The organism is Paenibacillus spongiae (genome assembly GCF_024734895.1).
In the GTDB taxonomy this organism is placed as follows: Bacteria; Bacillota; Bacilli; order Paenibacillales; family Paenibacillaceae; genus Paenibacillus_Z; species Paenibacillus_Z spongiae.
Genome location: NZ_CP091430.1, coordinates 638,529 through 696,199, shown reverse-complemented (window position 1 = coordinate 696,199; position 57,671 = coordinate 638,529). Strand labels below are relative to the sequence as shown.

The 57,671-nt window shown below is 55.1% G+C and carries 49 protein-coding genes, 1 tRNA gene and 1 pseudogene (2 of these 51 cut by a window edge); 20 read left to right on the top strand and 31 right to left on the bottom strand.

Translation table 11 applies throughout. From position 1 onward, the window contains the following. Positions 1-565 carry the 5' portion of a UTP--glucose-1-phosphate uridylyltransferase GalU gene (gene galU, locus L1F29_RS03115; protein ID WP_309252405.1) on the bottom strand. The gene continues 341 nt to the left of window position 1, outside the view, so only the first 565 of its 906 coding nucleotides appear in the window; it begins with the start codon at positions 563-565; its stop codon lies off the left edge, out of view. A gap of 244 nt (positions 566-809) precedes the next feature. Here galU and L1F29_RS03110 point away from each other — a divergent pair, with 244 nt between their 5' ends. From L1F29_RS03110 to L1F29_RS03100, 3 genes are all read left to right on the top strand, one after another. Then, positions 810-1,211: a secondary thiamine-phosphate synthase enzyme YjbQ gene (locus L1F29_RS03110; protein ID WP_258386941.1), complete on the top strand. Its 402-nt coding sequence runs from the start codon at positions 810-812 to the stop codon at positions 1,209-1,211. 89 nt (positions 1,212-1,300) lie between these two features. After that, entirely contained in the window at positions 1,301-1,531 is a 231-nt protein-coding gene (locus L1F29_RS03105; protein ID WP_258386940.1) for a hypothetical protein, read from the top strand. A gap of 39 nt (positions 1,532-1,570) precedes the next feature. Next, the gene (locus L1F29_RS03100; protein ID WP_258386939.1) at positions 1,571-2,026 is read left to right on the top strand and encodes a Dps family protein; all 456 of its coding nucleotides are present in this window, start codon (positions 1,571-1,573) and stop codon (positions 2,024-2,026) included. Between the two features lie 760 nt (positions 2,027-2,786). On the opposite strand, the gene L1F29_RS03095 is transcribed toward L1F29_RS03100, so the two are convergent. Further along, on the bottom strand, positions 2,787-4,727 hold the full coding sequence (locus tag L1F29_RS03095) for an ABC-F family ATP-binding cassette domain-containing protein (RefSeq protein WP_258386938.1): 1,941 nt from the start codon (positions 4,725-4,727) through the stop codon (positions 2,787-2,789). Positions 4,728-4,877: 150 nt separating this feature from the next. Then, positions 4,878-5,876, bottom strand: a pseudogene (gene pyk / locus L1F29_RS03090) (pyruvate kinase); the annotation flags it as partial. Positions 5,877-6,002: 126 nt separating this feature from the next. Between pyk and L1F29_RS03085 the strand changes: the two are divergent. From L1F29_RS03085 to L1F29_RS03075, 3 genes are read left to right on the top strand one after another with little or no spacing between them, the layout of a single operon-like run. Next, positions 6,003-6,791 carry a helix-turn-helix transcriptional regulator gene (locus L1F29_RS03085; protein WP_258386937.1) on the top strand — a complete coding sequence of 263 codons (789 nt, stop codon included), beginning with the start codon at positions 6,003-6,005 and terminating at the stop codon, positions 6,789-6,791. Between the two features lie 59 nt (positions 6,792-6,850). Beyond that, positions 6,851-7,126, top strand: a complete 276-nt coding sequence (locus L1F29_RS03080; RefSeq protein ID WP_258386936.1) for a hypothetical protein — start codon at positions 6,851-6,853, stop codon at positions 7,124-7,126. 34 nt (positions 7,127-7,160) lie between these two features. After that, positions 7,161-7,646: an 8-oxo-dGTP diphosphatase gene (locus tag L1F29_RS03075; protein WP_258386935.1), complete on the top strand. Its 486-nt coding sequence runs from the start codon at positions 7,161-7,163 to the stop codon at positions 7,644-7,646. 82 nt (positions 7,647-7,728) lie between these two features. Here L1F29_RS03075 and L1F29_RS03070 read toward each other — a convergent pair whose 3' ends face one another. The 5 genes from L1F29_RS03070 to L1F29_RS03050 all read right to left on the bottom strand — a co-directional run bounded on the left by L1F29_RS03070 (position 7,729) and on the right by L1F29_RS03050 (position 11,747). Beyond that, entirely contained in the window at positions 7,729-8,382 is a 654-nt protein-coding gene (locus L1F29_RS03070) for an SOS response-associated peptidase family protein (protein WP_258386934.1), read from the bottom strand. An 89-nt stretch (positions 8,383-8,471) separates the two neighbouring features. Further along, a complete protein-coding gene (locus tag L1F29_RS03065) occupies positions 8,472-9,332 on the bottom strand; it encodes a YitT family protein (RefSeq protein ID WP_258386933.1) in 861 nt (286 codons plus the stop codon). A gap of 29 nt (positions 9,333-9,361) precedes the next feature. Next, positions 9,362-10,591 (bottom strand): cation:proton antiporter, encoded by a 1,230-nt coding sequence (locus tag L1F29_RS03060; protein ID WP_258386932.1) that lies wholly within the window; start codon positions 10,589-10,591, stop codon positions 9,362-9,364. 5 nt (positions 10,592-10,596) lie between these two features. After that, positions 10,597-11,091, bottom strand: a complete 495-nt coding sequence (locus tag L1F29_RS03055) for a cation:proton antiporter regulatory subunit (RefSeq protein WP_258386931.1) — start codon at positions 11,089-11,091, stop codon at positions 10,597-10,599. Between the two features lie 278 nt (positions 11,092-11,369). After that, on the bottom strand, positions 11,370-11,747 hold the full coding sequence (locus L1F29_RS03050) for a hypothetical protein (protein ID WP_258386930.1): 378 nt from the start codon (positions 11,745-11,747) through the stop codon (positions 11,370-11,372). A gap of 193 nt (positions 11,748-11,940) precedes the next feature. Here L1F29_RS03050 and L1F29_RS03045 point away from each other — a divergent pair, with 193 nt between their 5' ends. After that, positions 11,941-12,507, top strand: coding sequence for a GNAT family N-acetyltransferase (locus L1F29_RS03045; protein ID WP_258386929.1), 567 nt, complete (start codon positions 11,941-11,943; stop codon positions 12,505-12,507). 177 nt (positions 12,508-12,684) lie between these two features. Here the strand turns inward: L1F29_RS03045 and L1F29_RS03040 are convergent, their stop codons facing one another. The 14 genes from L1F29_RS03040 to L1F29_RS02975 form a co-directional block, all read right to left on the bottom strand. Next, complete coding sequence (locus tag L1F29_RS03040) at positions 12,685-13,530, bottom strand: phytanoyl-CoA dioxygenase family protein (RefSeq protein WP_258386928.1); 846 nt, start codon at positions 13,528-13,530, stop codon at positions 12,685-12,687. A gap of 187 nt (positions 13,531-13,717) precedes the next feature. Further along, positions 13,718-14,476 (bottom strand): phytanoyl-CoA dioxygenase family protein, encoded by a 759-nt coding sequence (locus tag L1F29_RS03035; RefSeq protein ID WP_258386927.1) that lies wholly within the window; start codon positions 14,474-14,476, stop codon positions 13,718-13,720. 486 nt (positions 14,477-14,962) lie between these two features. Further along, positions 14,963-15,706, bottom strand: coding sequence for a type I methionyl aminopeptidase (map, locus tag L1F29_RS03030; protein ID WP_258386926.1), 744 nt, complete (start codon positions 15,704-15,706; stop codon positions 14,963-14,965). 102 nt (positions 15,707-15,808) lie between these two features. Continuing rightward, on the bottom strand, positions 15,809-15,997 hold the full coding sequence (locus tag L1F29_RS03025; protein WP_258386925.1) for a hypothetical protein: 189 nt from the start codon (positions 15,995-15,997) through the stop codon (positions 15,809-15,811). Between the two features lie 230 nt (positions 15,998-16,227). Further along, positions 16,228-16,437 (bottom strand): hypothetical protein, encoded by a 210-nt coding sequence (locus L1F29_RS03020; protein ID WP_258386924.1) that lies wholly within the window; start codon positions 16,435-16,437, stop codon positions 16,228-16,230. A gap of 111 nt (positions 16,438-16,548) precedes the next feature. Further along, the gene (locus L1F29_RS03015; RefSeq protein ID WP_258386923.1) at positions 16,549-16,980 is read right to left on the bottom strand and encodes a PaaI family thioesterase; all 432 of its coding nucleotides are present in this window, start codon (positions 16,978-16,980) and stop codon (positions 16,549-16,551) included. After that, complete coding sequence (locus tag L1F29_RS03010) at positions 16,977-18,809, bottom strand: long-chain-fatty-acid--CoA ligase (protein WP_258389587.1); 1,833 nt, start codon at positions 18,807-18,809, stop codon at positions 16,977-16,979. The genes L1F29_RS03015 and L1F29_RS03010 overlap by 4 nt, the downstream gene beginning before the upstream one ends. 33 nt (positions 18,810-18,842) lie before the next feature. Beyond that, on the bottom strand, positions 18,843-20,642 hold the full coding sequence (locus L1F29_RS03005) for an acyl-CoA dehydrogenase FadE (RefSeq protein WP_258386922.1): 1,800 nt from the start codon (positions 20,640-20,642) through the stop codon (positions 18,843-18,845). A 4-nt stretch (positions 20,643-20,646) separates the two neighbouring features. Further along, positions 20,647-21,867, bottom strand: coding sequence for an acetyl-CoA C-acyltransferase (locus L1F29_RS03000; RefSeq protein ID WP_258386921.1), 1,221 nt, complete (start codon positions 21,865-21,867; stop codon positions 20,647-20,649). Between the two features lie 123 nt (positions 21,868-21,990). Continuing rightward, on the bottom strand, positions 21,991-24,354 hold the full coding sequence (locus L1F29_RS02995; RefSeq protein ID WP_258389586.1) for a 3-hydroxyacyl-CoA dehydrogenase/enoyl-CoA hydratase family protein: 2,364 nt from the start codon (positions 24,352-24,354) through the stop codon (positions 21,991-21,993). A 119-nt stretch (positions 24,355-24,473) separates the two neighbouring features. Continuing rightward, positions 24,474-26,969 (bottom strand): (Fe-S)-binding protein, encoded by a 2,496-nt coding sequence (locus L1F29_RS02990; RefSeq protein WP_258386920.1) that lies wholly within the window; start codon positions 26,967-26,969, stop codon positions 24,474-24,476. Positions 26,970-27,288: 319 nt separating this feature from the next. Next, entirely contained in the window at positions 27,289-28,194 is a 906-nt protein-coding gene (locus tag L1F29_RS02985) for a 2'-5' RNA ligase family protein (RefSeq protein WP_258386919.1), read from the bottom strand. 83 nt (positions 28,195-28,277) lie between these two features. Further along, positions 28,278-29,498 (bottom strand): copper amine oxidase N-terminal domain-containing protein, encoded by a 1,221-nt coding sequence (locus L1F29_RS02980; RefSeq protein ID WP_258386918.1) that lies wholly within the window; start codon positions 29,496-29,498, stop codon positions 28,278-28,280. Positions 29,499-29,655: 157 nt separating this feature from the next. After that, positions 29,656-30,567 carry an effector binding domain-containing protein gene (locus tag L1F29_RS02975; RefSeq protein WP_258386917.1) on the bottom strand — a complete coding sequence of 304 codons (912 nt, stop codon included), beginning with the start codon at positions 30,565-30,567 and terminating at the stop codon, positions 29,656-29,658. A gap of 680 nt (positions 30,568-31,247) precedes the next feature. Between L1F29_RS02975 and ilvA the strand changes: the two genes are divergently transcribed. From ilvA to L1F29_RS02945, 6 genes are all read left to right on the top strand, one after another. Continuing rightward, entirely contained in the window at positions 31,248-32,516 is a 1,269-nt protein-coding gene (gene ilvA / locus L1F29_RS02970; protein WP_258389585.1) for a threonine ammonia-lyase IlvA, read from the top strand. A gap of 348 nt (positions 32,517-32,864) precedes the next feature. Then, complete coding sequence (locus L1F29_RS02965) at positions 32,865-34,055, top strand: MFS transporter (RefSeq protein WP_258386916.1); 1,191 nt, start codon at positions 32,865-32,867, stop codon at positions 34,053-34,055. Positions 34,056-34,070: 15 nt separating this feature from the next. Then, a complete protein-coding gene (locus L1F29_RS02960; protein WP_258386915.1) occupies positions 34,071-34,676 on the top strand; it encodes a TVP38/TMEM64 family protein in 606 nt (201 codons plus the stop codon). Between the two features lie 25 nt (positions 34,677-34,701). Continuing rightward, positions 34,702-35,082: a zinc ribbon domain-containing protein gene (locus tag L1F29_RS02955; RefSeq protein WP_258386914.1), complete on the top strand. Its 381-nt coding sequence runs from the start codon at positions 34,702-34,704 to the stop codon at positions 35,080-35,082. 213 nt (positions 35,083-35,295) lie between these two features. Then, positions 35,296-35,439 carry a hypothetical protein gene (locus L1F29_RS02950; RefSeq protein ID WP_258386913.1) on the top strand — a complete coding sequence of 48 codons (144 nt, stop codon included), beginning with the start codon at positions 35,296-35,298 and terminating at the stop codon, positions 35,437-35,439. Positions 35,440-35,526: 87 nt separating this feature from the next. Further along, positions 35,527-35,805 (top strand): transposase, encoded by a 279-nt coding sequence (locus tag L1F29_RS02945; RefSeq protein ID WP_258386912.1) that lies wholly within the window; start codon positions 35,527-35,529, stop codon positions 35,803-35,805. 55 nt (positions 35,806-35,860) lie between these two features. Here L1F29_RS02945 and L1F29_RS02940 read toward each other — a convergent pair whose 3' ends face one another. Both L1F29_RS02940 and L1F29_RS02935 read right to left on the bottom strand, forming a co-directional pair. Further along, complete coding sequence (locus L1F29_RS02940; RefSeq protein WP_258386911.1) at positions 35,861-36,625, bottom strand: DODA-type extradiol aromatic ring-opening family dioxygenase; 765 nt, start codon at positions 36,623-36,625, stop codon at positions 35,861-35,863. Between the two features lie 172 nt (positions 36,626-36,797). Further along, complete coding sequence (locus tag L1F29_RS02935; protein WP_258386910.1) at positions 36,798-37,856, bottom strand: FUSC family protein; 1,059 nt, start codon at positions 37,854-37,856, stop codon at positions 36,798-36,800. Positions 37,857-38,143: 287 nt separating this feature from the next. On the opposite strand from L1F29_RS02935, the gene L1F29_RS02930 reads away from it, so the two are divergent. Further along, positions 38,144-39,103 (top strand): diacylglycerol/lipid kinase family protein, encoded by a 960-nt coding sequence (locus L1F29_RS02930; RefSeq protein WP_258386909.1) that lies wholly within the window; start codon positions 38,144-38,146, stop codon positions 39,101-39,103. Between the two features lie 91 nt (positions 39,104-39,194). Here the strand turns inward: L1F29_RS02930 and L1F29_RS02925 are convergent, their stop codons facing one another. Beyond that, a complete protein-coding gene (locus L1F29_RS02925; RefSeq protein WP_258386908.1) occupies positions 39,195-40,979 on the bottom strand; it encodes an ATP-binding protein in 1,785 nt (594 codons plus the stop codon). A gap of 184 nt (positions 40,980-41,163) precedes the next feature. On the opposite strand from L1F29_RS02925, the gene mscL reads away from it, so the two are divergent. Together mscL and L1F29_RS02915 are read left to right on the top strand one after the other, a co-directional pair. After that, entirely contained in the window at positions 41,164-41,649 is a 486-nt protein-coding gene (gene mscL, locus L1F29_RS02920; protein ID WP_258386907.1) for a large conductance mechanosensitive channel protein MscL, read from the top strand. 1 nt (position 41,650) lies between these two features. Beyond that, positions 41,651-42,319 (top strand): NUDIX hydrolase, encoded by a 669-nt coding sequence (locus L1F29_RS02915; RefSeq protein ID WP_258386906.1) that lies wholly within the window; start codon positions 41,651-41,653, stop codon positions 42,317-42,319. Positions 42,320-42,570: 251 nt separating this feature from the next. Here the strand turns inward: L1F29_RS02915 and L1F29_RS02910 are convergent, their stop codons facing one another. Both L1F29_RS02910 and L1F29_RS02905 read right to left on the bottom strand, forming a co-directional pair. Then, positions 42,571-43,239 (bottom strand): hypothetical protein, encoded by a 669-nt coding sequence (locus L1F29_RS02910; protein WP_258386905.1) that lies wholly within the window; start codon positions 43,237-43,239, stop codon positions 42,571-42,573. Between the two features lie 886 nt (positions 43,240-44,125). Further along, positions 44,126-44,200: transfer RNA gene (locus L1F29_RS02905), tRNA-Thr, on the bottom strand. A 449-nt stretch (positions 44,201-44,649) separates the two neighbouring features. Between L1F29_RS02905 and L1F29_RS02900 the strand changes: the two genes are divergently transcribed. Both L1F29_RS02900 and L1F29_RS02895 read left to right on the top strand, forming a co-directional pair. Then, complete coding sequence (locus tag L1F29_RS02900; protein WP_258386904.1) at positions 44,650-46,089, top strand: MBOAT family O-acyltransferase; 1,440 nt, start codon at positions 44,650-44,652, stop codon at positions 46,087-46,089. Positions 46,090-46,107: 18 nt separating this feature from the next. Beyond that, entirely contained in the window at positions 46,108-47,613 is a 1,506-nt protein-coding gene (locus L1F29_RS02895; protein WP_258386903.1) for a copper amine oxidase N-terminal domain-containing protein, read from the top strand. Positions 47,614-47,715: 102 nt separating this feature from the next. Here L1F29_RS02895 and L1F29_RS02890 read toward each other — a convergent pair whose 3' ends face one another. Then, entirely contained in the window at positions 47,716-49,263 is a 1,548-nt protein-coding gene (locus tag L1F29_RS02890; RefSeq protein ID WP_258386902.1) for an ATP-binding protein, read from the bottom strand. 576 nt (positions 49,264-49,839) lie between these two features. Between L1F29_RS02890 and L1F29_RS02885 the strand changes: the two genes are divergently transcribed. Continuing rightward, positions 49,840-50,058, top strand: a complete 219-nt coding sequence (locus L1F29_RS02885) for a hypothetical protein (protein WP_258386901.1) — start codon at positions 49,840-49,842, stop codon at positions 50,056-50,058. A gap of 67 nt (positions 50,059-50,125) precedes the next feature. Here L1F29_RS02885 and L1F29_RS02880 read toward each other — a convergent pair whose 3' ends face one another. Next, positions 50,126-50,836 carry a response regulator transcription factor gene (locus L1F29_RS02880; RefSeq protein WP_258386900.1) on the bottom strand — a complete coding sequence of 237 codons (711 nt, stop codon included), beginning with the start codon at positions 50,834-50,836 and terminating at the stop codon, positions 50,126-50,128. A 98-nt stretch (positions 50,837-50,934) separates the two neighbouring features. After that, positions 50,935-54,789, bottom strand: a complete 3,855-nt coding sequence (locus L1F29_RS02875; RefSeq protein WP_258386899.1) for a response regulator — start codon at positions 54,787-54,789, stop codon at positions 50,935-50,937. A gap of 553 nt (positions 54,790-55,342) precedes the next feature. Between L1F29_RS02875 and L1F29_RS02870 the strand changes: the two genes are divergently transcribed. After that, positions 55,343-56,230 carry a helix-turn-helix domain-containing protein gene (locus L1F29_RS02870; protein ID WP_258386898.1) on the top strand — a complete coding sequence of 296 codons (888 nt, stop codon included), beginning with the start codon at positions 55,343-55,345 and terminating at the stop codon, positions 56,228-56,230. 346 nt (positions 56,231-56,576) lie between these two features. Here L1F29_RS02870 and L1F29_RS02865 read toward each other — a convergent pair whose 3' ends face one another. Beyond that, positions 56,577-57,671 carry the 3' portion of an HD-GYP domain-containing protein gene (locus L1F29_RS02865; RefSeq protein ID WP_258386897.1) on the bottom strand. 366 nt of this gene lie beyond the right edge of the window, so the window shows 1,095 of its 1,461 coding nt (coding positions 367-1,461); the start codon falls outside the window, past its right edge — the gene reads right to left on this strand; the stop codon is at positions 56,577-56,579.

Here is a 57,671-nt window from a genome sequence, read left to right as displayed (position 1 = left end):
GGCCGCTCACGCGTCCTTGTCCTGCCCGCTCATCGAGATCGACGATGCCGTATTTATGCGTCTGGTCCCATGGCACCTCCATCACGGCGACGACCGAAGACGGTTCCGCCTCATACAGGTCGATCATCCGTCTCAGGCAAGGCGGCTCGGACAATAGAATATCGTCGCCCAGCAGAACCGCGAACGGTTCGTCCTTAATGAAGCTGCGCGCGCTGAGCACGGCGTGCCCGAGTCCGAGCGGCTCGCGTTGGCGGGTATAGCAGATATCCGCCATGTGCGATATGCTGCGGACCAGCTCCAGCATGTCTGCTTTGCCATGAGCCTCGAGCTCATATTCCAGCTCGAATGATTTGTCAAAGTGATCCTCGATTGCCCGCTTGTTCCGTCCTGTAACGATCATGATGCTTTCAATGCCGGAAGCGACCGCTTCCTCCACGATATATTGAATGGCCGGTTTATCGATCAGAGGCAGCATCTCCTTCGGCTGCGCTTTCGTCGCCGGCAGAAATCTCGTCCCGAGCCCCCCCGCTGGAATAATGGCTTTCCGTACTTTTTGTGTCACAATGAAACGTCTCCTTCCTGCGAACGATGCTGCAGTGAATGCAGGCCGTCTATCGACTGTTCAAACAGCCGAAATGGCGGTCATTCCGCACTTTCATATCTTTATTCATCATACCCCCATTTCCCTCATTCTACCATGCCCGCCAATAAAAAAGTTCATCATCCTCGCCTTTTGCCGCGCGAATTTGACATCACTTTCCTTTCATGCCACACTTGGAGCAATCTCATGCCACCAAGGAGTGAAGTCCATGCTCATCCATCGTACGCTCCGTACATCCAAACGCGATGAAATGATCGATATTACGCGCGAGATCGCCTCCATCGTCAAACAAGAACAGCTTGCCGATGGATTGGCCGTCATCTACTGCCCGCATACAACAGCCGGATTAACGATCCAAGAGAATGCCGACCCCGACGTGAAGCATGACGTCCTTATGCGGCTGGATGAGGTTTACCCCTGGGAGCATCCGAAATACCGCCACGCGGAAGGCAATACCGCCTCTCATCTCAAAGCAATGACGGCCGGAAGCTCGCAAACCGTCATCGTCTCGGGAGGCAAGCTTCTTCTGGGCAGATGGCAAGGGATCTACTTTTGTGAATTCGACGGTCCGCGAAATCGCGAGTATGCGGTGAAGCTGATGAAGGGATAAATGGCAAATATAACTTGACATCCGTCCTTATTTATAATAATTTTAATTTAGTAATAATTATTGTCCACATAGAATCGGGTCCGCGCCATTTGAGCCTGATCATTACACTAATCGAGGTTGAATCGGGCAGGCTGGGAATAATCGGCTTGAAAGTGCGCCATAATGAAAGCGGCGAGGTTGAACCGCTCGAATCGGAAGTCGTGTTCGCCTTCGGAGGCGTGCAGGGCCGGCGTTACCGGCACGTTATACCAGCTGCAGATATGCAGCCGCGCCCGCTGATAGCAATGGCTTCCCGATTCGTATACGGACAACATGTTTAAAGAAGGTATAGAAGATCATACAGAAGGAGTGGTTCAATCATGGCTACAACAGAGGCAGACAAAACAATTCAGGCGATTCTGAACAAGCAGGTATCCAACTGGAGCGTCCTCTACGTAAAGCTGCACAACTATCACTGGTACGTGAAGGGCCAGCAGTTCTTCACTTTGCACGTTAAATTCCAAGAGCTCTATGAAGAAGCGGCTCTGCACGTCGATGAGATCGCCGAGCGCCTGCTGGCGCTGGAAGGCAAACCCGAGGCGACCATGAAACGCTATTTGGAAACATCCAGCGTGAAGGAAGCCGGCGGCACGGAAACAGCCGAGCAAATGGTCGATTCCATTATCGGCGACTTCACGACCATCATCGGCGAGCTGAAGGAAGGCATGGAAACGGCACAGAAGCAGGGCGACGAGACGACTGCCGATATGCTGCTTGCCATTCATAGTTCGCTAGAGAAGCATGTCTGGATGCTCAAAGCATTCAACGGCCGCTAATATAGCGGACCGATCATAACAGGTTGTCCCTTCCGCAGTATTAGGCTGCATAAGGGACAGCCTGTTTTTCACTTATTAGGGGCGGCAGCCGAACAAGAGCGGATGATTGACAGCAGATATTTCCACTTTATACTTTTAGTAATACATCCTTATATTTAAGGTAAAGTTAATAAAAGGAAACCCATGTAAGGAGGTACTATTTGTCTATGAACTATACGAAGGAAGATCGTAAAGGAGAGCCAAAGTCCATTTCGAGCTTCTTCAGGCGATATCGGTCGATCATAATAATAGCTCTTGGCTCTGCAATAGCATTGGCTGCTTTAATATACGTGCTTATTATTTGGACGGCTCTGAGCATAGAATGAATAAGAATATCTGAAGTGTTCAATGCCATTCGAATTGAAACGAGGCAAATGGGAGATTAACCCATTCAACGAAAATTAGTATTCTTACGACAATTAACATTAAACTTGCTAAACTTTCTCTAGACATAGAAGGCAAAACGTTAAACCAGCAGCTGTATTCCAGTACGAATATCAATTCACTCCCGCAGGACAGCGAAATAAATACGCGCAGCTCATACATAGCCGTAGTTCATCGATCCATCACGCTGCCACATATACAAGAAACACTTCCCCCCCCGGCGGAGGGAAGTGTTTCTTTGATTATTGAATATTCAGTTAGCCATTTACTACGATAACGTCAAGAACTGCCCGCACACTGAGCAGCCTTACACGACGGGAGCCGGCAGCAGCGCCCGCTAGCCTCTCTTGTTCGCGGCAATGAGCTCCGCCAGCTCGTTCAGGTACGTCCAGCGTTCCATCAGATGCTCCAGCTTCGCTTCCAGCTCCTGCTGCTCGGCGAGCAGCTGCTGCAGCAGCATTGAATCGCTCACCGCCGCCTCCATGCGGAGCCCGATCTCCTGCAGTCCTTCCTCCGCCTTCTCGATATCGTCATCGATCGTTTCGAATTCCTTCTGCTCCTTGTAGGACATCTTCAGCGGACGCTGCTTCTCCTCTCTTCCGTTCGAGAAACCTCCATCCGCCGCCTGCGTGCTTGGCGCACTGACAGAAGCGCTTGCGCGGCCACCCGTATCCCCGGCCGCTGCTTCCTTATGCTCCATGTACTCGGTGAAGTTGCCGACATGCTGCGTAATGACGCCGTCGCCCTCGAAGGCGAAGATGCGCTCAGCCGTACGGTCCAGGAAATACCGGTCATGCGAAACGATGAACACAACGCCCGGGAAGTCGTCCAAGTAGTCTTCGAGTACGGTCAGCGTGGCAATATCCAGATCGTTAGTGGGCTCGTCGAGCAGCAGCACATTGGGCGCGTCCATCAGGACGCGCAGCAGCTGCACGCGGCGCTTCTCGCCCCCGGAGAGCTTCGAGATCGGCGACCACTGCTGCGCCGGCGGGAATAGAAACCGCTCCAGCATCTGGGAAGCCGATACGGTTGTTCCATCGGAGGTGGTCACCCGCTCTGCGCCTTCGCGGATGTAATCGATGACGCGCAGACTCTCATCCATCTCCTCCCTCTCCTGGGAGAATACGCCAAGCCGCACGGTCGGGCCGAGCTTGACCTCGCCCGCATCCGGCTGCAGCTGCCTTGCAATCAGCTTCAGCAGCGTCGACTTCCCCTGCCCGTTGCGGCCGACAATGCCGACGCGATCTTCCGGAACGGCAATGTAATCGAAGCCGCGGATCACGGCCTTGCCGCCGAACGACTTCGTCACCCCTTCCAGCTCGACGATCTTTCTCCCGAGCCGGGACGAAGCTACGGATACCTCCAGCTTCCCGAGGGCCTTATCCGGCGCGGATGCCTGCAGCGTCTCGAACCGTTCGATCCGCGCCTTCTGCTTCGTCGAGCGCGCTTTCGCCCCTCTGCGCATCCAAGCCAGCTCATTGCGCAGCAAATTTTTACGCTTTGCTTCGGATGCGGCCTCCCGCTCCTCCCGCTCCAGCTTCAATTCGACGAAGCGGCTGTAGTTCGCCGTGTAGAAATGGGCACGCCCCCGATCGAGCTCCAGGATCCGGTTGCTGACGCGGTCCAGAAAATACCGGTCATGCGTGATCATGAGCAGGGCGCCCTTGCGCTTCTGCAGCATCTGCTCCAGCCACGCGACCGATTCATTATCGATGTGGTTGGTCGGCTCGTCGAGCAGCAGCACATCGGACGGCTGCACTAACGCGGCCGCCATCGCAACCCGCTTGCGCTGCCCGCCGGACAGCGTTCCCAGCTTGACATCGAACTGAGCGATGCCAAGCTTGGTGAGAGCCGTCTTCGCTTCGCTCTCCAGGCTCCACGCTTCCAGCTCATCCATCCGTGTGTTCGTACGCACGAGACGCTCCTGCAGAGCCGCATCGCCCGGGCTCAGCTCCAGCGCCTGCAGCGCTTCGGCGTATTCGCGCACGGCGCGCATCTGCTCGGAATCCCCCCCGAGCACATGCTCCAGCACCGTCATCTCCGGATCGAATGCCGGATCCTGCGACAGCATCCGGACGCTCACGCCGCCGACAACGAGAATAGAGCCCGAATCAGGGGGCTCTATTCCTGCAACAACCTTCATAAACGTAGATTTTCCCGTACCGTTTATCCCAATGATGCCGATCTTGTCGCCGGATTCGATCCCGAATGAGACGTCTTCGAACAGCATTTTGTCGCCATAGCTCTTCGTTATATAATCAACCGTTAATACGTGCATCTTCTAATCCCGCCTAACGTTAGCAATTCGCAAAAAAGGCGCGTCTGCCGGGCCGGATACCATCGCATCCGGTCTACCCGCGCATTCGCGCCCCGCTCTATTAACTTTAAACGATGATTAGGCTTCAATCAAATCTTTATTCGCCGCAAGCTCCGCTTTCTCTGCGATTGCGGCCATCGTACGGACCGATTCCAGCGGATACTGGCCGGAGGCCGTCTCGCCGGAGAGCATGACCGCATCCGTTCCGTCCCATACGGCGTTGGCCACGTCGCTTGCCTCCGCGCGGGTCGGACGCGGCTGATGCTGCATCGATTCCAGCATTTGCGTCGCGGTAATGACGAATTTGCCCGCCTTATTGCAGGCTGCGATCATCCGCTTCTGCGCAATCGGAACGTCCTCGATCGGAATTTCCACGCCCAGGTCGCCGCGCGCGACCATAATGCCGTCGGAAGCTTCGATAATCGCATCAAGCTCCTCTAGTCCCTCTTGATTTTCGATTTTCGAAATGACCTGGATATGAGCGGCCCCCAAATCGGACAGAATCTGCTTCACCTCGCGCACATCCTCCGCACGGCGAACGAACGACATCGCGATGATCTCAACGCCTGTTTCCACGCCGAACTTGATGTGCAGCTTGTCCCGATCCGTAACGCCCGGCAGCGAGGTGCGGATACCCGGCAGGTTCACGCCTTTGCGCGATTTGATGACGCCTCCGTTCACAATAACGCAGACAACCTCCGTCCCTTCAACCCGCACGACCTGGAGTTCGATTAGCCCGTCGTCGATCATGATGCTCGTGCCTGCGGTTACGTCGCGGGTCATGTCATACGATACCGATATGCGTTTGTCGGTGCCAACGATCTCTTCCGTCGTCAACGTCAAGAATTCGCCGCTCTTCAGAAGATAAGACGGCTCCTCCAGGATGCCCGTGCGAATTTCCGGCCCTTTGATATCGAGCATGATTTGGACAGGCTTATTAAGCTTGCGGGAAGCTTCCCGAACGGCAGTAATCCGCCCCCGATGATCGTCCAGCCCGCCATGCGCCAAATTCAGTCTTGCTATATTCATGCCTGCTTCGATCATGTCCTCCAGCATACTTGCCGACAAACAGGCAGGCCCCATCGTACAGACAATTTGTGTCTTCATCATCTTGTCATCCGCTCCTATCGAACTTTCTCTCCTATTGAATACTATTGTATAGGAGCCGCTGTTCAATATCGATGAACTATAGTACAGTAAATATACTATAGTCTTATAATAATTGAGGGCTGCTTGATGTTCAGCATATTTCACATTCGACAGGAACGGGGATTTGTCCGGCATGACCGGCGCAGACTCGGCAGCGACAGCTACTATTTCGTCTGGGTCCGGTTCGGACAAAGCCATTACGAGCTAAGAGGCCGCACATACGTCTGCCGAAAGAACGAACTGCTGCTTATTCCCGCAGGCTGTCCCGGCTTCGAGCTGAAGGGAGACGGGGGGATTCGCGACCTGATTACGGTCCAATTCAGTCCCTCCGCGTCCGAGGCATCCGGACTGCTCCCCCTGCTCGCTGCCAAGGCTCCGCTCCACTGGGCCTCGCATATGCCCGAGCTTGTGCTCGAGAAGCTGCTCCTGCTCGAGGAGCAGTGGACCGAACGCGGACCTTATTTTTCCGTCATGTGCGCGGCGCTTCTGATGGAGGTGCTGGTTATCGTCAGCCGCGAGGTGGACGAGGGGGAGAAAGCCCCATCGGCCGTTCAGCATACGGAACGCATGAAGCGGTACATCGATGAGCATTACCGGGACAAAATAACAAAGGTGGAGCTCGGGGCCGTTACCGGAGTAAGCCCCAACTATGCCGCCGCCATATTCCGCAAGGTCACAGGCTTGACCATCAGTGAATTCGTCCATATGAAACGATTGAAGACCGCCCAGTATTTATTGCGCCACTCGCAGCTTACGGTTCACGATATATCCGAGCAGCTGGGTTACAGCGACCCGTCCTATTTTATCCGCACCTTCAAGCGGGTCGTCGGCAAGCTGCCTTCGGATCTCATCGCCGAGCGTACCGCTAGAGAGTAACGAAAGCAGCAGGCCATTGCAGCAATTACATGGATTATACTATGAAAGGATCGATAGAGATGAACGTAAATATTTTGAATGCTGAATTGAACTATTCCAAGGAAGAGGGTTATACCGGCCATGTCCACTTTGAAGTGGACGGACATAAGTCCGGTTACGAGCTGACGCTGATGAGCAAGAACGCCGAGGATTGGATGTACAGCTTAAACTTTCTGAACGGCCCCGGCAAGGAGATCCAGATCAATCAGGTCGAAGAGCAGCTGGAAGAAAACGACGACTTGTTCGATACGTTAATCGATGCCGCACTCGACGCACTGGATTCCCCCTCTAATTAGAATCATACCGACCAGGAGAGGCTGAGCCGCAATCATGCGCAACGAAACCGTTCCAAATACCTACGCGTTATATACGATGTGCCTGGTCACCGACGGCAGCCGCGTGCTGCTGATCAACCGGCCCGACAGCCGCGGATTTCCCGGATATATCGGTCCGGGCGGCAAGGTCGATTTTCCCGAAAGCCTGACCGATGGCGCCGTCCGCGAAGTGCTGGAGGAGACCGGGCTTCGGGTTAGCGGCCTGGTCTACAAGGGGCTGGATGAGTATGTCGTCCCCAGCACAGGCTTTCGTTATATGGTCTTTAACTATACCGCTACCGTCTTCGAGGGCGAGCTGCTGCATCAACCGCCGGAAGGAGAGCTCGAATGGGTGCCGATTTCCGAAGCCCTTGAGCTGCCAATGCAGCCCTGGTTCAAGCGCCGGTTCCCTTATTTCTTCGAGAAAGGAACGTTCGAGATTCATGTGGAATGGGACGAGGACAACAATCGGCCGATACGCGAAACCGTGAAGACAATATAATCCCTTCCCCTCAGTCCCGCAGCATGAATAACCCCGTTTCACCTACTAGGTAGATGAAACGGGGTTATCGTCATGGTATGGGCTAGCCGACCGATTCCGGACGGGAAACATCAAATTCGACTTTATCTCCCTGGCCAGAGACGACCGGAACGGATATCATGCGCATCACATCCATCGGTTTGAGCAAATCATGCATATCGAACGGATCCTCGAAGGTTCCCTTCAGCCATTGCTCGACATGCTCCTCCTCCAGAATAGCGGGCATCTGGCGGCTATACGGCGAAACCAATCCGTTCGCCTGCGTTGTCAGCATTGTGAGCGTGAGCGTCTCTTTACCGCCCGTCGGCGCACGGAAGATGTCATACAAGCCGGCGATCGCGAACGACCCGCTGCGCATCGTCAGCTTCGCGCGCTCCGTCACTTTGCCTTCGGTCTTGCTTACATAGAAACCCGTGCACGGAATCACACAGCGCTGCCTTTTCAAGATCCGGTCGAAGATCGGCTTCCACAGCATCGTCCGGCTTTCCATCAAGACAGAATCTTTCGCCCAGAAGGGCATGAGCCCCCACCTAAATTCACTCATCAATCGGCCATCGTACGGATGCTCGAACACAGCGCTTACCGATTCCGTCGGATTGATCTCTCGGGAATGGGAAGCATGAAACAGCACTTTCTCGATTTGGTAACGTTCCGTCAGCTCCGATACATCAGCCGAGTTCGTAATGGATTGGCACATGGGACCACCTCGTTCTTGTTTCGGCTAGTATTTGCCAGAACAAGGCAATCCATGCATAAGAAGCTGCAGCACAGGTCAAATCGATCCAGCTACCGCGGCACTCGCCCGCTTCCTCCGCGCGTCACGTTAATCGAAGCTTCCGGGTCGGCCTCCATGGCCGCCTCGCGGATGGCCGTCTCCTCCAGCCGGGAAACCTCCAGATACAAGGTTGCCTCTCTTCCCTGCCGTGCCGGCAAATGAACGGCCACCCTGCCCGTCGCCGCCGCGATCGCATCCGCTACCTCCCCAAGCCGTCCGCTCTCGATGCGGATAACCCGTTCGAGCGCCGAGCTGCCGTAGAGAAACCGGTTCGCAGCGATGATCACAACCGCTGTAGCCACGGCGGAGTGCAGCAGCTGCTCGTATCCGAAGAGCGACCAAGCCGCGAACAGCACGGCAAGATTCGCGGCGATCGACAGGAGAAGCGCATAACGGCGGCCCAGCCAAGCCGTTCCCATGCGCTCGGCGGCATCCAGAAACCCGCCGCAGCGGACAACCAGGCCGATGCCTATGCCAAGAACCGCGCCCCCCAGGACAGCTGCCGGCATCAAATTCTCGGTCAGCCCGGGCACGGGATGCAGCAGCACGGAAGCGACGCCGAAGACGAGCAGCCCGTAGAAGCCGATAAGCAGCCGTTTCTTCTGAAGCTTGCGTGAGCCGATATACAGAAACGGTACGTTCAATAGTAAGAGCAATATTCCAAGACGAATCTCCAGGCCGTATGCCAGCACCATGGAGACGCCTGTCATCCCGCTTACGACGAGCTGATTCGGAGCGAGGAATAACTCAATGCTGACGGAGGCGAGCAGCGCGCCCGCCACAACAAACAGTAAATCGACAGACGGCTTCTTGCGGAAGCCTTCTCTTGCCTGGTCTATCCGTTCAGGATACGTGACGTACGATTTCCTCACGTTCGATCCCTCCCTTTCGATACAGGTATTTACGGTTCTTGTGGTGCCGCTTGCTTGCGCTTATTGTAGCTTCGGGTAAATTTAAACACGCGGTCAAGCGGCCCGAAGATCGCTTTCGATTCTTTGGTCAGCAGCGGACCCAGCACAGCCAGTATCAGTACGTACAGCGCGGCGAACGGCTGAATGATCGGAAGCAGCCCGCCAGCCTTGGCCAAATTCGCCATAATGATCGAGAACTCGCCTCTGGCGACAATCGTTAATCCGATATTGGCCGAAGCCTTCGGTGAAAGCCCTGCGACCCGGCCGGCCCACATCCCGGCCACGAAATTGCCGAATAAGGTCACGACAACCGCCCCCAGCGACATCCAGACCGCACCGCCTAGCGAAAGCGGATCAATCGTCAAGCCGAAGCTGAAGAAGAAGATGGCGCCGAAGAAATCGCGAAACGGCAGGATGATATGCTCGATCCGCTTCATATGCTCGGTCTCGGCCAGCACCAGGCCGACGAGCAGCGCTCCGATCGCCTCTGCGACGTGAATCGTTTCCGAGAAGCCTGCCACGATGAACAGCCCTGCAAAGACAACCAGCATGAACAGCTCATTGGAACGGATTCGCAGCAGCCGGTTCAGCAGCGGTACGCATTTGCGTCCTACGACAAGAATGAATAGCATGAAGCCAAGAGCGATCGCCGCCGACAGCGCTACGCCGCCAAACGAGGACGAGCCGCTTAACACAAGGCCGGATACGATCGAGATATAGACCGCCAGAAAGACATCCTCGAACATGATGATCCCCAGAATCATCTCCGTCTCGCTGTTGGCGGTTCGCTTCAAATCAACGAGAACCTTCGCAACGATCGCACTGGAGGAGATCGTCGTGATTCCCGCAACGATGAGAATTTCCTGGATCGGCAGCTGCATGGCCCAACCGAACAGAAAGCCCAGCGTGAAGTTAATCAGAATGTAGATCGTTCCCCCGACGGCAATGGATCGGCCGGACTTGATGAGCCTGCCGACCGAAAATTCCAGTCCGAGATAGAACAGGAGAAACAGAACGCCGATCCGGCCCATGAATTCAATGAGCGGCGCACTTTCAATGAACCTCAAATCGATGTGCCACCATTGAATGGCATGCGGCCCGACGGCCATGCCTACTAGAATATAGAACGGGATGACGGAGAATCGCAGTTTGGCCGAGATTAATCCAGCCAAAGCGATCAAGCCAATTGCCACCCCGACTTCGAATACGGTGTGGTCCATGGCGGTTATTCACATCCATTCATTAAGATTTGTTTGAACAGCTTGTGCTGCCCCCGCTCGCCGGCTACGATCAGCGTCGATTCCGGCGTAAGCATGACTTCCGGCCCCGGATTAATAATCTTGGCCTGCTTCGGCCCGACCAAGGCGATGATCGTCACGCCCGTGCGCTGGCGAACATCCATCTCGCCGATGGACTTCCCCGCACACTTGTAGGCGGATTCGACCCGGTACCATTCGATGACCAGATCGTCAAGCGCGATCTCCATCGATTCCAACGCTTTGGGCGTATACGTCATCCCGCCGATGACAGCCGCGACGAATCTCGCTTCGTCGTCATCCAGGGTTATCATGGAGATGCTTTCTTCCGGATCTTCATAAAGATAGTGGTAGCATTCGCGCCTTCCATCGTCATGAACGACAATGACCAGCTTGTCGCCTCCGCGGGTGATCAGCTGAAATTTCTTCCCGATTCCGGGCAATTCACTTTCTCGAATATTCATATCCATAACCCTCCTGCAAATATTTTTCCCTTTTTGAACATTCTTGATCCTTCATTTTCGCATCATGACCGATTCGTTTATTCTTCGGCCGAACGTTGGTTTTTGGCAGCAGCAAAGAGACTCCCTGTCCTCGATTTTTTTCGAAGGGGAAATAAGCCGTCATGGCCTGTATCAATCAGATCTGTCTTGCCTTCTCGTTTAATAGTTGAAGCGCAATTCAAATAAACCGGAGTAAATGGCTGTCCAGCACGAAATAAACACGAAAACACGTCACATGGTTATCGGGCAAGCAAGAATGAGGATGACACAAAAAGGGAGGTGTACTTAACAGGGGCTAATTTCAATCGCCTTAATCGTCGCGCAATAGTGGGCCGGTAACATGCACGGGGGACATACGTGACTCCAGAGAATCTGTATGCTGCAAGCACAAGAAAGGAGAACACGGCAGCCATGGCTGTCAGCTTCATCTTGGCCGTGATTACGGAGCCTGTACGTACGTGAGGCTTGACGATGCTCTCGACGGTAGGCGACACGATCGTGCGGGTTGCCTCGTTGATAATCGTCTCCGGGATTGGAGTAGGCGTGGCGAAAAGCATGAAGAGAGCAATGAGAACCGATGAAATAAAGCGTATGGACGAGTAGACTTGAGATTTCATTGGAACTCACCGCCTTTTTCAATGATTTCAATGAAATTATACCACAAATAGGCTTTAATCACAAACCGTATCCATTGACAATCCTCACCATCCTCTGAAATTTGGGAGAGGAGGATTCGCGCCCAATTGGACGGCGGAGGCCGTTATGGCATACACTAGTGGACAAACCCTTACGCAAAGGAGACAAGACAGCATGAATATCCGCACAGCAATACCGGAAGACGCGCATGCGGCCGTACCGCTGCTCTTCGAGGCCATCGGCGACATTACATATATTCTTATGGGCACGAACGATGCAGACCAGGCGCTCGACGCGATGACCGCCTTCTTCAGCCAGCCTGCGAACCGTCTTAGCTATGAGAATTGTACCGTAGTCGAAATCGGCGGACGGATTGCCGGCGCGATGCTCGCTTACCATGGGAGTCGGCTTGACGAGCTGGACCGGCCGCTACTGGAACGCATCGCTTCTTTAACCGGAGACCGGAACCTCACGTTCCCAAGGGAAGCGATGGAGAATGAATATTACTTGGATTCCATAGCCGTCGATCAAGATTTTCGCGGACAGGGGCTGGGCAAGCAGCTGATGAAGGCATTCGAAGCCGAAGGGGCAAAACAGGGGTATGCGCGATTGTCGCTCATCGTCGAGCTGGGCAACGAAAATGCCAAAGGGCTCTATTCCAAGCAAGGCTACCGGGCCGACGGGCATCAGCTTGAAATTGCCGGACATCTGTACGAGCATATGGTCAAACAGCTTGACTAAAGGAAGAGGCCGTAATCGATTTTATTAGCCCTATTTAAGAAGGGAACCAGAATAAAGCCTCCAAATCCACTTTAACAGTGATTTTGGAGGCTTTTGCAGTTGAGACCGTCTTACTCGGCGCGATCCTTGCGGAGTATCCTTAACGGCATATGTGCGGCTTCCGCCGGCGTCTTTCGCTTATGGCTTGATCGCTGCTTTATCGGCCGCGCTCCACTCTGCCCAGCGCTGCTCGTCTGCCGTCAGGAATCCCGAATTCGCCCTTGCTTCCAGATGTTCGTCCACGCCGAACAGCCGCATCGTCCGATGGTCGTTCCGCTTCCTTGCAGCTTGGATGATGGCCTGAACGTTAGGTCCGCTGTGATTATCGGTATGCTTCAGCCATGTCCTGTTATAATACACGCTGAAGAAATACCGGATATTCCCGGAGGTATTCGGCGTACCGGAATGAATCAATCCGTTATGGGTCACGACCACGTCACCGGCTTTCATATTCAGCACCAGCTCGTCGGGATGCGGGATGGACTGCTCCTCTTTGGCCAGCCCGCAAGGTTTGCGGTGCGATCCTGGAATAACGCGCAGCGGGCCGTATTCATCCGTCAAATCCTGCAGGTAGCTAATGGCGTTAATCGACAAGGGATGCGTGTAGTCTTCCCCGGGCATATTCGCCCACCGGTCGCGATGCCAGCCCGAGACCCGGCTGCCCGCCTCTGCCTTCGTGATGGAGCCGAAGCCCGCCAAGGTCAAATTATCCAATTGGACGAACGGTCCCATAACCAGCTCGGCAAAATCGAGGATGAGCGGATTCGCGACGGCCGGCAGCATCAGCTTGGGCGCCAGCTCGCAGGTGCTGCTGTACCACCATTCATTCTGAGAGGTTGCGGCGCGATCCTCCTTCAACTGGTGGAATTTCTCCTTCCATGCCGCTATCGTATCCTCATCATAGACTCGCTCGAATACAGTGTACCCCTGCTCCTTAAACTCCTCCAGATGCTTGGCCAAATCCACCGTTTTTGCTTCATACATATCCCATTCCTCCTCTAATCCTATGGTTTGTCGCAGAGCACCGGGAACCATTGGTCATTACACGGGGATATCCAGTACCCGCTGCGCTTGAAAAATTGAACGTCGTTCTCGGATGGATTCCAGTGCGGTTCGTTCAAAGGCATCTACACCTTGGCATTCATTCCTGATAGCGCTGTCACGTTCATGTTCAGCGAACCGTCCGGAACCCGTATTTGAAGTTCCACGGCTTCACGAACACGGCGTCCGCCGGCATGTAAATCGTAACCAGACCGCGTCTTCCTTGATCGCCGAGATTAGGAAAGCTCCGATGAACGGTTAACGAGTGGTGAAACATCGCCGACCCGGCTTTGATTTCTACCGCAACCTCGCGGCCGGCATCGACATCCTCCTCCAGCAAGCCGTACCTCTGGTTGCCCTCGAACTCCCGATGCGGCAGAAGCTGATGATGCGTGCCGGGGAGCATGCGGACACAGCCGTTCTCTACCGTAGCATCGTCCAGCGCGACCCAGCAGCTGATCATGCGGTAAGGTTCAACCTGGGTCCAATAAGCATGATCCTGGTGAAAGGGCACTTCGCTGCCATGATGCGCAGGCTTCACGAACATCTGGTCTGTATACAGCTTGATACGCTCTCCGAGCAGCGACTCCACAACATCCAGAATTTCCGGTCTTACGGCATGGTTCCAGAAGTAAGGATGCGAATGGCACAGATGAAACGCAACCCTGATCCGGTCCCTCCTTGGAACAGCGGCGCTTCCGGTCACAGCCGGCTCGTACTGCAATTCGAAATCCTCCAGATCTTGACTCGGGTCCGGCTTGATGGTGCCGTCCAGAACGGCATCCACCATCCGTTTGAGCTCTTCCAGCTGCAATGGCGTAAGCAGCCCAGGAACGACCAGGTAACCGTTCTCATTAAATTGCTTCACTTGTTCCGCAGAAAGCTTCATTGCCGGATTCCCTCCCGCTCATCCCCATTCGAGAAACAATTTTAACCGCGTTAATCCACAACACCAAGCGATTACCCATCCTGCGATGATGTGATAAATCTGAATACAGTTAGCATAGTTAAATACGGAAGAGTGCCTGGATTCGAAAAATCAAAATACGAAAATCAAGCTAAATACGAAGAACCAATCTGGATGCGAAAACCAATTGAATTGCGTAAACCAATCAAACTTATTCGTCAATTTCCAATTTTCACTATCATTCTAGAATGATTGCCAGCCCTATGCAAGAAGTCTTTTCACCGAATTTATAATGCAATCATGCAATGCCCGCCATATATCCGGACAACCCGGGAATTCCAATGCGGAGGCAGTTCGACTGGCAACACATATTACGATGACCGTCATACGCTTTCCCCTTTTACCTTATGCTGTTCCCGCATAAAAAAGGCCGGGGTTCTCTCCCCGGCATTCAGCAGCTCGATATGATTAACACGTTAAAATGATGGGCTCTCCATCCGTTATCGCAATGGTATGCTCGTATTGAGCCGACCGCATTCCGTCGAAGGTCCGGGCGGTCCATCCGTCTTCGTCGATATTAATATAGGGCATCCCCATCGCCAGAATCGGTTCGATCGTAATGACCATCCCCCGCCGGAGCCGCTTCCCGGTACCGGGCTTCCCGCAATGCTTCACCTGCGGCGCTTCATGCATGCTGCGGCCTATGCCGTGCCCGACGAAGCTATCGACGATCATGAAGCCTTCCCGCTCCGCCGCCTGCTGCACCGCATGGCCGATATCCCCGAGCCTGCGGCCCGGGACGGCTTGGGCGATGCCCGCAAACAGCGCTTGCTTCGTCGCCTTGGCCAGCTTCAATACCTCCGGGGCGGTATTCCCCAGCGTATAGGTCCATGCCGAATCGGCCATCCAGCCATCCAGCTCGGCGACCATATCGATCGTCACGATATCGCCATCCTGCAGCGGCTTATCGGTCGGAAAGCCGTGGCAGACGACTTCGTTCACCGATGCGCAGGTCGCATACGGATAGCCCTTATAACCTTTTTGGGCTGGTCTGGCTCCATGAAGCTTCATATAATCCTCCACGAACCGATCGATCTCGGCTGTCGTCAATCCCGGCTTTATCCGGCGCGCGATCTCCTCATGGCATGCAGCTACGATTCGTCCCGCTCTGCGAATGCATTGAATTTGATCATCGGTCTTCAGTTCGATCATACGCTGTGTCCCTCCTGCTCACCAGGTGTCTAAATGCGGTCACGGTGCAAGGAAACAAAAAAGCCTTGTCCTGATGACCAGGCAAGGCAGAGTATTGATTATTCAACTGACGGATGAGCGAAGCTTGCCCATCTCATGCTCGACTAACATCGTAAGTTCCTCTTCATACCCACCCATGATCCGATATTTACGGATATAATCGCGGACGAACTTTTTCGAGTCCTTGGGTTGAAAAATTCTCGTGAGTTCCTTTAGGCTTTCTTTGACTTCATTATGGCTTCTTTTCGCCATGAAATCCCCTCCCTATCAACGGTTGGTGGTCCTAATAATTCATGCGCGAGAACGCGGCCGGATTCGTTTCCGTTCGCTGGATACCCATCTGCGTCGAACAAACTAGAGATCAAACAGGCGACTGGCTTCAACATCAACCAAAAAAAAGGAGAGTATTTTCATTTGTCATTCAATTATAACATTTCTGAACAAGAGATAAAAGCGAACACAATGTTCATTTTCCTTTAAGCTCAATGTTTGTCGTTATTTGGCGGTTCATTTTGATCCTTCATAGGCATCTCATCGTGCGGGAATACTGCGAGAGGCGGCGTATTGCTCTCAGGCTTACGGGACGCGGACCAGGCACTGTTCTTGTAGACGCGCAAATAAGCGATCACGCAGCCTATAGATACCAATATGCCAAATATGATCACAATCGTCGTAATCCACGGACTTACCATAGTCGTGCCCCCTTTGCCCAGCCTAATTCCATTCATAGGCTAAGTATAGGGGAAATAGATAACGCTTTCAATCAGATGGACTTGCCGCTACAGAATTGTAACATGTAACAATTATATTACTAACCGGAATGACCCGCTTCCCCAGGCGAGCAAATCCCCATCCTCCCCATATATACTGCTCTGCAGCGTGAACGATCGGCGCGAACGGTGCACGAGCCGTGCCTCGCACGAAAGCGTGCCGCTATTTGCACTTTTCAGATATTGAATGTTCATGTTCGCGGTAACGGTTTTGTCATCGGGGCTGCCGATCATGACGACGAGCCCCATCGCATTGTCCATGAGCGAAGCGAGCACCCCGCCGTGAACGATGCCAAGCAAATTCAAGTGCTCGGGCCGAAGCTTCAGACGAATAAGCGATTGACGGCTATCCGCTTGAACCACTTCGCAGCCAAGATACCCCCAGAAGGTTGCTCGGGCAGCTTCTTCAAGACGCATCCAGCTATCGGAGCGACCCGCCGATTTCCCCCTCTCGATCTCCGTCATCGGTCATCCTCCCCGCGGTCAGGCTCGCCCCCTGAAGGCGGAACTTCGCCGGGGTCAGATGTCACCGGCACATCGTCATCCGCGGAGGAAGGAGATGTGCTTGGCGCCGCTGCGTCATTCCCTTGCTCGGAAGCTCCGGGATGCGCGGCGGCAATCTCTTCCTCATGAAGCTTGCGCCGGAGCACTTTGCCGATCATGGTCATCGGCAGCTCATCCCGGAACGCATACTGGTGAGGCACCTTATAGGCCGCAAGCCTCTCGCGGCACCAATGGTCAAGCTGCATGCTGGATACAGTTCTGCCCTCCCTCAAAATGACGAATGCTTTGACCGTCTCACCCCGGTAAGCATCCTTAATTCCGATTACGGCCGCTTCCTTCACCGCCGGATGCTCGTATAGCACCTCCTCCACCTCGCGCGGGTACACGTTGAAGCCGCCAGCGATGATGACATCCTTCTTGCGGTCGACAATGGCAAAGAAGCCGTCCCCATCCATTACCGCCAAATCGCCGGTATACAGCCAGCCCTCGCGCAGCGCCGCCGCCGTATCCTCAGGCCGGTTCCAGTAGCCGGCCATCACCTGCGGACCGCGGACCAGCAGTTCGCCAATATGGCCGGGCGGGAGCGGATCGCCGGTCTCCTCATCCACGATTACCGCATCGGTGCCGGGCAGCGGCAGTCCGATCGTCGCGATTTTCCGCTTCCCCCACAGCGGGTTCGCATGCGTGACCGGAGAAGCCTCCGTCAAGCCGTACCCCTCGATCAATTTACCGCCAGTGAGCGCTTCGAACCTCTCCTGCACCTCAAGCGGGAGTGGAGCCGCCCCGCTGACGCACGCCTCAATAGACGATAAATCATATTTATTCACATTCTTAAAATTAATGATTGCTACGTACATGGTAGGCGCCCCGGGAAATACAGTCGGCTTCAGGCGCTTGATCGTTTCGAGGACGGTATCGATCTCGAACCTCGGCAGCAGTACGAGCATTCCCGCCCGCAGTACGGCCTGATTCATGACGACGGTCAGACCGAACACGTGAAACAGCGGGAGAGCGGCCAGGAACCGCTCGCGCCCGTCCCCCATCCGGTAGCACCAAGCCGCCGTCTGGACGGCGTTCGCAATGAGATTGCGATGGGTCAGCATGACGCCCTTGGCCAGCCCGGTCGTGCCGCCCGTATACTGCAGCAAGGCGATATCCCGCGACGGATCGGTGTCCGTTTCCTTCGGCTGCGCAGACGCACGCCCCAGGAAGCGCGAATACGCGAGAACGCCATGCCGTCCGTATGGCACAGCGGGACGATTGCCCTCGCGTCGCTGCTTCAGGGTATATAGCTGGCTTTTCGGAAAAGGCAACCCGTCCTTCATCGATGTCACGATGACATGGCGAAGTTCCGGCACGGCTCCCTTCTCCGGCGCCTCCCCCCGCACCCTTGCCAAGCGGGGGTACAGCAGGTCGAGTACGATGATCGCCACTGCCCCGCTATCCCGCAGCTGATGCTCCAGCTCCCGCTCCACGTAAAGCGGGTTGGTCATGACGGCGATGGCGCCTGCCAGCAGCGTGCCGAAGTACGCGATAACCGTCTGCGGACAATTCGGCAGCATAATGGCGACGCGTTCGCCCTTGCCCACTCCCAGCGCTTGCAGACCGGCCGCCATCTTATTGGCAGCGGCCAGCAGCTCGCGGTAATTCATTTTTTTGCCGTGAAAATAAAGCGCTGTATGCTCCGGATATTCAGCAGCCGACCGCCGCAAGAGATCCGCTACGCTGTAGTCCGGAATATCGATGTCAGGCGCAACTTCCTGCGGGTAATGACGGAGCCATGGCTTCATGTCTTGATCCGATTCCCTCACGTGGAAGCCCCCTTAGGTGATGTAATGTTCGCTGCGGACGATCCGCTGTGCAATGTTCCGCTTGAGCGCCACCGTATCGGATAACGGGGCGCGCATGAGCTTCTTCAGCACGGACAGCTGCACCTGCAGCCCATCCCCTTCTTCCATGGCGGTCAGAGCGGTCCGGGCATAGCGTTCGATCCGGTCCATCGCCTCCTGTACGAACACGACGGTCATCTCGATAGAGGCCTTCGCTTTCGCTGCGCTTCCGCCGGTACGCGCGAGCATCTTTCGCGTGCGGAGATTGGCGCTTTCCATCGCATAGATTTGAATCATCATATCGGCGAGCAGGCAGAGCACCTCCTGCTGCTGCTCGAGCGCAAGCCCATACTTCTGCACCGCAAGGCCTCCGACGGCAAGAAAGGTTTTCTTCGCCTGCTGAATCCGGTACGTTTCCTTGCTGAGCGGCGCCTCGAAATCGGGCACCGGCATGGGCTGCAGAAGCTCCGCCTGCAGCGCGCGCGTTTTTTGCAGCAGCGGCAGCTCGCCTTTGAGCGCCTTCTTCATCAATGTTCCCGGAATAAGCATGCGGTTGATTTCATTCGTTCCCTCAAAAATCCGGTTGATCCGCGAATCCCGGTAGATCCGTTCCACTTTATACTCCCGGATGTAGCCGTAGCCGCCGTGGATTTGCACGGCTTCGTCGGCCACAAAATCGAGCGCTTCGGTCGCAAACACTTTATTGATGGAGCATTCGAGCGCATATTCGCTGATCGCCTTGGCGGCCCGCAGCCCGCTGTCGCCAGCAGTACCAGCCGCTTCCGCCGCCTCCCCGGAATCCCGCAGCATCTCGTCGATCCAGCCCGCGGTGCGGTACACCATGCTTTCCATGACATAGGCCGCGATGTTCATGTCCGCCAGCTTCGCGCCGATGAGCGGGAAGGAGGAGATCGTGCGTCCGAACTGCTTGCGTGTTCCGGCATATTGGGCGGCGAGCGCAATCGTCTCTTTGGCTCCCCCGACACAGGCGGCGGCCAGCTTGAACCGGCCGATATTCAGAATGTTGAAGGCGATGAGGTGGCCTTTGCCCACCTGACCGAGCACATTCCCGACCGGAACCGGCGTATCGTCGAAGAACAGCGGGCATGTCGACGAGCCTTTGATGCCCATCTTGTGCTCCTCGGGTCCGATGGCGAACCCCTTCGCTCCGCGCTCCACAATGAATGCCGTAAAATGGTCGCCGTCCACCTTCGCATATACGATAAAGATGTCTGCGAACCCCGCGTTCGTAATGTACAGCTTGGAGCCGTTCAGCACATAATGCGTCCCGTCCGGCGACAGCCTCGCCGTTGTCTTCGCGCCAAGCGCGTCGGATCCGGAAGCCGGCTCGGTCAGGCAGTACGCCGCGATGCGGGTTCCCGCGGCCAGATCGGGCAGGTAGCGCTTCTTCTGCTCCGGCGTGCCGAAGAAGACGATCGGCAGCGTGCCGATCCCGACGTGGGCGCCGACGGACAGCGCGAATGAGGACGCTTCGGCAAGCGTCTCCGCAAGCAATGTCGTGCTGACCTTATCGAGGCCGAGTCCGCCGTATTCTTCCGGAACGTCGGCGCCCAGCAATCCAAGCTCCCCGGCCTTCTGCATCAATTCGACGGTTAACGCATAGTCAAGCGCTTCAATCTCGGCATCGCGCGGACGCACTTCCCCTGCCACGAACGCGCGCGCCGTATCTGCGATCATCCGCTGCTCCTCCGTGAAATCCTCCGGGGTGACAACCGCTTCCGGCGGAATGTCATCCATAACAAAGCGGCCGCCCCAGCGGTTTGCTTGCGCCATATTATCAGCTCCTTTCGCCATGAACTTCCAGTACCCCCGCAGCGCCCATGCCGCCGCCGACGCACATGGACACGACACCGATCCCTCCGCCCCGCCTCCGCAGCTCGTGAACAAGCGATACGGTCAGCTTCGCCCCTGTGCATCCGAGCGGATGCCCAAGCGCGATAGCCCCTCCGTTCACGTTGACCGCGTCCGGATCGAGCTCCAGCCGCTCGATGATCGGCACGCACTGCGCGGCGAACGCCTCATTAAGCTCGAACAGGCCAACCTGCTCGAGGCTTATGCCTGCTCGGCCGAGCGCCCGGGGGATCGCTTCGATGGGGCCGATCCCCATGACTTCCGGCGCGACGCCGGCAACGCTGAACACGCGGAAGGTAGCCAGCGGCTCCGCGCCGATCCGATCCGCATGCTCGCGGCTCATGACGACGACCGCCGCCGCGCCGTCGCTCACCGGCGATGCATTGCCGGCCGTTACCGTCCCTTCTCTCGCGAAGGACGGTTTGAGCATCGCGAGAATATCCGGCGTTGTATCCGGCCTTACGCATTCATCGGTATCGAAGACGAATGAACGCGCCCAAGGTCTGCCGTTGTCGTCGACGCCTTCGCGCCGCACATGCAGCGGGATAATTTCGTCCCGGAACTTGCCGGCGGCGATGGCGGCAGCCGCTTTCTTGTGGCTGCCGGCAGCGAAGGCATCCTGCTTCGCGCGCGTCACGCCATAGCGCCGGGCCACCTCTTCGGCGGTGTGGCCCATCCCCATATAGATCTCCGGCATAGCGTCCGCAATGCCGGGATGCGGCGCCGTCTTGAAGCCGGTCATCGGCACATGGCTCATGCTCTCTACCCCGCCGGCGACGATCACGTCGGCATCGCCGAGCCTGATCCGTTCTGCGGCGTAAGCGATGGCCTGCAGCCCTGAAGCGCAGAAGCGGTTCACGGTCACAGCCGGCGTCGCGACCGGAAAGCCCGCATAGAGGGACATAATGCGGGCAAAGTTCAATCCCTGCTCGCCTTCGGGCATCGCGCAGCCGATAATGACGTCTTCGACGTCCTCGGGAGTCAGCCCGGGCACGCGCTCGACGGCGGCGCGAAGCACGGCGCGCCCCATATCTTCCGCGCGCGTGTCGGCCAGGCTCCCTTTCTTCGCCCGGCCGACCGCCGTCCGCACCGCCGATACGATAACGGGATCACGTCCCGTTGTCGGACTTGTAGTCGGATTCGTCAAGGCAGTTCCTCCTTATTGGGAATGATGTCCCCTTCGTCGGTCATTCTAAGTAATACTTAGTATTATTTTTATTCTTCCGCATGCCAGCTTCGACTGCCGCCCGCGCTCAATCACGCTCACTTATTAATTGCGAAGCGGCTTGCCGGTAGCGAGCATATGGCGCATCCGCGCTTGCGTGAGCGGCTCGCCGCACAGACTGAGGAACGCTTCGCGTTCCAGATCGAGCATGTACCGCTCGCTCACTTCCGCTCCCGGCGCAGCATCCCCGCCGGCAAGCACATGCGCGAGCTTGCGTCCGATGTGCGCATCATGCGCGCTGATATGTCCGCCGAGCCGCATCGCCTCTACGCCGAGCTGCAGCACGGCCCGCCCATCGCGGCCGGCAACCCTGATGCGCGCCTTCGCATCAGGCGGCGTATAGCCTGCCCGGTCCAGCTCCAGTACGGTCCGCTTCGCTTCGGCAATCCGCGTCTCTCCGCGAATGACGGTCCGGTCCTGCGGGCGCTTCAGGCCGATGCGCTGCACATCGAATCCGCTGGTAGACGTCTTGGCCATCGCGATCGTCTCGAACAGCGCATTCAAGTGCGGCTGGACATCGCCGCCCGCGCCGGCTCGCGATGCGGCGAGTATCGCCGCTTCCTTGCAGCCGCCTCCTGCGGGAATCAAGCCGACACCGGTCTCGACGAGCCCATAATAGGTCTCCGCCGCGAATACGATCGCATCCGCCGGCAGGCAGGCCTCCACCCCGCCTCCCAGGGTCATCCTGTGCGGCGCGGCGACGACGGGCCGGTCGAGCCTCTTGAGTACCAGCATACTGTCCTGAAACAGCCGGATAATGTCGTCCACCTCGTCAAAGTCGCCATTCTGCGCTTCCATCAGGAGCAGCATCAGGTTCGCCCCGACGCAGAAATGCCGCCCCTCGTTCGCCACGACCAGCCCGCGCCAGTTCCGGCTCACTTCCTCCGCGCTCTGCCGGATCGCCGTCAAGATATCCCCGCCGATCGCGTTGTTCGGCGAATGGAAGGCCAGACATGCGACATCGTCGCCGATATCGATCAGGCTCGCCCCCGCATTGCCAAGCACGATACGTCCCGCCTTCTTGAGCGCCGCAAGCGGAATCACGTCCGTCTCTTCGGGCACCGGCAGCCATTCCCCGGCATCGCCCGCATAGAACCGCTGCAAGCCATCCGTCCTGTAGAAGGTGCCGTTTCCCGCGGACAGCCATGCCTCTACCCAACCGGGAACGTCATCGCCCTCCGCCTTCATGCGTTCTACGGATCGTTCCAGTCCGATGGCATCCCACAGCTCGAACGGGCCCAGTTCCCAGTTGAATCCCCATACGAGCGCACGGTCGATGTCGACGATCGAGTCGGCGACATGCCCCCGCTGCCGGGCCGCATATAACAGCACCTCTTTCACCGTTGCCCACGCAAACCTGGCATAACGATCGTTCACGTCTGTAAAGAGGAGCGCTTTGACTTTCTCTGCCGCCCCTTTGGCAGCCTTGGCCGACTCTATAACGGGGGAGCTTATATTCCGGCGGGCTGCGTATGTCATGGTGGCCAAATCAATCGTCTCGATCTCGCTGCCGCTTCCGGTGCGCTTGATCTTCCGGTAGAAGCCCTGCCCCGCCTTCTCGCCGATCCATCCGCGACGGATCAGCTCTTCAAGCTCCGGAGGGCGCGCGAACGCCGCCCGTTCCTCCTCGCTGGCGCTCCGCCCGCGGACGTTATCGACCACATGCAGCAGCGTGTCGAGTCCGACGAGATCGAGCATGCGGAATGTCGCCGTCTTCGGCCTGCCCATAGCCGGGCCGGTCAAAGCATCCACTTCATCGACCGTCAGCCCGAATTGCCGCATCGCCGCTATGGTCACCAGCATGCCGTATGTCCCGATCCGATTCGCAATGAAATTCGGCGTATCCTTTGCCTTGACGACGCCTTTGCCCAGCCTCCGCTCGCAAATATCGATGAGCTTCGAGGTGACTGCGGGATCCGTATCCGGCGTCGGCACCACCTCCACCAGCTTCATATGCCTCGGCGGATTGAAGAAATGCGCTGCGGCAAAGTGCTGCCGGAACGCCTCTCCACGCCCCTCCGCCATGGCCGTCACCGACAGCCCCGATGTATTCGAGGACACAATCGTGCCCGGTTTCCATACCGATTCGACGCGAGCCAGGACGTCCCGCTTCACATCCAGCCGCTCCACAACGGCCTCGATAATCCAATCCATTCCGCTCAGCTTGGGCAAGTCGTCCTCCAGGTTACCCGGCGTAATCCGTCCGATATAAGCCGGATCGTACAGCGCCGGCGGCTGCGACGATGCCAGCTTCTCTACAGCGCTGACGGCCAGACGGCTGCGCACCGCCGGATCCTCTAGCGTCCGTCCCGCTTTCAGCTCGCCCTCCGTCAATGCGGATGGCGGAATGTCAAGCAGCAGCACGCTCATGCCGGCATTGGCCAGATGAGCTGCAATGCCCGCGCCCATGACGCCCGAGCCGATAACCGCCGCCCGGCGCACTTGCGCCCCTTGCGTAACTGCCCCCACTCTCGTTCCCCCCTTTTGTCCAACCATTCCTAACGATTTTCTTCCTCGCCCAATCTCATTTACGCTTTCGTGTTCCCATCACCGCTTCCGAAGACGCTATCTGCAAGCATCTCCGCAACATCGCGCGTGCGGACGCCCTCGTCCCCGGCCAGCATTTTGACGCCATCCTCCATCATCGTCAAGCAGTAGGGGCACGCCGAGCCAATCATCGTCGGCTGCACGGCCAATGCTTGCGCGACCCGTGCCTCGTTTACCCGCGTACCGCTCCGCTCCTCCATCCACATGAGCCCTCCGCCCGCGCCGCAGCACATTCCGTTCTGCCGGGTAAGCTCCATCTCCAGCAGCTGAACGCCGGGTATTGCCCGCAGCAGCCTTCTCGGGGCATCGTATACCCCGTTATAACGGCCCAGATAACAGGAGTCGTGGTATACGATTCTCTCGGACAGCGGATAAACCGGCTTCAATCTGCCTTCCGCGACATACCGGTCCAATAACGTCGTATGATGCTCCACCACGATGTCCCCGCTCATGCCAAAATCGGGATACTCATTCTTCATCGCATTGAAGGTATGCGGACATATCGTCACGATATGACGGATTCCATAACGGGACAGCGTCTCGATATTATCCCGGCACAACGTTTGGAACAGCATCTCGTTGCCCATCCGTCTGGCCGTATCGCCGGAGCCGCGCTCCTCGCCGCCAAGCACGGCGAACGGAATATCCGCATGCTGGAGCAGCTTGACAAGCGCGAAGAGCACTCGCCGGCTGCGCTGATCGAATGCGCCCATCGTACCGGCCCAGAGCAGCAGCTCCGGCTGTTCGCCGCTCTTAGCCGCCTCTTTCGCCGTTACGAGCGGCTTCCCGCCTTCCTCTTCGTAAGCGGCGATCCAGGCCGCCCGTTCTGCCCGGGGCAGTCCCCACGGATTGCCCTGGCGCTCAATATGCTGGAGAGCCCGCTGCCCCTCCGTCGGAAGCCTCCCTTCCATGAGAACGAGATAACGGCGCATATCGACAATCTTGTCGACATGCTCGTTGCCCACCGGACATTGCTCTTCGCAGCTGCGGCATGTCGTACACGACCACAGCTCCTCCTCGGTCATGACGCCTCCGAGCAGCTCCACCTGATCGGGCGACAGGTCCGGCTGCTTGCTCCAGGCTTGACGCTGTGCGGCCATTGTCGGAGCAATCGTTGTACCTGCGTCTCCATCTTCGAACCATACCGGCATCATACTGTCCATCACATGGGCTCCCCGCTGCGTTCCGCCGGCGGCGAATGCCGGCACCCAAGGCGATTTGGACGTTACGGCCGCTCCCTTCTCCGTCAGGTGGTCCCTGAGCTTCACGATCAGATGCATCGGCGACAGCAGCTTCCCGGTATTCGAGGCGGGACAGACGTTCGTGCAGCGGCCGCATTCCACGCAGGCATACAGATCCAGCAGCTGCTTCTGCGTAAAATGCTCGACCTGCCCGACCCCGTAGGTCTCGGCCTCCTCGTCCTCCAGATCGAGCGGGGCGAGCGCTCCCGGCGGGCGGCGGCGGCGAAGCCACAAATTAACCGGGGCCGACAAAATATGAAAATGCTTCGACTGCGGCACATAAACGAGGAAAGCCAACAGCACCCCATAGTGCAGCCACCAGAACAATTCATGACCGGCTGCGGCTGCGCTTCGCGAAATTCCCATCCCCAGCAGCGCTTCGGCAATCGCGGAGGATACCGGCGCTCCGCTCGCCGTTATATCCCCGGCAGCATCGCCGCTCTTATCATTCGAAATGAACACTTGCAGCCACTCGATGGCCTGCAGCGGATGCAGCGGCTCCCATACCGCAGAAGCATCCGCGCCGCCCCGCTTATAAACATGGTCGGCCTGCATGACCGCAGCCGTGCCGGCCTCTTCGACCGAGTCCGCCGGCGCCCCCCTTGCCTCCAGCACCCGCTCGAATGCCTGCGTCATCACAACGGTGATCATCAGCACGCCGATAAACCACAGCACAAGCGACGGTTTCCAGCCCCGCTTCAACCGTTCCAGCCGCTCGGCATACCGGCGGTAGCCCGCATAAAGAACAGCTGCCAGCACGAGCAGCACGGTTGCCTCCTGAATCGTCAGAAACAGCCCGTAAGCGGGAATCGGGAGCGCCGACCCGGTTAAGCCTTTCCAAATCAGATCGGCCGCTCCGAGTTGAAGCACAATAAAGCCATAGAACAGAACCAAATGAAGGACGCCGCTCCGGATGTCCTTCAGCAGCTTCCGGTGGCCGAATACGTGAGCGGCCCATCCCCGGAACCGACCCATTGCCCCCTCTGTCTGTCCGGAGAACTGCGCCGGGTTCTGCCGGTTCCGCTCCTGCGCCGATTCGCCTTCTTCTAACGGAAAATCGGCCGGCGAAGCGCGCGGAGGCGGCGGAGGCGGCATTTGGCCCAATCGGATATATCCGACACGCCTCATAACTGCTGCGACAAACCATCGGAGCGCGGCCGCGGTCACAGCCAGAAACAAGATCCATCGTACGAGCTGTGCCGCATCTAACGAAGTGAACGGATTAAGCTGCGCCACACGGATCCCTCCTTTGTCATACAGGATCGAGATGACGGTATTCCTGCCCTGTGAGCTTGATTGCCTATTGCGGACAAGTTATAAAGCGCTTACAAAACAGCCCATTAATGATGTATATGTCTTGCATGGTCTGAACATGCACCTGCAGCCGGGATGTGCGGCAGATATCGCGGCACAGCAACGAGCGGTAAACACTGGCGAGCCAACGGCCAATGCCAAAAGACCCCGGCGTCCCATAATCGGCTAAGCCGAAGCGGGTCGTCAGGGTCTCTACATGAGCCGTTTATTTAAGCCGGCTATTCTTACTCTTACCGTTCCATCATGCAAACCTGTAAGCTTTCACTAACGGGCTCCTTACACAGCGTCCCTCTCTCCAGTGAAGCTTCACGACGCCCAATTCGGCCGTCTCTCCACGCAGCGGCATAAATTGCGGCATGACATGCGCCACCGCTTGAATAAACCGCTCTCCGTCCAGCTTGGTCGCAAGCGTACAATGCGGATTCCAGCTGCCCGGTACATAGAACGGGGAGACCGAAGCCATCCATTCTCCGCCGCATTGCGCGTAATAGTCGGCATGGAATTGAATCAGCTCCTCCGTTATCGTCGGGGATAGAAACAATGTGCGCGTCGTCGGGAACGTGCCGACAACGTCGAATTTCAAGCTCATTGCTTTCCGCTCCGCCATGAAAACCCCGACCTTCTCAAGCAGCGGCTCAATCCGCTCCACTTCGTTGTATACCGCTACCGTTATATGCGGACGCAGCTCCTCAATCTCGTGCATGCCGCTGGAGATCCCGAGCTCATGAAGCTCCCGCCAGCTTCGGCGCACGCAGCGATCCATGTCCGTATCGAAAAATAGCTCCACGGCGTACATCGACGTCTGTCCGCCCTCCGCATCGTCATCCCGTTTAAATCGTCCGAAGGAAACTTTGGATGGAAGCTTCACATCCTTCAACGATTCATAGGCTTGCAGAATATCCGGCACATGGTTAAGCGTCAGGGCAAGGCCGCTCCTCATTTCCTCCGGCATAACCTCAACCGCTGCGACATGCTGCTCCTCTAAGACGATGACGGCGTCGAACCTGCTATGCATGCGGGCAGTAAACGACCGCACACGGTATGTTCCCTGATTCTTGTCTTCAGGCTCAAGCGGCTGAACAAGCAGCTCCTCGCCATTGTCCATGGTCAATTTGACCAGCTGTCCGTTATAGGAATCTAGCTTCACCCTGAATCCCCCATTGAATCGACAAGATTTGCATAAGGATATAACAAAGGTGCGAACCCGGGGGTCCGCACCTTTCCTATTCCCTACAGCTCTTCATACTTGAACATTTCCGCATTCGTGTCGATAAGCCATTTGCCCGCTTTATCCTTCGTTAATTTGTACACGTTATAAGTCCGGTCTCCCGTCAGGTCGCCCTTAATCACTTCCATCTTTTGTACGACATAGACGTAAGCGGTGCTGTCTTTGTAATAGGCGATCGAAACCTTCTCGTTCGCATACTTCAAGTCGTAATCCGCGAAGAAGTCGGCGAACCCTTCTTTCAAGCCCGGTACCACGGTGGCCGGATCGAAGGTAGCGATCAGCGCCTCCTCATCTTCGGCGTTGAGAGCCTTCAAGTTAGCTTCTACCGCACCCAGTATCGCGGTCTTCTCCGCATCCGGCACTGTCGCCTCCTGCTTAACCATCTCTTCCGCGTTCAAGTAAGCCGATTCTATGATTTCGATGTCATACAGCTTCCAGCTGCCGTCAGCAGCACGGAATACGATTGCATACGTTGCATCGGTGCGGTCGAGATGGAAGCCCTCGCTGCCCGATTTTTTCGTTACCGCATCGAACCACACGCCTGCCTCGTCCTGATACCATTCCTCCACCTCGAAATTTTCGAACGTGGTCACGGTCGCGACGTCGTCGGCCGGCTGATTGCTCAAGTGCTCTTCCAGCCCGTTAAGAAGCTCGGACGAAGGGTCGATGGTAGACAGGAACCCTTTGTAATCCTTCTTCGCCATGAAGGCTTCCTGCTGATCGAACAACGCTTTAATACCGGCTAAGTCTTCGGCCGTCGGAGCTTTATACTTCAGCTCCACTACCCCTTTGCTCCAGTTTACCAGGAGACCGGAAGCTTCGCCGATAAAACGAAGAGGCACAAGCGTACGTCCGTTGACGGCAATCGGCTTGGCCTTTACCGCGGACGGCTTGCCGTTCACCAGCGAATCGCTCGATCCGATCTTCATCTGGATGCTAACCGTTCTCGACTCGCCTGTAATCGACTTGGTCTTCACATCATAATTGACCGTATAACCTAGCGCTTCGAACAAGGAGCGGAATTCCACATACACCGTATTCGATTGCACCACCGGCGCAACGTTGAATTCGATCTCTTCATCTTCGACATAAACGAGAATGGGAGAAGAATTCACCGATGCAGGGGCAGCCATGCCTGCCGTTGCAAAGGAAAGTGTTACTGCCATTGCGAGCGTTAAGACGGTCAAACTTTTCCATGTGCGGAATGATTTCAACAATTTCAACTTGATACCCTCCAATAGTTCAATTCGCATTGCGGGCCCTGCACTTGATTGGCCGAATAAGAAGAATCTTACAATCGGACAACCTCCGTTTATAGTAGCCTAGTCCTTCTATTATCGTCTAGTAAATTTCGCTAGCAGCAGCTGCTTATAACAGCCTCTATACCGTGATCGTATCATGCAGCATCACTTCGACCGTGTCAGAGGGCGTTCCCCACTGTTCATAGATTTCGAGATGCCATGACCGCTGAATCCGCTCATAACCGTGCTCGGCGATCCAATGATGAAGCAGCTCGTACGTGCGAAAAATCATATCAATCCGTCCCTTATGAAGGGTCACTGCGTAAGACTGGGGAGGAACGATCAACGAGGTCATGCCTTCCGGAACCGATGCGACGTCATCCACCTGTACGCATACCCAATAGCCGTCCTCCTGTTGGGAGTAATCGCCCGGAACGAACACGCCGATCATCCGCTGAGGCTCGGTCTTGCTGTCAATATCGCCAATGCGCCGTTTCAGCTCGGCCGCCGCTTTCGGAATTTCGGTCTTGTACTCGCCTCCGTTCTTGCAGATTACCCGCAAGCCCACCAGCTTCAGCTCGCCAAGGGCCAGCACCTTCACTTCCCGGTCATGCGTCGGAAAATAAATTTCCGTCATCCCTGCCGGCTGCAGGCTTTCCTTGAAGATCTCAAACCGGGGCTTATCGATATTCAGGTTATACTTGGCCTGGTTGTCCGGGCTGCAGAAATATTCCCAGAAGGCGCAAATATGCTTCTCCTCAAAGCGGAAGACGGCATGCTCGTCCGGCTCCAGCGTATAGGCCGTCATCCCCTCCGGAAGCTGGCCGAATTCGGTAACCTGCGCCGCCACGAGAAGGCCGTCGCCAAAGATGACGAGGTACTCGTCCGCGCCGATCCGGTTTGGAATCTCATCGTTACGCGCCTTTAGTTCCGCGAACATCCGCTTCTCTACTTCATAATCGTTGGCACCCTTCAAGCCGACGAGATGAACCTTCTCCGTTACGGCAGTCCGAACTTGAATAAGCTCTTCAAGGTTAATCTGAACCGTCATTAGAACAACCTCCGATCAATTGGGGGTATACCTTCCTGCCGCTTCCTGCAGCGGCAGCACATCATATGAGCATGATTCTCTGCGACGAACGCTTAGCCGTTGCAGTTCACCCGCCCCGCGCATCCTCTCCCGTCCTTTTCTTTAACCGCACGACCATGTCCGGAAGCATCACAATCTCTCTCCACCCATGCAAACGGGAACGCTTCCATAATCTACTATACTAGCAGGCCGCAAGGTTGAATAGGCGAACACAGGTGAAAATTTCGTTAACTCCTTATAAACGCGGAAGATAACGATTGACATTTCGGAACGAGGGGAGTATAACAAGAATATTCCGACAGATCGACATTCGTTGACGGGAACAAGCGCGTTAGACCTGGCATTCTCCAGAGAGTCGGCATCCTGCTGCAAGCCGATGTTTGTCAACTGACGATTCGCATCCTCCCCGAGAAGCCATGCCGAACCGGCCAGGTTCCACTAATCCTGCACCGATAAGCATTGGACGGTATCCGCCGTTACACGGAGCGCGTATGTTAGTACGCGGCAGAGCGCCGGACGCATCTCTTTCGATGGAGGCGGCCGGAATGTAGGGTGGTAACGCGAGACACAATCTCGTCCCTTTCCAGGGACGGGATTTTTTTGTATGCGGGTTTAGATGGGGAAAGGAAGGTTAACAAATGATGAATAGCCATACCAACAATGAATCTTGGGTAGGAATGACGGAAATCGCACAAGCGCAGATGCACGTCAAAGAAACGGCGGTGCGTACGCCGCTCCAGCATAATCGGGTGTTATCCGCCAGATACGGCTGCAACGTCCTGCTGAAGCGGGAGGATCTTCAGGTCGTCCGCTCCTTCAAGCTGCGGGGCGCCTACCATCTGATCAAGTCGCTTCCGCCGGAACGGTTATCCCGCGGGGTCGTCTGCGCCAGCGCCGGCAATCACGCGCAGGGCGTCGCTTATTCCTGTCAAGCGCTGGGCATACCCGGCAAAATATTCATGCCGAGCACAACCCCCCGTCAGAAGGTGAGCCAGGTCAAATTTTTCGGAGGGCCTGAGGTCGAGGTGATTCTGACCGGCGATACGTTCGACGATGCTTACGCCGCAGCCGTTGCGGTCTGCGATCAGAACGACATGGCGTTCATCCATCCTTTCGATGATCCCAAGATCATTGCAGGCAACGGTACGATCGGCCAGGAAATTATCGAAGCGATGGAGACGACTCCCGACTTCATCTTCGTTACCGTCGGCGGCGGAGGACTTGCAGCCGGTGTCGGCGCTTATGTGAAAGCCGTCTCGCCCGGAACGAAGCTTATCGGGGTCGAGCCGGAGGGCGCGCCATCCATGCGCAAGTCCATCAGCGAAGGAGCCGTCACGACGCTGGATACGATCGACAAATTCGTCGACGGCGCTGCAGTCAAGCGGGTTGGGGAGCTTACATTCCGCATGTGCCGGGAGCTGATTGACGACATCGTACTGGTGCCGGAAGGCAAAGTATGCACGACCATGCTCGATCTGTATAATGAGAATGCCATCGTAGCAGAGCCTGCGGGCGCGCTTGCCATTGCCGCCCTGGATCAATACCGCGATCAGATCGCCGGCAAGACGGTCGTATGTGTCGTAAGCGGCGGCAATAACGATGTCGACCGGATGCAGGAAATCAAGGAACGCTCGCTGGTCTATGAAGGGCTGAAGCATTACTTCATGCTCAGCTTTCCTCAACGTGCCGGAGCGCTTCGCGAATTTCTTGACGAGGTGCTCGGTCCGAACGACGACATTGCCCGGTTCGAATATACGAAGAAGCACAATAAAGACAATGGTCCCGCTCTTGTCGGCCTGGAGCTGAAGAATCGGGAGGATTACGAGCCTCTCGTTGCACGCATGCATAAGAAGGGCTACCATTTCATTGAGTTAAACAAAGATCCGTTATTGTTCAATCTGTTGATTTGAGCACAGATTTAAGCACCGGCTATCGGCCTGCAGCCTGGAAGGATCCTTCCAGGCTTTCCTGTACCCGCTGAGTGAGCGCTGCACAGTTCGATTTCCGTAACGCACATCCCGCGGTCTTTAACGAAAATTAATGAAACGCAATGACAACCCCAATCGTTTAGTAATAAGACGCGGAACATGAAGCAGGCTTTATCAAATCACGCGTCATTCTACCTAAAAATTAGGACTTTACGCCATCCTTGCCTATAATGGAAGGAGCAGCCTTTCGTCATACGCACGCAGCCAGAACAATCCGACTCAACACACGTTATGTTCGAGAGAGTACTCGAGAGTAAGGGAGTAAGCGGAGTGAGTAGGATTGGAAACCGATGGTTTGGACCGGAAATCGTCTTATTTTCGGTCATCTTATTTTTCGTAGAGTTCGTTCGGGGAGCTTCGTTAATCAGCTTTCTCCCGATATTCGGCCAAAAAACGCTCGGTCTCAACTTCGATATCATTGGTATCGCCATCACGGCGCATTATTTGACGGACACCGTGCTCAAAATGGGAATTGGCTACCTGCTCGACCGGTTTTCAATCCGTTTCGTCGTCCATACGGGTCTGCTCGCTTCGCTGGCCGGAATTTTCTTGCTTCAGTTCGCCTTTCAGCCGTGGCTGTTTATTGTCGCAGCGGCCTTGTATGGAGTCGGAATCTCGCCGATTTGGATCGTCTGCCTGACGAAAGTAAGCGAAGAGAACCGGGCGACGCAAATGGGATTCCTGTATACGATTTGGCTCGTCGGGCTTGGGTCGGGACCGATCATCTGCAATATCGTACTCGATTACAGCACCCCCCTTACGTATTACTCGCTGCTCTCCTTGTCGCTTCTCTGCTGGATCCTATCGCTGTTCATCAGCAACCGGAAGACGCGGGCCGTCACTACGCTGCCGTTAAGAGAACAATTGGTTATTCTGGGCGACCGCCTTCGCCATATGAAGCTTCTGCTGCCGGGAATGATTCTGCAAACCGCCGGCGCAGGAATGCTCGTGCCGATTCTCCCGAGCTTCGCGGAGAATAAGCTCGGGATGACAGGCGCGCAGTACTCGCTGCTGCTGCTTGCCGGGGGTGCGTGCACGGCTATCGGCCTTATCCCGTTCGGACGGCTGTCGGACAAGCTCGGGGGCAAGAAGTGGTTCCTCGTCCTCGGCTTTGTTCTTATCGCCGCAGCCCTGTTCGGACTATCCTTGGAGCCTCCTCTGTGGGAGAGCATGCTGCTCGCAGCCGTGCTGGGCCTGTCCTATGCCTCGCTGCTGCCGGCATGGAACGCATTGCTTGCCGCTTACGTGCCGCCTCAGCAGTCCGGCCTGGGATGGGGCATCTTCTCTACCGTCGAGGGCGTCGGCGGCATGATCGGACCCGTCATCGGCGGCGTCATGGCTTCCCATATGGGGGAATCCGCCGTCGTCTGGTACGCCGCCCTTATGTACGGGCTGATCGGTTTATTCTATATTTGGTTTCCGTTCCGTGTGTTCGCGGACAACGCAAGTCCTACGAAATAACAAGGTGGATACAGAATGAGTCAATGGAATGAATGGATTCATGAGCTGAAAGATTTGGATCTGCATCAGGTGCAACAAACGTTGGAAAGCTACTCGGCCTTCGGACCTCTGCTGGGCATTGGGCTGACTATGGTGGAGTCGTTCCTGCCGATTCTGCCGCTGCTTGTATTCGTGGCGGTGAATGCGAATATTTACGGGCTCTGGTTCGGCTCGTTATTTTCCTGGATCGGGGTTTGCGGCGGCTCGCTCATCGTTTTTCTGCTTGCCCGCAAGCTGGGTACGAAGTTCGGCCCGTGGATGCAGCGAAAATTTCCGAAGTCGAAGCGATTCTTCAACTGGATCGAGCAGCGGGGCTTCACGCCTATATTCTTATTGGCTTGTTTCCCGTTCTCGCCTTCCATCATCATCAATGTCGTTTCCGGACTCAGTAAAGTGCCTTTTCATACTTTTGTCGTAGCCGTATTGCTGGGCAAGGCGGTCATGATTTTCAGCGTGTCGCTGCTCAGCTTCGATATCGTTAATCTGGCTAAGGAGCCGTGGCGCATCGTGCTGACCTGCGTGCTTATTTTTGCAATGTGGGTCGCAGGCAAGCAGCTTGAGAAGCGGTATGAGCTAAAATGACCGACTGGGCGGGATGGTGAACGATATGTGGCATGCTATCCATCATGGCATCCTTATCATTGACAGCGGGCTCAGCCGACATGCTGCGATTAACTGGGGAAGCAGCCTTGCTACCGTTCTCGTCCTCCTTCTGGTCGGAGCGCTGGTTGGCGCCATGATATTTGTTATCAAATTAACGACGGACGACTCGGACAAGCATAAACAGATCAAGGAGTTTGTCGAAACGCTGTTCGGCACCCCCGCACACCTCCGTCAAGGGGGCGGATCTGAAGAATCCGGGAAAGATCTTGATACGGTCAAAGCTCGCTCATCAGCCGAGCCCTTCCATGAACCGTGTCCCGCTTGCGACACGACAGTTACCCATGATGATATTCACTGTCCGTCCTGCGGTCTCCGGCTTCAGTAAGCTAACGGCAGCATCGATGCCGGTGCATAGAATGATTCCAACTACAGCACACTGTAGATGGCTGCGCAAAAAAACTGCGCGTATGCCTTCTTAGCGAGTTGTTGATACCTTAGGGCGATGCCTGCAGAAACTAAGCCTATGCTTCCGCAGCGAGTTTGTTCCCACCCGCTCCTTCGGAAGCGGCACACCCACAAACTTTTAGGAGGTCCAACCATGTCCGGTGAACAGCCTTCCAATCGACAACGTAAAGCCAGTCAAGCCCAATCAGAGGCCGACCGTACCGGCAAGGGCAAGGAACAAGCCAGCCGGCAGCAGTCGGAAGCCGACCGCAGCGCGGTTCCCAAGCACGGATTATAATGACGTCGAAGTTCGGGCATCCTACATGTTGACTGACGGTTCCAGAAGAACCGGCTCAAGCTATAAGTCACGAGGAGGAAGTGCTTCATGAGCGAGAAGGAACGCCATTATACAATGCTGCCCGTATCCGGCGAAACCGTCGAAGTCGACGGCGTCTACAAGGATGAATGGGGGGCCGAAGTCAAATTGAAGCGTGGCCAGAGGTTTCCTGCCAACGTCATGCTCGGGTCCACCGAGTGGGAGCTCGCCGAATTTGATTTCGACAACCATCATCTAGGCCGCACCGATCCTCGGCTCATTCCAGAGCCTAAAGACGACAGCAGCTCCAGCGGTCCGCGCCGTCACATCGACCGCGGCGACAAATAAAGCAAGCCCCGGCACGCGGTTCACCGCAGGCCGGGGCCTTTTATTAGGCGCAGTCTTAGAATTGCAAGCAAAGGTAGCTAAGGGTACCCATATCATAGCTCCGGTGGATGACGCTTGCCTGGGGCTGATTACCGCTTCCCATCGCGATAAACAGCGGTACGAAGTGCTCCGCTCGCGGCACCGCCAATTTGGCATGCGGCGCCAGCTCGGCATAACGGAACAGAGACGACACGTCCTTGCGCTCAATGTGCTCCAGCAGCCAATCATCGAATTCGACCGCCCATGGCTCCGGAGCGGTCTGGCCCCAATGGATCATCCGTAAATTATGAACGGTGACCCCGCTCCCGATCACCATGATGTTCTCCCCGCCAAGCTCTTTCAGCGCTGCCCCAATCTTGTACTGATCCTCGGGCGATCTGTATGGATTAACCGAAACCTGGATGACCGGGATATCCGCATGCGGATACATGCGGTGCAGCAGCGTCCATGACCCGTGATCCAGCCCCCGCTGCGTATCCTTCCCGGCGGCGATGCCTTGCGAAGCTAATTTCTCTTCCACCAGCGAGGCGATTGCCGTCGATCCTTTCGCTTTATATCGAATGGTATACAGCTCATCCGGGAAGCCGCCGAAATCATAAATCGTGTCATATTCATCATCCATAGCGGATATCGTAACCTTCTCCGTCTCCCAGTGAGCCGTGAAAATGACGATCGCCTTAGGCTGGTATTGCTTGCCGAGCTTCTCTAGAAATGCCGTATACGGCGTTTGTTCAATCGCAAGCATCGGTGATCCGTGTGCAAGAAACAGTGCAGGTATCATTAAAACCCCTCCTGTAGTTACTTTATGTAAGTTAGTTTACATTTTATATTTAATTGTGTCAAGTAACTAAAATGCAGCCATTCCTCTCTATTAAATACAAACAGCCCGCCGCTCCGAACCTTCGGATATGGCGGGCTGTTTGTTATGCTGCTCTATACTTCTTCCTTTTAACCTATAGGTCCGTTATCGATTCGGATTTGGCCTCCGCTTCGGCATCACGCTGCATCACCTGATCGGATATCCGCTCCAGCCTGCGCAGGTGGTAGGCATATTCGAATATGGCGGATGCGACGAACACGAGTCTCTTGCGCTCGTCGGTATCTTCAATCAAATAGTCGGTTAACTGCATGGCCAGCCGCGTCTCCCGTTCTTCCTCCGGTTCGAATATCGCGCCCTGCTTCACTTTGCCTTCGATTTTCAGCAGAATCTGTTCATGATACTTGGTCAGATCCTCAATCTGCCGATCGAAACGGCTTGCCCACTTGCTTGCCTCCGGAGCCGCAAAATAATGCTCCTCCACCACGTCCAATAAATCGGCTCCCTGCTGCAGCGATTTGATGAGCTGCTTGGATAAGAGCAGTTGTCTCGCCTTGGCGAGCTTGCTGCTTGGCAGCAGCGTACGCTCTTCTTCGAAGAGCGTGTACCGTTCCTCCAGCTTGCGCAGCGTGCGGTACAGCTTGTCCTTCTCCTGCCTGTGCACATCCTCCCGCAGCTCGTTGGAAATCGCCATGCGAAGCAGTAGAGACAGCTCGCCGTAAGCTTCATGCACCTGCTCGGTAAACTGCTTCCGGGGACGCGGCGGGAATATAAGCAGGTTGACCAAGAAAGCTGCGCCCATGCCGGTAAGCACCATCGAAAAACGCTGAAGCGCAAACACCCAGCCTTCAACGCCGCTTGCCTCCATAACAGCCACGACGGTCACCAGCGTCAGTCCTACCGTGCTTTCCATCTTCAGCCGGATGCTGATCAGAATAACGATAATACATACAAGTCCGACTGCGATCGCCGTGTGTCCGAATAATTGAACGGCAATGAGCGCCATTACCGCCCCAAGCACATTCGTCTGCAGCTGATCGCTTACCTGCTGCCAAGACCGCGATATGGACGGCTGAATCGTAAATATGGCCGCGACCGTTGCAATGATCGGCGAATCAAATCCGAATAACCCGCTGACAAACACGGCAAGCGCGACCGCAAGACCCGTCTTTAGCACACGCGCGCCAATGGTCATCGCTTACCGCCTCCCGTCTTTAATGCTATTAATCGTCCCCCATTCGGGGACATCCTCTCCGAATGAACGCGCAAGGCGAATGGCTGCAATATTGGCCTGTCGTCATCCATCGCTTTCAAAAGTTCGGCCACCTCTCTATCGCCTCCTCACGTGGTTGTCGCACTTCTCCCATCATACAACAATCGTACGCCGTATGAAAAAAGAAGTTTCAATCCTCCCGGTGTCATCTTATAATATAAGCCGTAACTTCAGGACATCGGGTTGGACAAGACGGGAGAGAGCGGCAGATGTGGATTTTTGCGGTGAATGAACAGGCAGGAGGCGGCAGGGGAAGAGCGGTATGGAGAAAGGTGGAAGCCGACGTCAAGCGGCGCGGCATTCCCTATCTGGCTCTCTTGACAAGCTGTCCCGAGCAAGCCAGCTCGCGCATCCGAGAAGAGCTGGCGCTTCATCCGGCTGGCGGTATTAACGGCATTAAAGGCGTCATCGTCGTCGGCGGAGACGGCACGCTGCACGGCCTGCTTCCCGTACTAGCGAATAGCGGCGTTCCGCTCGGCATTATTCCCGCCGGGTCGGGCAACGATACGGCACGCGCACTCGGCCTATCCAAACAGCCGATTCAAGCGCTTGAACGCGCACTGTCATCGGCTGCGCGCCCGGTCGATCTGCTGTTGTTTACGGGGTGCCTGCCGTCAACCACTGCTCCCGGACCGAATGCCGCTGAACCGCGGCCGATATTGACTGCGCTTGCGATCGGCTTCGATGCTGCTGTCGCGGACGCCGTTAACCGCTCATCGTACAAGAAGCTGTGCAACCTGCTGCGCGTCGGGTCTCTCGCCTATATCATCGGCGTCTTCCAAACCCTGCTGACGTATCGGCCGCAGAAGCTGCAGCTTACCGTTGACGGTAAGGAGCATGCCTTTGAACGCGGCTGGTTGTCCGCCGTTTGCAACACCTCCTCCTACGGAGGCGGACTGCGCATCTGTCCCGAAGCCTCGTCGACGGACGGCTTGCTCGACGTGTGCGTCGTCCATAGCTGTACGCCGCTGCAATTGCTGCGACTATTCCCGACGCTGCTGAGCGGCTCGCATATACGCCTCCCTTATGTAACGCTGCTGCGGGGGCGAAGCGTCACCGTAGCGGCTGACGGCCCTGCCCGAACGAGGGTTTTCGGTGACGGCGAGACGCTCGGTGCCGTACCGTTAACCGCACAATCTGCCCCGGGCAAGCTGTTATTGCTTTACTAGCCGGCTCGACCGTCCGGGCTCTTACCATAGCGCACAACTGCTTAATATGAACAACAGGAGGACGACGCCCTCATAGGGCATCGTCCTCCTGTCAGCTTCGATGAATCGGGGTTACTTTATTGGAGCTGCCCTCAACCGGCGATTCCTCGGGACTATTGTAGGGGAGACTGATTTCGAAGGTCGTCCCCGATCCGAGCGTGCTGTTTACGCTCACGTTTCCTTGATGATTGTCTACAATTTTGTAGCTGACCATCAAGCCCAGTCCGGTTCCTTTATCCTTGGTCGTATAGAACGGCTGCCCGATCTTGGCCATCTGCTCCCTTGGAATTCCCGGCCCGTAATCTTGAATGCGGATGATGACATCAGCGTCTTCGCGAACGCAGTCGATCTGAATGCTGCCCCCGTCTCCCATCGCTTCGATCGCATTCTTAAGCACATTAATGAACACCTGCTTCAGCTGGTTCTCCACGCCGTGCACCCATAACGGCTCTTCCCCGTACCGAATCTCCAGCTCGATGCTGTGGAGCAGCGCCTGCGCTTCCAGCAGCGTCACCGTCTCCCCCATAACATGCCGAAGATCCCGATAGGATAATTCGTAAACTTGAGGTTTGGATAGCATAAGCAGCTCGCTGACAATGGATTCGATGCGGGTCAATTCCGATTTCATAATGTCAAAGTAATTTTTGTTATTCTGCCTGCCGGAAGCGATCAGCTGCAGAAACCCTTTCAGCGACGTCAGGGGATTGCGGATTTCGTGGGCGATGCCTGCCGCTAATTGCCCGGCTACTGACAGCTTCTCGGAATTGATCAGCAGCTCCTCGTTCTTCTTGCGCTCCGAGATGTCTCGAATGATGACCTGCAGGGCCGGCTGGCCATGCAATCGCGCCCACGTCAGCACGACTTCGGTAGGGAACGGCCTGCCTTTGACCGAATACCACCCCAGCTCGACCGGTGCGGGTTGCACATCCCGATCCGTCACTTGAAGGATGCGCTTCATCTCTTGATGGCAGCGGGGCTGCAGAAAATGATAGATGGATTGGTTGATCAGATCGCCCTCTCCCGATGCTTCGAACAAGGCGATGCCGGAACGGTTCACGTATTCCCACCGTCCATCCCGAATAATGGCGATCGTATCGATCGAGTTCTCGACAAGCAGCCGGTATCTTTCATTCATGGCGCTGAACCGCTGGTCCACAAACCGAGCGATCAAGCTGAACGCAAAAATAACCGACGTCGCAACGCCAAGCACGATGGCGAGCAGGCCCATATATTCATTTAGGCGATCCGCCGTGAGCACGACGTCATACGTAATGGTAACCGCGGCAATGCCCGTCATTTGCACGAAGATCCCGACGAAGCCAAGCGTAAGGCCGGATAGAAGCAGGTAGTGGCCCCTGCGGCTTTCGTACAGGTAGAATGCCCCGATCGAGCCCAGAAAGCTCACCATGAAGGCGGTCAGCGCTATTCCGGGTTTAAAATCGTACGCCTGGATTTGATTGCCCAGCAAGGATGCAAAATTTAACCCGCAAGTCCCCCCCGCCAACAACAGGCCGCTCATAATAATTCGCAAGGAACGGAAGTTTTCCATACGTAGGGAGCGGAAAGCGAAATAAGCGGTCACAGCTGCTGCGACCAGCTTAACCACGGATGTCCAATCCATAATGATCATGTTATCCGTCGCAAGCTCAATAATAAACCGGGAGACCCATAGACCGAGACCGTAGACCACCGCCCCATTGAACAGCCAATAATTCCGGAAGCTCCTGGAGATTTTCGGATGCCCGATCATATTAAACATCGTAAAGGAGGCAAATAGATTTATGGCGATCGCCAATAGAAGAAACATCCATTTATCAGATAAAATCAGTTCATCCATACAGTTCTATCCTCGATTGCTTCAGTAATAGGCTTCTTAGGTAAAATTCGACATTTTTACATATAATCCTTTTTTTAACGACAGGAAATATGACAGGCTGCATATCTCTCATTCGGTACTGTCTGAGAAAGAAAGTCTGCGTTATAATAGAACGAATAATATGTTCAGGAGGCGTCCTAGAAAGATGATGAAGATTTTGAAGGAATTTAGAGAATTTGCGGTAAAAGGGAATGTGCTCGATTTGGCCGTGGGGGTCATTATCGGTGCCGCTTTCGGCAAGATCGTTACCTCGCTGGTTAACGATATGATAATGCCGCCGATCAGTAAAGTACTTGGCAATGTTAACTTCAAGGATATGTTTCTCCCTCTGGATGACATAGGAAAAGAAGCCAAGACGCTCGCTGATGCGCAAGCAAACGGCGCGGTCGTCATCGCGTATGGCCAGTTCATTAATGTCGTTATCGATTTTACCATAGTCGCTTTCTGTATTTTCATGGTCGTAAAGGGTGCGAACGCTTTGCGTAGAATGAACGCCAAGGAAGAAGAGCCTGCCGCTGCCGCAGAACCGACGGAGAAAGATTGCCCGTATTGCTTGTCCAAAATTCCGCTGAAAGCAACTCGCTGCTCACATTGCACCTCCCATATCTCGGAAGGCAGCGCGGTGTCGTAGAATGGACCTTTACGCTGCGGAGGATAAGGACGGAGGCATGCAAGAAGAACGCTTCGATATCTATGACGAAGCAGAGACTTGGATTGGTACGGCGGCTCGAAGCGAAGTTCATGCGCAAGGCTTCTGGCACCGTTCCTTCCACTGCTGGTTGTGCCGCCGGGACGGCAGCCGCAAGCTTGTCTTGTTCCAGCAGCGCAGCTCGGATAAAGATACCTTCCCTCTCCATTATGACATCACCGCCGCGGGTCACCTGACGGCAGGCGAGACGATGCGCGATGCGTATAGGGAAGTCGAAGAAGAGCTGGGTATCCCCGTGCAGTTCGACTCGCTGCTGCCTCTCGGTGAAACCAGGCACGAAGCCGTCGGCACGGCGAAGGGCGTTTCGTTCATCGATCGTGAGATTAGCTCTGTCTATGGCTTGGTTTACGAGGGCACGCTGGCCGATCTTCACCTGCAAGTTGAAGAAGTCGCCGGTGTGTACGAGGCCGATCTCGAGGTCATGATCGCCTTGTTCGAAAACGAGCTGGCGCAGGTCACCGTCACGGGCATGGAATGCACAGGCGATGGTACTCTTCGGGCGGCCGAACGAGTCGTTAAGGCCGCGGACTTTGTACCGCGCCCGTTCACTTACTATGCCGGCTTATTCCGGACTCTGCTGGCACAATTGTAGGCTGTGGACGTCTGTAGCGCCGAAAAAGGGCGTTACAGTGCAGAACTGTTCCAGCGATAAAGCTGTAAGAGCGAAAAGCGGTCTTACAGCCTCCGCATGGGGCCCAGCACATGGCTTTGCGAGGCTGTAGCTCCGAATAAGGGCGTTACAGTGCACGGCTGCGCAAGCTTACGTAAGGAGCCCAGCGCGCGTCCGGACCACATCGCCCATAATCGAGGCTGCGCGAGCGAACAAACCGGCGCAGCCTCGATTCATTTTTTCCGCCTCAGCAGCCGTACCGTTTGGGCACGAGCTTTCGCTACTACCCGAACGCAGCTTTTCCGCCCCTGCACCGGCATCGCCAGCTTATTGCCTTTCCTCGCCCTCGCATTAACCGTTCTATTCTTCCGCGCATCCGAACCTTGAATAACCGTCCGCGTGGAAGTATGCGCTGGTCGCGTGCCTCGAATTCCCATCGTACGCTCCCATTGCTGATACCAGCCGTCGATCATAGTGTGGATATTATAGAAAAGCGTATTTCGCGGAGCGAGATCGAAATCATTCATTTCAGGCTCTTCGTAGATCCGGGCCGACTCCTGATGAATGCAGCCATGGATATTGGAAGCTTCAATAAATGCCCCCAGCTCGTCAGCCGTAGCGAAGGACTGCGGATTAAAGCGAATCCGCCTCTCGGCCGCTTGATTATAGCAAGGTGAATTGCGAATAGCCGACGGCACCTCCTGCCATGGCTCCACTAGATGCGGATCATAGCCCATCTGGTTGTACCATTGCAGCGCACGGGCAATATAGTTCCGATGAAACTGCAGGAACCGTTCTCCATATCCAGGGGGCAGGTTAGTTGGATTAGCTTGATGGTTCACATGATGCCAACGGCTGTGCTCCTCCAGAAGAGCCGCTGGAAAATTCGGTATTGTCGGCATACAGTTTCCTCCAGTCAGGTTTACGTATAGCTAGTTTATGAATGAGCCTGACGAACGGTTCGCTGCTGACGAAATGGAAGAAGCCCGCCTCTCAAAGAGGCGGACCTTCTGTAACATGGATGCTGATCATTTAGATGCATCGTTCTCGGATGCAATTAGCAGCTGTTGTTGTTGTTACCGAACATCATATTGCGATTGCCGAACATATTGCCGCAAGTTTTGCGTACCACTTTGACGTTTTTCACTTTCACTTTTGCTGACATCTATTTTCCTCCTCTTTGTGAAGCCTAATCTATTCTATGAGAATTAACGGTATGAGCGTGGACAAGTATTCCTCGTTAATATGTGAAACGCAGCAATGACGCGGGATCACCTCACCTTCCGCTGCCAATATCTCTAGTCTGGAAACAAAAAAATAAGCGGCTCCTGCTAGAGGAACCGCGCATTTATATGAAACGATTGCTGCCGATGAAAGGATTGCACGGCACCCGCCGTACATGATGAGCCGCAAGCTAACCTCGGAAGCTGCAATCCAAGCTGTTAGCCGCAGCATCTGCCGTTGTGCTTTTCCCTTCCGCCAAGAAGGTTTCTGCACCGGTCATTCGAGACGCAGATGTCGAACGTGATCCGGACGGCGCAGCAATCCCCGAAGGTACAGCTGATTCATACACAGAACTGATGATCTTGATCGAAGAATTTAATATCATTCCAATTGAAGCCCGATCACCCTGCCTGCGCCAGCGTTGATAGTGGTGACTCCATTACTGGCCTCCAAAATAAGAACGAAAGCTCGCTTGAGCTGACTAAAGGTTAGAAGAATGTTGGAAGAAAACAAAAAAGACGCGGTTCCGTATACTCGGAAACCCGCGTCGTTGTTGGTGTTGTATGGTGCTGATGAAGGGAATTGAACCCCCGGCCTACGCATTACGAGTGCGTTGCTCTACCCCTGAGCTACATCAGCATAAGAAGAGATATCGTCGCGACGACTTTTATAATATATCGCATCAGCAGCGAAAAAGTCAAGTCTTTTTTGTCGGTAATACAGCCCTGCTGCGTGAGGTCATTTCCATAAAACCCGGCTTGTTAAGGAAACGTTAAGGAACCGGCAACGAAATCATTAAGAAGTGCTTGGTATTGTAAACAAGCCATAGACATCTAACTCGTTACAGAACGATCCGCCCTCGGCTCATGCCGATCTCCTGCCGCCTGTAAATTTGTGTCTATTTTATGTCGGTGCGTCAAAGGCCAAACATTTCGCCCTCCGGATGCGTCAAATCTTTAGTGTTTGGTCCCCTCAGCAATCGATGTCATTTGATGTACAAATTCGACGAATGCGGGCGAATATGATATAAATTAATGAGTTAGATTGTCCCGAATCCGTCAATCGAAGTTAGGAGTGTTAGGCCGCACATGCTGTTTAACTCGTACGTCTTTATTTTTGCCTTTTTACCTGTTACTGTCATTGTCTATTTCTTGCTAACAAAGTTTCGGCTATCCTATGCCGCTAAGGTATGGCTTGCACTCGCATCGCTGTTCTTCTACGGCTGGTGGGACGTCAAGTACGTTCCGCTTATTCTCGGCTCGATCGCCTTTAACTACACCGTCGGACGTCTGCTGATGATGAAGAAATCCGGCAGTCAGGATGCCGGAGACGGACAAGCCTCGTATCTGGACGAGCCAGGCCGCGGCAAGCGCAAGGCGCTGCTCGTATTAGGTATCGTGAGCAATGTCGGATTGCTGATCTATTACAAATACGCGGATTTCTTCTTGAGCAACATCAATGATTGGACAGGGTCCTCCATCCCGCTGCTCAAGCTCGTTCTGCCGCTGGGCATCAGCTTCTTCACATTCACGCAAATCGCCTTTCTGGTCGACGCATACAGAAGGAAAGCACGTGAAGCCAATATCGTGAACTACGTGCTGTTCGTTACCTTCTATCCGCATCTGATCGCCGGACCGATCCTGCACCACAGCGAGATGATGCCGCAGTTCGACCGGAAGCGGAATAAAATTTGGAGCTGGCGCAACGCCTCTCTCGGCATCTATGTGTTCTGCATCGGTCTATTCAAGAAGGTGGTTATTGCCGATTCCTTCGCAGGCTATGCCAATGACGGATTCGCAACGGCCACTTCCTTCGTCGATACATGGGTCGCCTCCCTGTCCTATACTTTCCAGCTGTACTTCGACTTCAGCGGTTATACGGATATGGCGATCGGCGCTGCGCTCCTGTTCAATATCCGGCTGCCGCAGAACTTCAACTCGCCCTACAAGGCGCTTAATATCCAGGACTTTTGGCGGCGCTGGCATATGACGCTTAGCCGTTTCCTGCGCGAATACATCTATTTCCCGCTTGGGGGCAACCGCAAAGGGGAAGCCCGCATGCTGTTCAACATCTCGATGGTCTTCATCATCGGCGGGCTCTGGCACGGCGCAGGCTGGACGTTCCTTATATGGGGCGGTCTGCACGCCGTAGGTTCCGTCATCCATCGATTATGGACCAAGGTTGGCATTAAGATGCCCAATTGGCTGGCTTGGTTTATCACCTTCATGTTCATCAACTTCACGTGGGTATTCTTCCGCGCGGAGAGCTATGATCAAGCCGTCCGCATTCTGCGCGGCATGTCCGGACTGGAAGGCATCATGCCGACGATGGGTATGCTGAAGCTGCTGCTGCCTGCGATCCTGATGATTCTGATCTTCTTCCCGATCGCCGTCTTCGCGCGCAACTCGTCCGAGCGCATGGAGTCGTACCGCCCGACATGGCGTACAGGCATCGCGATGGCGCTGTTATTCATTATTTCCCTGCTGTACTTTAACCGGATCAGCGAGTTCCTCTACTTTAATTTCTAGAAAGGCGGCGAAACGTCCATGAAAGCTCAAGATGATACGCTCAAGCCCAAAACTTCGCCGCGGCGTCGGACAGTTTCCACGAAGGCCAGCAAACGCATGCTGGCCGGATTTACGGCTGGTACCCTGCTGTTTGCGGCTTTAGCCATATTAACGATGTATATCGTCGATCCGCTGCAATTCTACCGGAAGGCGACTTTATATGAACCGATCTTCTCGAATGAACAGCGTTATCAGAATCCGGGCCTGGCCCGCAACTATGATTATGACACGATCATTCTCGGCACCTCGATGACTGAGAACTTCCTGCCTTCGGTCGTCGACAAGGAGCTCGGCGGGAAGACGCTCAAGCTGTCGATCCGGGGCTCTTATGCCGAAGAACAATACGATATCGCGCAGGTGGCCTTCCGTACCGGCAAGGTAAAGCAGGTGCTATGGGGAATCGATTATTTTGCCCTGAAGCCGGCTGATCTGGATGCCCAAGGCCCTTACCCGCATTACCTGTACGACGATAATTTCCTTAACGACTATAAATACTGGTTCAATGTGACGCCGTATCAAGAGCTGATCAAGGGCATCTACAAGCGGATGACCGCAACGGACAACGGCAAGCGGCTCATGGGTCTTGAATACCTGTACAACTGGAATTACTACGTGACCTATGGGAAGCAGTATGCGATGAAGTTTTACAAGAAGGCGTTAAGCGAAGAGGTTCGGGTCGGTATGAACGAAGAGCCGCTTGAGGTGGTGCAGAAGAACTTCTCGGATTACATCGAGCCGCTCATCAAGGCCAATCCCGATGTCGAATTCAAATTCTACTACCCGCCTTATTCGATTCTCCGCCAAGCCGTCTGGCGCGATCTGAACGTGGCTCGTTACGAGCAGCAGCTGACGATGAAGCAATGGATGTTCGACCAGTTCAAGAAATATCCGAACGTGAAGGTATACGATTTCCAGACCGAAGCGGAATGGACATTCAACCTGAACCTGTTTAAAGATTTGTCTCACCATAACCAGAACGTGAACACCTGGATTGCGCGTGCGATCGGCCAAGACGACCCCAAATATCGGGTGACGGAAGATAATGTCGATCAGTTTGTAGATGACTTGCGCGAACAGGTCGAGGACGTAGCCGTTACCGGTGCAGGCGACCTCATGCGGGTGCCGGTGCGGCTGGCCTCGGAGCCGGACAAAGCCGTTACGTTCACGCAGAAGGAGCTTCGCGGTCCGGATAAACTTCTGTTCGTTCCCTCGAAGGAAGCGGCCAGCGTGCTCGGAGCGGAGCTGGCCTGGGATCAGGCCAGCAAGACGATGACCGTCACGCGCGGCGATCACGAAATCGTCTTAACGGTCGGAAGCATGGAAGCGACAATAAACGGTAAAGCCGTAGACGTACCGTACCCTGTCGAATTAATCGGCGGCAAGACGATCGTTCCGTTCGCGTTCATGGCAGACGCGCTGGGCTGGGAAGTCAAGCAGGAAGAGCCGGATCAAGTGACCAAGCGCATTATTCTGAGCCAGCCATAGGCTCCTGAACATCAAGAGCAGCCTTCCAGCATGCTTCATGCTGGAAGGCTGCTCTTTTGTTCAACGATAAGAAAGGATATGCTTCTCCATACGGACAAGAAATCATATGCCGGCATGTCTCGGCTCCTCCTGCTCGGCTGCATCCTCGTTCGGCTTCACCGGCGGTTTTACCGGCAGGGAGAGCGTGAAGGAGCTTCCGCTGTGCTTCTCGCTCTGGAGCTTTAATGAACCGCCCAGCAGCCTCGCAAGCTGCAAGCTGATGGATAAGCCCAAACCGGTTCCTCCGTATTTGCGGTTGATCGCCCCGTCCTCCTGCCGGAAAGCTTCGAATATAAGCTCCTGCTTCTCCGGCTCAATGCCGATTCCCGTATCGGTAACCGTGAATGAAACCCGCTGCGGCGGCAGTGGTCTTGCGAGCTGGCGCCCCCAGGGGGCAATATTCCAGGTGTGCGCCTTCCTTCTCCCGGTACGGCCGGATTCGACCGCCTTGGCTCCTCCCTCCGGCTTCACCGACAGCTTCACACTGCCGGATTCCGTGAATTTAAACGCATTAACAAGCAAATTGCGCAAGATTTGATTCACGCGAAGCGCATCGGTCACCAGCGTATCGGGAACATGAGGCGAAATATCCGCTTCGAACGCCAGCTTCTTCTGATCGGCCATCGGCTGAAACTGCAGGTGCAGAAGCGAAACGAGCTCCTGGACCGATACCCGCTCGAAGTTCACGTCCATCTTGCCTGCTTCCACCTTCGACAAGTCTAGAATATCGTTAATGAGCTGCAGCAGATCATTGCCCGCCACATGGATCAGCTCGGCATAATTAACCTCGTCGTCTTCATAGCGGCCCTCGTCATTATCGCGGATCAGCTGCGACAGCAGAATGACACTATTAAGCGGCGTCTTCAGTTCATGCGACATGTTGGCCAGAAACTCGGATTTGTATTTGGATGCCAGCAGCAGCTCCCTTGCTTTCTCCTCCACGTCCCGCTTCGCCTGGCGCAACTCGCTCGTCTGCCTCCTCAGCAGCCGGTTCATCGTGCGCAGCTCATCGACGCGAAGCTGCTCCTTCTGAAAATCCCGGATGATAAAGACAAACAAGGCGCAAAGCACGATTCTGACCGGAAGGACATATGCCCCGATCGCATTCCAATAGGCGCTAATCGTCATTGTCTTCGTCACGTACATGGTGAATAGCGCAAGAAGCGCGTAGACTAGATTGACGATAAGAATGGTCGCTGCGCTCTTCCAGACGAAGCGCCAGGTCAACCGCTTCATCCAAACGTTCAGGCCGGCGCATACGATACCGGTAAGCGTCATATTGAGCAATCCCATCCAGCCCGACAAATCCGTGCCGAAGAACAGCCTGCCAACGCCGATGCCGCTGCTGATCCCGATAATCGCCCATGGACTCGGGAAAACGAGAACGGCAACGATCGAGGGGACAAACCGGAGATCGAGCAGCGTAACGCCATTGACACGGATGCCGAACAGCATGGCAAACCACCCGGCAAATATGAATACGGCAATGGTCAAACCGTATCTCATCCGGGCGGAAGCATGCTGAAAAATATATTTATAACCGATATTGAACATATACGCCAGTGTAATCAAGATACTGATGCTGGCGAAAAATATTTTGGCAAAATTCAAGCGCGACTCCTCCCGCCCTAACCGAAATCGCCCTAATCGATGAATGTGATCCAACATGATATGATACCGATTGTACAATACTAAACGCAGTTCTTGCCACATCTCCTCGGTGCATAGGCTAAAGCTGATTCATAAGTTGCAGATAGAGAAGGCTCTCCTGCCCGTCTCAACCGGGGAACCGGGCCATTGCACCTACATTGGAGCTCATCACGCTGCCATCGCGATCCGCCCCGCAATGTACCATTGTCGGTTATTACCCTGTATGGCACCGGATGACGCCAAGAAATCCATATTCCCCCTGTTTATATCCGTTATAGACGGTATGAAGCAGTCTTCCGATGAGACGATTCGTTTCATATTTAGCGGGTAATAGATACCAAATAGACAGCCTGCTTTCGTCGCCGCCCGTCTCTAGCCCGCCGCGTTTGCAGCTCTATACACGGGTTTCATTTCTCGCGTGAAATTGTTAGAAGAATGTTAGGAAATTAAACAAACGTCTTACTCCTCCTTTATAAGGGACTAAAGGATTTCGCCTATAATATGAATAAATCGAATCGATAACGGGGGTGCATGAAAATGACTGAGGTCATTACCTATAAGAATCGCAGCGTTCCTGTTCATTACCCTTCCGAGCAACCGACATATATGCAGATGCTGCGCAACAAATTGTGCGAGATGGAGTATAACTTTGACTTTCGCAAGAAGTGGAAACGGATTGCGTCCGTGGAAATGATCCGCGATGTGGCCATACTGCAATACAATGACGGCACTAAGCTCTATATGGAGGTCAGCTGACTCCCGCAGCAAAGAAGCCTGCGCGTCCCTCAAGGAGAGGAATGCGCAGGCTTCTTCGTGCTTGGCTTCAGGATAAGACGGTCTCATGAATGTACTTGTATCCGACGCCCCAGACGGTGCGAATATACTTCGGCTCCTTCGGATTAGGCTCGACCTTGCGGCGGAGGTTCACAATATGAACGTCAATGGCCCGATCGGTAACGAATGAATCGAAGCCGCGGATGGCATTAATCAAATCTTCTCTGCTGAACACTTTGCCCGGATTAGCCAGGAAGAGCTTCATCAGCTCGAACTCCGAGAACGTCGTCTCGACGAGCGTTCCGCGAACGAGCAGCAGCCTTCTCTCCGTATCTAGTCGAATCGTCGCATCCTCAGCCGTGTAGCCTGTTCCGTCCTGCGCCGCGGCAGCCTGCATCATATGCGCTCTTCGAATAAGCGATTCTGCGCGGGCGGATAATTCATGCATGCTGAAGGGCTTGCACAAATAATCATCCGCTCCTGCGCGCAGCGCCTGCACACGTTCGGATACCTCTGTTTTCATCGATACGATCATGATCGGCACGCACGAGGATTCACGGATACTGCGGCACAGCTCCGTACCGTCCCAGTCCGGGAGCATCAGGTCCAGCAGCACCAAATCCGGCTTGAACTGCTCCAGCAGCCGCAGGCCGGATCCTCCATCAGTCGCCTGTTTCACCGCATAGCCCTCTTCCGACAAATACATCGCCAGCATATCGCTCATCATGACATCATCTTCAATGACTAGAATCTTATACATGGCTTCACCTCGAGAGGAATTGAAGATTGTCCTTGAGTAAATCTATTATTAATATACAGCAGGGGGACATAGGGCAACAATAGATTGTTAGAAAAATGTTAGGACATGCTGTCGAATGTCGCATCCTCCTGGATAAGAGCTTTAATAATAGGATCAATGACAACCCTCACACAAGAGGCGGCTGCGAAAGCGGCGTGCTTGTCAACGGATTCGGCCGGCTGCTTCAGCAAGGCTTCCAGCTGGTCGGCGGCAGCTGCAAGCTCCTCGGCAGACAAATTACCGGCTACACCCTTGAGCGTATGGGCCATCCTTCTTGCCAGGGCATAATCGCCGGACCGCAGCGCCTCCTCCATTCGGGTGTTGAATTGGACATAATCGCGAACGAACAGCTTCAGCATGTGGCCCAGGATCTCCCGCTTGCCATTGACGCGTTCAAGCGCAGCTTCCTCATTCAGCCCCGGTATACGCAGAGCCGGCTCCTCCTCCTTCGCCCATGCAGGCGTGATTGCGGCCTTCGCCGCCTGCGGCGGCACATTCTGATAGCTGCTGCCGGTCCGCAGCCACTTGACGATCACCTGCAGCATCTTCTCCTCGTCAATGGGCTTGGTCAACACGTCGTTCATTCCAAGCTGCATGTACCGTTCATGATCTTCCCGGATTACATTCGCCGTCAACGCCACGATCGGCAGCCGGTCGAAGCGGGAGTCGGTACGGATGATCCTCGTCGCTTCATCGCCGTCCATCTCCGGCATATGAATATCCATCAAGACCAGATCCCAGTGCCCCTCTTCCAGCTTCTCCAGCACTTTAAGACCCGTATCCACAACCTCTACGGAGAAGCCCCATTCGCGGAGCTGTTCGACTGCGACGATCTGATTGATGACATTATCCTCCGCGAGCAATATATCCCCCTTCTGATGCTCCGGCGTCTTGAGGCTGGCCTCGGTCTCGGTCAGGCTGGCGCTATCCGCCGCACGCTCCAATACGGCATGCAGCCCCTGGTACAAGCTGATTCGGCTGACCGGCTTGACCAAAATCGCATCCGGCCGATTCTCGACCGGCAGCTTCAGCAGCTCTTCTCGGCCGAAGGCCGTCGTAACGGCAATGGTCGGCACTCCGGCTCCCCGGGCGATGTGCCCAAAGGAATGCCAGGTTTCATTGCCGAACATATCCGGCATTTCGAAGTCGAGCAGCACTGCGCTGGGTAAGGCGCCGATGCCTGCGCGCATGAGACGGTCCTGTGCGGATTTCCATGTAGTATGGACGATCGGCAGCATCCCCATCTCCTCCAGCCGGGCAGACCAGTGGGATTGAGCGAGTCCGTAGTCTTCAACGATCCAGACCGCATGCTCGCCGCCCATGCCGATCCGATAGCGGCTGCTTGCCGGCGCAGCCACCGCAAAGCGCAGCGTGAAGGAAAATTGACTGCCTACCCCCTTCTCGCTCATAACGCTGATCGAGCCTCCCATGATATCGACAAGACTTTCGGCTATGACCAAACCCAGCCCTGTTCCGCCATATTTCCGGGTAGTTGAAACGCCTGCCTGGCTGAACGGCTCGAACAGCCTGTTAAGCTGATCCTCCGATATGCCGATCCCCGTATCCTCCACCGTGAATCGGATAACAGCCTCATCCTCTTGCCCGCCGTCAAGCTGCTCAATGCGCAGGCGGACATGGCCGAAATTCGTGAATTTCACGGCATTCACGCATAAGTTGAGCAGCACCTGCTCGAGCCGCAGCGGATCGCCGATCAGCGAAGACGGCACGGTGTCCGGCGTCTCGATCATGAATTCGAACTGCTCTTTGCCGCCGACGAACATGCTGAGCATATCCGCTAATTTCTGCAGCAGCTGTTCAAGATTGAACGCCACTTCGTTCAGCTCGATCTTGCCGGCCTCCACTTTGGCAAAGTCAAGCACATCGTTAATGATGCGCTGAAGCGCTTCCGAGGAGGTCCACATCTTGTCCAAGTAGTCGCGCTGCAGTCCGGAGAGCTCCGTCTTCTGCATCAATCGGGTAAGGCCGATGATCCCTGCAAGCGGCGTCCGGATTTCATGGCTCATTCGCGCGAAGAAGTCGCTCTTGGCCCGGCTCGCTTCTTCCGCTTCGCGCTTGGCTTCCTCCAGCTCGCCTTGGACGCGCTTCTGCTCCGTAATATCGCGGGCGATGCATGAGAAGAAGGTGACGCGCGTCAATTCGTCCCGATGGGCGACCAATATTTTGGATACATGCACCCAGTCCCCGTTCACGGTGAACAGCAGCGCTTCGCTCTCGCGGAATCCGTGCGAACGCGCCCCGGCGACGCCTTCCAGCAGCTCATTAACGATCCGCTTCGGCACCTCGTCTTTCCCTTCATCCTCCTGCTTCGGGGATAAGCCAAGCAGGGCGCGGCCGGCCGGATTGAGATACAGCAGATTGCCCTGCTCGTCGAATGTCGCAATCAGGTCCTGGGCCGCTTCCATGACATCCAGCTGCTGGCTCTGCGCCTTGGCGGTCCGTCTCTGCTCCGTAATATCGCGCGCGATACCGACAACGCCCATAAAGCTTCCTTCGCGGTCGCGGATGCCATTCGAGCTATAAGAAACGGGCAGCTTCGTTCCATCCTTCCGGACGAAAATCCATTCCCTCTCATAAGAGAACCGGACCTTGCGAAGCTCATCAAAGACGGCCAGATCCGGCTTGATTTCGCGTCCAAGCCTGCGGCTGAGCAGCTCGGCCTCGGCCAACAGATCCTCCTGGTCAATAAACGTAAGGAATGTCGCGGTATATAGCACTTCCTCCGCCTTGTAACCAAGCATCCGTTCGGCGGCATTGCTGAAATAAGTTACCCGATACCGTTCGTCCATCACAATGAAGGCATATTCATTCTGATTGATGATGGCTTCCATCCGATCGAACATCCCTCTTAGATGGACATTCATCTCATTGACCGAATGAGCCAGCTGGGCGATTTCGTCGCCTCCTGATTCCGGAACCGGCACGACGTCGAATTGTCCGGCGGATGCGGCTTCCGTGACCACGAGAACGCGTTTGATCCGACTCAGCATACGATCCGTCAGCAGAAGCAGAAGCAGCGTCATAACTGCTACCGCCAGAAGGTTATAGACGACCGTACGGACAAAAAGCCATTTGAGCGGCTGCTCAAACTCGCTGAGCGGCACCTGGAGCCCGATCTTCCACGAAGTTCCTTCGACGGCCGCGAAGAAAAACATCGCACGCCCTTCCGGGCCGTCGTATTTCAGGTAACCCTCGCTGTTATTCAGCACGTCTGCAGGGATAGGAGCGTAAGAAAGCTTCGGAGAGGATACGCTATTGTTCATTGATGCTTGTTCATCCGGATGATAGAGAATGGTGCCTTCGTTGTCATACAGAACCGCCACATCGGACTCGCCGACATGAAAGCTTAAATAGTTCTTATAGACGCGTTCCATCGGAAGCGCGGCGTCCACAAGCCCGATAACCTGCTGCTTCTCGCTGAACACCGGCACTTGAATGACAAAGATGCGTTCGTCCGATATCCGGCCTAAGAACGGTTCGGTCACTGTCGTTGTTCCTTGCAAGGTACGTTGAAACCACGGCTCTCCATCAATATGTATCGTCTTCCCGTCACTTAACTTGAGCTTCCCGTCCAGACCAGCATAGCCGATCGATAGATAGGGAGACTGCTCCCTTCTGGACTCATGAAGAAAATAATCCTCTCTCATCGCCTCGGATCCGAACCGGACCCGGTCGGTCCTGCTCATGACCTCTACCTCAGCCCGCCTGGTATCGATCCACGACGAGAGATTGGATGCATTGCCGATCACCTTGGAGGAAGCCTTCTCGACCAGCGAATCCATAATGGTCTGCTTCGCGGCCAAATAATTGCCGGTGCCTGCAATAGTGAGAGGCAGTGTCGTAATTAAGATGACAACCATAAGCACTTTGGCACGAAGCGACATTTTCCGCAGCATATATGTCCTCCCGGGATAGTAAGATATTGCTATTATACCCGTGGAAGGTTCGACTTCATAGACGGTAGAGAGGCTCCTTCTATTTTCATCATGCGTTGAATGTAATAATGCTTCGTACAGTAGCCTTTACATAACGTGGGCTTATCGCATTTCACCCATTGACAGATGCCGGGAATACCTGATTTTCGCACTTTGATCATGTTCGGATCGCCGTGTCTGCGCCAGCGCTGATGATGCATCGCACAATACTTTTTGGCCTTGACAGGCTTACCGCAGTCCCCACTTTCTTTGGAAGAGAAGGTTGAATTCACCATCTTCTAGTTCTTTAGTTCTATTATGGGGACTAGTCTCTTTTTCATAAAGTTCGTAAAACGGCCTGTTTACTTGGGTTATCCCTAGCTCAAGACCATAAATCGTCCCTAAATACCGCCGCATGCACCGAAGTTTAATAATTTAAACATTTGTCGAATTGATCGTTTCATGACTATACTTTGTCTAGTAACCAACCATGTTACATGACAACTAGAGCAGACCAGAAGAGGTGTGAATCGTAATGACCGCCCTATCGAACGCATTCGAAACGATCTTCCATTCGTTTAATGTGCCCATGGCCGTAATTATCGAGTACGGGCAAGAGCAGCGTTTTGACAAAGTAAATGCAGCCTTCTTGCAATTAGCGGGATATTCGAAGCAGGAGCTGTTCCAGCTCCCTCCTTCACGTCTGTTCCATGGATGGGAAAGCACATGCAATAACGACGGCATATCCAGCCCGCATGTTCTTGTAACCAAATATGATCGGACGCTGTATGTCCGGCTAACCTGCCGGTCGGTACAAAGCTACGATCTCCCTACCCGCCTATTGATCGCGGAGGATATAACAGCCAGGATGTGGATCGACGAAAAGGTCAGAACGGGCAGCGTGCTGCTGTCCGGCATTGTCGATAATCAGTTCATTATTCAACATATCGAAGAGAATTACCCGATGCCTCTGTTTGATTCGGACTTTACGGTTCAGTACCAGTCGATCTTCAAGATCGTCCATGAAGACGATCTGACGTATATCAAGGAGGCGATCAAGCAATACCTTAGCTTGCGCCAGCCGCAGCAGTTCATGTTTCGCACGAGGAAGCTCGCCGATCTGGTCTACCTGGAGGTGACGCTTATCCTCTCGCCCTTCTACAATGGCGACGAGAGCCTGAAGAACAACGGCTTTGTCGTGACAGATCTGCGCACCTGTTCCGATCCGGTAGATCCCTCCGTCAAGCTGAAGGTGCTGATGGCCCGCTGCAGCATGTCGGCCCAGCAGCTGTCTCAAGCGACCGGCATCTCGGTTCAGACGATCTCCAAGCTGCGTAACGGAAAGATAGGCAAGCCCCATCAGCTTACAGCCGATCTGATCGCCACCGAGCTGAACGTCAAGGGGCAGGATATCTGGAAATAAAACATGAACGAGCTCAGACAAGTGCCACCTGACCGACGCAACTTTTCTGATCTAGCAAAAAAGCAGCCTCACGTCCGTCGGACGAGAGACTGCTTTATTTAGTCGGCATCAGCAGTGAAGCGCATAATACATTTCCTGCCAGTAAACTCGTAAACCTTCTCATCAGCATTTACCTCCCTAATAATAGCTATCCACTATGAGGTAACGCTTAGTTTCGGGATCCGGTTTGACAGTAGAACATGTGCGATTAATGCTGATGTAGAGGGCAGAGGGTATTGTATAACGTGCAACATTACTTCATCTTTACAGCCCCAATGGCCGTAGTCGCGCCCCGGATATCGGAGAGTTAGCCGGTTTGAATGTTGGGGGCGGGATCGACGAGCTTGAAGTGCCGGTCGCTGGCCGCGGTCTCGAGAAGGAACGACGAATCGTCCTGCGCCAGCCGTTCCCAAGCTTCTACGCATGCAGGGTCGAAATGCACGCCGCTGCCGCTGACAATAATGACCATCGCTTCTTCGTGCGACATGGCCTTCCGGTAGGATCTCGAAGAAGTTAGCGCATCGTACACGTCGGCCAAGGCGGTAATTCGGGCGAGCAGCGGGATGTTCGATCCTGCCAGCCGATCGGGATACCCTGTTCCGTCCCATTTCTCATGATGAGAACGGATAATGGAGAGCTCGTCGTAGAAAAAGCCGAGCCGTTTGCACATATCGTAGCCCCATACAGGATGCCGCTCGATCGTGCTTCGTTCATCCGGATTAAGCTTGCCGGGTTTGTTCAGAATGGAATCCGGCACCTTGAGCTTCCCGACATCGTGCACGACGCCTCCCTGGGCAATGGCGCGGAGCTGGTCGGTTGAAAGCATCATCTCTTCTCCCAGCCGCAGCGCATACAAGGCAACGCGCATATTATGACCGGCCGTATAGGCATCGCGAATTTCCGTCGCCATAATTAGCGCGCGCACGCTTGGCGTCATGCAGGCTTCCAGCCAAGCGCGGGGATCGGACTGGAACAGCACCTTGAAGGAGGAGCGGAAGGAGCCTTGCGAGAAATACTGACGAATCAGCCCGCCGATCATCATAATCATCGATCCAAGAAGAAGACCGTGGTACAGCCACCAGCTGAGTTTCCAGGCCGTACCTGTCACCATAATATATTGAGAGGCAATCAGCCACCCTGTGCTGTATACGATCGCTTGCTGCAGCGGGAATTTCGCAGCCCGGTACGAATGCCAATAGCGGTACATCGTCCATAGGCAGGCTGCGGTGGTCAAACCTGCGGCAATCCATACATAGGGAGCGCGATTGATCGGAAGCGAGTGAACGAGATCCGGACGGCTGAAGGCGGCTATGCAGAACAATGCGAGAAGAAGGCCCCACGCAGGCATAAGCCACTTCCTCCGCCGCGCCAAAATCCGCACGATCGGGTGATCCGTCGACGC

What these genes read in the sequence shown, in the direction of transcription:
- L1F29_RS03110 (WP_258386941.1), top strand. Translation starts at nt 810, where the DNA reads ATGCTCATCCATCGTACGCTCCGTACATCCAAACGCGATGAAATGATC.
- L1F29_RS03100 (WP_258386939.1), top strand. Translation starts at nt 1,571, where the DNA reads ATGGCTACAACAGAGGCAGACAAAACAATTCAGGCGATTCTGAACAAG.
- L1F29_RS03095 (WP_258386938.1), bottom strand. Translation starts at nt 4,727, where the DNA reads ATGCACGTATTAACGGTTGATTATATAACGAAGAGCTATGGCGACAAA.
- L1F29_RS03085 (WP_258386937.1), top strand. Translation starts at nt 6,003, where the DNA reads ATGTTCAGCATATTTCACATTCGACAGGAACGGGGATTTGTCCGGCAT.
- L1F29_RS03080 (WP_258386936.1), top strand. Translation starts at nt 6,851, where the DNA reads ATGAACGTAAATATTTTGAATGCTGAATTGAACTATTCCAAGGAAGAG.
- L1F29_RS03075 (WP_258386935.1), top strand. Translation starts at nt 7,161, where the DNA reads ATGCGCAACGAAACCGTTCCAAATACCTACGCGTTATATACGATGTGC.
- L1F29_RS03070 (WP_258386934.1), bottom strand. Translation starts at nt 8,382, where the DNA reads ATGTGCCAATCCATTACGAACTCGGCTGATGTATCGGAGCTGACGGAA.
- L1F29_RS03060 (WP_258386932.1), bottom strand. Translation starts at nt 10,591, where the DNA reads ATGGACCACACCGTATTCGAAGTCGGGGTGGCAATTGGCTTGATCGCT.
- L1F29_RS03055 (WP_258386931.1), bottom strand. Translation starts at nt 11,091, where the DNA reads ATGAATATTCGAGAAAGTGAATTGCCCGGAATCGGGAAGAAATTTCAG.
- L1F29_RS03050 (WP_258386930.1), bottom strand. Translation starts at nt 11,747, where the DNA reads ATGAAATCTCAAGTCTACTCGTCCATACGCTTTATTTCATCGGTTCTC.
- L1F29_RS03045 (WP_258386929.1), top strand. Translation starts at nt 11,941, where the DNA reads ATGAATATCCGCACAGCAATACCGGAAGACGCGCATGCGGCCGTACCG.
- L1F29_RS03040 (WP_258386928.1), bottom strand. Translation starts at nt 13,530, where the DNA reads ATGTATGAAGCAAAAACGGTGGATTTGGCCAAGCATCTGGAGGAGTTT.
- L1F29_RS03035 (WP_258386927.1), bottom strand. Translation starts at nt 14,476, where the DNA reads ATGAAGCTTTCTGCGGAACAAGTGAAGCAATTTAATGAGAACGGTTAC.
- map (WP_258386926.1), bottom strand. Translation starts at nt 15,706, where the DNA reads ATGATCGAACTGAAGACCGATGATCAAATTCAATGCATTCGCAGAGCG.
- L1F29_RS03025 (WP_258386925.1), bottom strand. Translation starts at nt 15,997, where the DNA reads ATGGCGAAAAGAAGCCATAATGAAGTCAAAGAAAGCCTAAAGGAACTC.
- L1F29_RS03020 (WP_258386924.1), bottom strand. Translation starts at nt 16,437, where the DNA reads ATGGTAAGTCCGTGGATTACGACGATTGTGATCATATTTGGCATATTG.
- L1F29_RS03015 (WP_258386923.1), bottom strand. Translation starts at nt 16,980, where the DNA reads ATGACGGAGATCGAGAGGGGGAAATCGGCGGGTCGCTCCGATAGCTGG.
- L1F29_RS03010 (WP_258389587.1), bottom strand. Translation starts at nt 18,809, where the DNA reads ATGAAGCCATGGCTCCGTCATTACCCGCAGGAAGTTGCGCCTGACATC.
- L1F29_RS03005 (WP_258386922.1), bottom strand. Translation starts at nt 20,642, where the DNA reads ATGGCGCAAGCAAACCGCTGGGGCGGCCGCTTTGTTATGGATGACATT.
- L1F29_RS02995 (WP_258389586.1), bottom strand. Translation starts at nt 24,354, where the DNA reads ATGGGCGCGGGCATTGCAGCTCATCTGGCCAATGCCGGCATGAGCGTG.
- L1F29_RS02975 (WP_258386917.1), bottom strand. Translation starts at nt 30,567, where the DNA reads ATGACGGTTCAGATTAACCTTGAAGAGCTTATTCAAGTTCGGACTGCC.
- ilvA (WP_258389585.1), top strand. Translation starts at nt 31,248, where the DNA reads ATGAATAGCCATACCAACAATGAATCTTGGGTAGGAATGACGGAAATC.
- L1F29_RS02960 (WP_258386915.1), top strand. Translation starts at nt 34,071, where the DNA reads ATGAGTCAATGGAATGAATGGATTCATGAGCTGAAAGATTTGGATCTG.
- L1F29_RS02955 (WP_258386914.1), top strand. Translation starts at nt 34,702, where the DNA reads ATGTGGCATGCTATCCATCATGGCATCCTTATCATTGACAGCGGGCTC.
- L1F29_RS02950 (WP_258386913.1), top strand. Translation starts at nt 35,296, where the DNA reads ATGTCCGGTGAACAGCCTTCCAATCGACAACGTAAAGCCAGTCAAGCC.
- L1F29_RS02945 (WP_258386912.1), top strand. Translation starts at nt 35,527, where the DNA reads ATGAGCGAGAAGGAACGCCATTATACAATGCTGCCCGTATCCGGCGAA.
- L1F29_RS02940 (WP_258386911.1), bottom strand. Translation starts at nt 36,625, where the DNA reads ATGATACCTGCACTGTTTCTTGCACACGGATCACCGATGCTTGCGATT.
- L1F29_RS02935 (WP_258386910.1), bottom strand. Translation starts at nt 37,856, where the DNA reads ATGACCATTGGCGCGCGTGTGCTAAAGACGGGTCTTGCGGTCGCGCTT.
- L1F29_RS02930 (WP_258386909.1), top strand. Translation starts at nt 38,144, where the DNA reads ATGTGGATTTTTGCGGTGAATGAACAGGCAGGAGGCGGCAGGGGAAGA.
- L1F29_RS02925 (WP_258386908.1), bottom strand. Translation starts at nt 40,979, where the DNA reads ATGGATGAACTGATTTTATCTGATAAATGGATGTTTCTTCTATTGGCG.
- mscL (WP_258386907.1), top strand. Translation starts at nt 41,164, where the DNA reads ATGATGAAGATTTTGAAGGAATTTAGAGAATTTGCGGTAAAAGGGAAT.
- L1F29_RS02915 (WP_258386906.1), top strand. Translation starts at nt 41,651, where the DNA reads ATGGACCTTTACGCTGCGGAGGATAAGGACGGAGGCATGCAAGAAGAA.
- L1F29_RS02910 (WP_258386905.1), bottom strand. Translation starts at nt 43,239, where the DNA reads ATGCCGACAATACCGAATTTTCCAGCGGCTCTTCTGGAGGAGCACAGC.
- L1F29_RS02900 (WP_258386904.1), top strand. Translation starts at nt 44,650, where the DNA reads ATGCTGTTTAACTCGTACGTCTTTATTTTTGCCTTTTTACCTGTTACT.
- L1F29_RS02895 (WP_258386903.1), top strand. Translation starts at nt 46,108, where the DNA reads ATGAAAGCTCAAGATGATACGCTCAAGCCCAAAACTTCGCCGCGGCGT.
- L1F29_RS02885 (WP_258386901.1), top strand. Translation starts at nt 49,840, where the DNA reads ATGACTGAGGTCATTACCTATAAGAATCGCAGCGTTCCTGTTCATTAC.
- L1F29_RS02880 (WP_258386900.1), bottom strand. Translation starts at nt 50,836, where the DNA reads ATGTATAAGATTCTAGTCATTGAAGATGATGTCATGATGAGCGATATG.
- L1F29_RS02875 (WP_258386899.1), bottom strand. Translation starts at nt 54,789, where the DNA reads ATGCTGCGGAAAATGTCGCTTCGTGCCAAAGTGCTTATGGTTGTCATC.
- L1F29_RS02870 (WP_258386898.1), top strand. Translation starts at nt 55,343, where the DNA reads ATGACCGCCCTATCGAACGCATTCGAAACGATCTTCCATTCGTTTAAT.